Origin of the sequence: Salinimicrobium terrae DSM 17865 (assembly GCF_000424665.1) — a bacterium.
Lineage (GTDB): Bacteria > Bacteroidota > Bacteroidia > Flavobacteriales > Flavobacteriaceae > Salinimicrobium > Salinimicrobium terrae.
Map to the genome: position 1 here is coordinate 1 of NZ_AUKI01000024.1, position 57,671 is coordinate 57,671.

A 57,671-nucleotide genomic window follows, 5' to 3' on the forward strand; every position below is an offset into this window, starting at 1 on the left:
AGAAAGGGTGGCATACATTTGCTTGAGTCGACGATTCTCTTCCTCAAGTTCTTTGAGTCGCTTAAGCTCTTTACCATTCATTCCGCTAAAACGCTCTCGCCATTTGTAAAAAGCAGCGGTGCTTACACCATATTCACGACTGATCTCGGCAGCTGTTTTACCGTTATCGAATTCTTTGAGGATCTTAGAGATCTGCTGTGGAGAAAATTTACTTTTTTTCATACTGTTTAAAATTAAGAATTATTCTACTTTTAAACAGTTCGGTTTTAAGGGAAGCTTACAGAGGAGCTTTAATCAAATTACAAAGTATGGAACACAATAAATACCTTCCAAAAATGTCACTTTTAAAGGGTATTTAATGTCACAGATCCTGAAACCCATCAGTAATTATTATTAAAATTCCGAAGTAAAATGAAACTTCACGTTAGGATATTTTTGCTGAGCCATTTGTAAGGAAAAAGCAGAATCTGCAAGAAAAACAAGTTGTCCCTGCTTGTCAATTGCGAGGAATTTAGACTTTACTCTTTTAAAATCTTTAAATTCTTCACTTTTAGGATCTTGGGGTTCTACCCAGCAAGCCTTGTGTACGTTTAAATTTTCATAAGTACATTTCGCGCCGTATTCGTGTTCCAGGCGATACTGAATTACCTCGAACTGAAGCGCTCCTACCGTTCCTATTACTTTTCGGCCGTTGAGTTCTAAGGTGAATAACTGAGCTACTCCTTCATCCATCAACTGATCAATTCCTTTTTCCAGTTGTTTGGATTTCATAGGATCTGCGTTGTTGATATAACGGAAATGTTCGGGAGAGAAGCTGGGGATTCCTTTGTATCGCAATTCTTCGCCTTCAGTTAAAGTGTCTCCAATTTTAAAATTCCCCGTGTCGTGGAGTCCCACAATATCTCCCGGATACGAAACATCCACGATTTCCTTTCTTTCAGCAAAAAAGGCGTTTGGGCTGGAGAATTTCAGCTTCTTATTATGCCGCACGTGTAGGTAAGGGGTGTTTCTTTCAAACTTTCCTGAAACAATTTTTATAAAGGCCAGCCTGTCCCTGTGCTTGGGATCCATATTCGCGTGAATTTTGAAAACAAAGCCTGTAAAATGATCTTCGGAAGGATGAACTTTTCGAATGTCGCTGTCTTTTGGTCGGGGAGGAGGCGCGATCGTGATAAAACAATCCAATAGTTCCCGAACGCCGAAGTTGTTCAAAGCTGATCCAAAAAATACCGGTTGCAGGTTCCCGGCAAGATAAGCTTCTTTATCAAAATCGGGATACACACCATGGACAAGTTCCAGCTCTTCTCTTAAAGTAGTGGCAGCCTTTTTACCAATAAGTTCGTCCAATTCATTTGATTCAAGGTTGGAAATTTCTACAGTCTCTTCAATATCTTTTCTTGGATCACCAGTAAAAAGGTTCACGTTCTGTTCCCAGATATTATAAATCCCTTTAAAGTCGTATCCCATACCTATAGGGAAACTCAGAGGTGTAACGGTGAGGTTAAGCTTTTGTTCGATCTCATCAAGCAATTCAAAAGCATCTTTTCCTTCCCGGTCAAGTTTGTTGATAAACACGATCATGGGAATATTGCGCATACGGCAAACTTCCACGAGTTTTTCGGTTTGTTCCTCAACTCCTTTTGCAACGTCAATTACCACAATAACACTGTCTACGGCAGTAAGAGTTCTGAAGGTGTCTTCGGCGAAATCTTTGTGTCCGGGGGTATCGAGGATATTTATCTTATTTTTTTGATATTCAAAAGCAAGTACAGAAGTAGCAACAGAAATCCCACGCTGGCGCTCAATTTCCATAAAGTCACTGGTTGCACCTTTTTTAATTTTATTAGACTTCACAGCCCCGGCTTCCTGTATGGCACCACCAAAAAGCAGCAGTTTTTCGGTTAGGGTGGTTTTACCGGCATCGGGGTGGGAAATAATACCAAAGGTCCTTCTTCTCTTGATCTCTTCTGAAAACTTCATACTTGAATTTAAGGCTGCAAAGATAATTATTTGATTGTGAATAAGTGTTCTGCCGGGATACTCCTTTTGTCTCTTTTCGGAAATCAGAAAAAAGAGATTTCCCGGCCGATTTTGTACATTTGATGCTCAATTTTTGCAATGAAAGAAGAACAAGTCATTCTGGTGAATGAAAATGATGAGCAAATTGGCCTAATGCCAAAGATGGAAGCTCATGAAAAAGCTTTGCTGCACAGGGCTTTTTCAGTCTTTGTTTTTAATGATAGAAATGAACTCATGATCCAGCAACGGGCTCTGGGGAAATACCATTCCCCTGGTTTGTGGACCAATACTTGTTGCAGTCATCAACGGGAAGGGGAGAGCAATATTGAAGCCGGAAAGCGCCGCTTGCAGGAAGAAATGGGATTCTCGACAGATTTAAAAGATACTATTTCTTTTATTTATAAAGCTCCTTTTGATAATGGTCTTACCGAACATGAATATGATCATATCCTGGTAGGCCATTACAATAACGAACCCGATCTAAATCCCGAAGAGGCCCATGCCTATAAATGGATGAGCCTGGAAAACCTGAAGGAAGATATGAAGCGAAATCCCGATATCTATACTGAATGGTTTAAAATTATTTTTGATAAATACTATAAGCACATCAAGCAATGAGAGTAACGGTAAACAGGCGGGCACATTTCAATGCTGCACATAGATTGCATCGAAAGGACTGGGACGAGGAGAAAAACCGGTGGGTTTTTGGTAAATGCAGTAATCCGCATTATCATGGTCACAACTATGAACTAATAGTTGCCGTTACGGGTAAAATAAATGAAGAAACAGGTTTTGTCATGGATCTGAAAGATCTTAAAGAATTGATTTATGAAAAAATAGAATTGTCTTTTGATCATAAAAACCTGAACCTGGAAGTACCGGAATTTAAAGATCTCAATCCCACTGCCGAAAATATTTCTGTTATAATATGGCGAAAATTAAGAGCAGAACTTGAGTCACATCTTGATTTGGAAGTCACACTGTATGAAACTCCCCGAAATTTTGTCACTTACAAAGGAGAATAATTTTTTCAAAAACTGTTTTTTGAATTGAGAAATAGTGTAAATTCGCAGCTGAAAAATTACGCGAAAGATGGCGAATAGAAGAACATTAAAAAGGGATATGAATTACGTCTTTGGAGACATCATTGAGGCTGCTTACCTGCACCAGATAACCCATCCTGATGAAGATCCTGCAAAATCTGAAAAAATTGTCGATGAGGCGATTTCAGAATTTGACGAATTGATCAAAAAGATGAACCAGAAAGATGTTGAGAATAAAAAGCAGCATTTTAAAGGAATAGAAAAAGAATTCGAGGCGAAAGCCACAGATCTTGTTGAAAAAATAAACGCTTTATAGTAATAAAGCTTTTGCCGATGTAGCTCAGCTGGCTAGAGCAGCTGATTTGTAATCAGCAGGTCGTGGGTTCGAGTCCCTCCATCGGCTCTAAAGCTCCTTCAGAAATGAAGGAGCTTTTTTTATTGAGGACAAGAAGCCTGTCCTGAGTGGAAGCAGTTTTTGGGCGCGCTAAAAAGGTTTTCTTATTAAGTTTTTTCAAGATTCAAATGACAATCTCGCTCCTCAAATCTTAAAATAAAATACTAATGAAGCACATCCAGGTTAAGTAATTCTGAAGCTTCTGCCTGTACTCTTTTAAACTCCTTTTCGTGATTTCTTATATCCCGGTTCCAAAAAGGGATCATTTGAGTTAACTTCTTTTGCCATTGTTGAGTTTTCATCTTTTCAGGGAAAACTATTTCAAGCACTTCCAGCATTATTTTTACTGAGACCGATGCTCCGGGTGATGCACCCAGTAAAGCAGTAATAGCACCATCTTTGCTGTGAAGCACATCTGTGCCAAATTCCAGAACACCTCCTTCTTCTTTATCCCTTTTTATTATCTGCACTCTTTGTCCGGCTATCTGCAGTTTCCAGTCTTCAGGCCTGGCGTCCTTGAGAAAGATGCGCAGTTCTTCTATTCGGTCCTCGTGTCCCATACTTACCTGCTCAATAAGGTATTTTGTGAGGTCAAGGTTATGCCAGAAAACTCCCCACATTGAAGGGAGATTACTCAGGTTAAGAGATTTAGCGAGATCGGCCTTCGAGCCTTGTTTGAGAAATTTTGTACTGAAACCGGCGAAAGGCCCAAACATCAGTTCTTTTTTCCCATTGATGTAACGAGTGTCCAGGTGAGGAACTGACATTGGGGGAGAACCTACTTCTGCTTTGCTATATACTTTACCGGAATGTTGGTTTATTAGATCTTCATTCTTACAAAACAACCATTGACCGCTAATAGGAAATCCGCCATAACCATTCTTTGCATCTATTTCCACTTTTTGTAGTAGGGGCAAGGCGCCACCACCGGCACCAATGAAAACATTTTGCGCATCAAAATAGGTAGTTTCTCCTGTCTTCAGGTTTTTAACCTCTGCTAACCACTTATCTTTTCTACCGGGATCTATGTCCAATACTTCATGTTCTGTAAGGACTGGAACATTAAATTTCTCCTTGAGCACACTATAGAGTTTTCTGGTAAGTGCTCCAAAATTCACCCCTGTACCAAGTTCCATTCTAGTTGCTGCAAGTTTTTCTTCTTTCGAACGGCCTTTCATGATAAGTGGAAACCAGGATCGCATTGTCTCGTGATCTTCGGTGTATTCCATGTTTTCGAACATAAAATGAGACTGCATGGCTTCAAATCTGTCTTTCAGAAATCTTACGTTTCTTTCGCCGGGAACCCAGGCATGATGTGGAATAGTATTGATAAATGTTTCGGGCTCATCCAGCATTCCAACTTTAATAAGATAAGACCAAAGCTGTTTTGATATTTCAAATTCTTCAAAAATTCTAATAGCCTTAGAGATGTTAATACTTCCATCTTCATTGCGGGGGGTATAATTGAGCTCACAAAAAGCGGAATGTCCTGTCCCGGCATTATTTACCGCTGCCGAACTTTCAAGAGCAACTTGATCTAGCTTTTCAAAAATTATAACGTTGAGGTCGGGATCTAAAATTTTCAGCATTACTGCTAAAGTTGCACTCATTATTCCTCCTCCCACACATATAAAATCATATTGCCTGTTTATTTCCAGCGTTTTGTTCATCTTGTAAGGCTTTTTCTCAAAATAAAAATTTCAGGAACCACCCATTACTAATGAAATATTAAACCTTTCCAAAAACAGAGACAAAAAAATCCCGTCGATTGACGGGATTTATACTTTACGGTCGGGAGGTTATGCTTGTGGAGCAGAATCCTTCTGAGCCTGTTCGTTTTCGCGACGCTCCTTCAGGAATTCTTTTAGATTTTGTCCGTACTGCGATTCTTTTACTTTTGGAGTAAGAGAGGTATAGATTGTATCAAGATATTTTAGGTTAGCGTCATATACTTCAGAAATCGCCAGATAAGGTGCAATTTCCAAGTCTTTATTATTGAGGGCGAAGTTTACGGTAAACAAATATTTTCTTCTTAAAAGCTGATCGTATTCCACATTTGCTGAGTCCAAAGATGCCGTATTTTCCTCCTGTTGAGCCTTTAAACTTTGCTGGATGATTTCTAGATTCCGGGTATTAAAGAGGTTCATCATTGCCTGGTACTCCAGAAGCTTTTTTTGATTCTCGGAACCTTCAATAATTACATCTTCTTCAAATTTTTTAAGTGTAGTATTGATGATCATTTCTCCAGGTTCGGCAAAAAACATGATACGGTCATCGTAAATATTATTGTCCTTCTTGTTAAGGTACAGGTACAATATCTGCGGACTTTCAATAAAAGTTTCAAAGGCAAATGTTTCACTGCCCTTCATTGTAATAGAATCAATTGTTACAAGACTGGTATCTTCAACTTTTTGCAGATACAAGGTTCCTTTTTTTAACCCCTGTACTTTTCCCTGGATATGTAGGTTGTTTTCTTCAGAAGAACAGGCCGCCACCATGATGGCAGCGAGTATTAATAATCCAATTTGTTTCATATTTTCTGTATGGTAAAAATGCGCGCAAATATCCTAAAAAAATCTCTCTTAACCTTGTCCCCCGGCTGCCAACTGCATTAAAATCGTACTTAGAATAGCGCCATATGTCCCTACTACATAACCAAAGACAGCTAAAAGAACACCCACAGTAGCCAAAGAAGGATGAAATGCTGCTGCAACTACAGGTGCAGATGCCGCACCTCCCACATTTGCCTGACTACCAACTGCGAGAAAGAAATAAGGTGCTTTAATCAATTTAGCAACAAGGATTAATAATCCGGCATGAATACTCATCCAGACCAAGCCAATACCAATAAGTCCGGGATTATCAAAAACCATGGTCAGGTCCATTTTCATACCAATGGTTGCAACGAGAAAGTATATGAATACACTCCCAAGCTTGCTTGCTCCGGCACCTTCGTATTTCTTTGCCCGTGTGAAGGAAAGAAAAATACCCACAGCTGTTGCAATGGAGATCATCCAGAAAAAGGAAGAAGCAAAAGAAGACAAGGCCGATTTGTTATCGCGAAAAGCTTCGTAATTAGTAGATAGAAAAGTAGAAATTCCATCGGCAGCCCAATGGGCAAAACCAACTGCACCAAAAGCCAGGGCCAACATGATCATAAGATCTGCAAGCGAAGGATTCCTTGTAACACTTTCGGCATAAGCAGTTACCTTTTTCTTCAGGCCTTCAATAGCCGAATTGTCTGCGCCCAACCATTCATCAATTCGGTCGCTTTTGCCAATTCCCATGAGCAGGATGGCCATCCATAAGTTGGCAACCACAATATCTACCAGTACCATTCCGCCGTAAAGATCGGGGTTATATTCAAAGATCTCCAGCATTGCAGCCTGGTTGGCACCACCACCTATCCAGCTTCCCGCAAGGGTGGACAGTCCACGCCAAACGGCATCTGGGCCTACACCTCCCACAGTTTCGGGCGAGAAAGAAGAGATGATAAGGATGGCAATAGGTCCTCCAATAATAATTCCTATAGTTCCCGTAAAGAACATGATAAGCGCTTTAGGACCAAGGTTGAAAATTGCCTTGAGGTCGATGCTTAACGTCATCAAAACCAGGGAAGCCGGTAGCAGATAGCGACTTGCAACAAAATATAAATTTGAAGTCTCGTCTGAAATTATATTAAGGGAATTAAGAATTGCCGGGATGAGGTAGCACATCAACAGCGCAGGTACTACTTTATAAAATTTATACCATATTCCTTCTTGTTTGGAAGAGGTAAAAAAAACAAAACCTAATGCCAGCATCAATAGTCCCAAAACTATTGCATCATTGGTAAAAACAGGGGGATTGTTCATATATTGCCTTTAAAGGCTGGCAAAATACAATTTTTAGGAATGTCTTAAAAATTTATTAAAACTCTGCTAAGTTAAATAATTGTTGTAAACTCTTGGCCACTCCGTCTTCGGTATTATCTTTAGTCACTTGTTTGGCAATTTTCAGGATTTCCGGTCGTGCATTTCCTACCGCAATTCCCATTCCTGCTGCTTTAAGCATTTCAAAATCATTATAATTGTCGCCAAAAGCGATTGTTTCCTTGAGTGAAAAACTAAAATGGGAATCCAGTAAGTATTTCACAGCTGTTAACTTAGATACTTCCTTGTAGGTTATCTCCAGATAAGTATCTTTTGAACGGTAAAGATGTAACCGATCTTTATAATCTTTAAAAAGGTGATCTTCAATAGCGTCTATCTTGTCACCTTCGCCCATACACATGATCTTGTGCGCACCTTTTTGAGTATTTTTCCAATCTTTAAGTACAGCCCGGTTAGACTTAATCTGTGGTGTTACCTTTGTATTATTTTTCTCTCTTTTGGCCCATTCATCCATTTTGGGGACATACCAGTCTCTGTTGTTATAAAGGCTAATATGACAGTTTAGATCAAGATTAAAATTAAAATTATGCAGGTCATTCACTATTTCCCACGGAATTTCTTTAGACACCACAGTTTTACCATTAATACTTATTAAAGCACCATTATAGCAGATAAGCGGTTGATGCGCAATGTTTAATTCTTTCTGGAGGTGCTCCATAGCCTGTGGCATTCTGGAAGAAATAAGTACTACCGGAAGGTCCTCTTTTAACTGTTGAAAGACTTTTAAGGTAAGAGGGGAGAGTTGTCGTTCCTTGTTGAGCAGAGTTCCGTCAATGTCGGTAAAAATAATCTTATAGGTCATTATAATTTTTTACAAATTTCGATCTGGCATTTACGAGTTCTGGATGTAAAGACCAGTAGGCATCATACAGGACTTGGAGTTTTTAGAGTATTAGCAGGTAAAAAGAAAAGGCTTTCAAATGTTATTTTTCATGAGGTGAATATAAATGAATAATATCTTCAGCTGCCCGGGGTCTTTGGGTGCCTATAAGAAGGTCTTCTCCGGTTATTGTTTTTACTTGTATTCCGTTTGTACCATAAATATGATAAGCTTTTTTATCACTTCCGAGGCCGCGTATTCCCCAGCCACCAAATTCCCTGCGCGCATCGACTTTTCTTATATAGCATTCTTCTATTTCATTCCATTTGTAAAGCTTCCGCGTAAATTTAAACGGTTTAAATTCAGAGCTTATTCCTTCTTCATCTATTCGTGTTTCCAATCGGGTATAGGCTAGTGCAAAAACCAGGGGTATTACAATTACAAGACTAATAACGGAAATGATCACGGCAGTATCTTCTTCGGCTTCCCGGGTTGTATAATACGCCGTACCAACAACAATTAAGATAATTGCCAGTATGAACATGAACAGCCACCATCTTTTAATAAACTGTTTTTCTTTAAAGATCTTCATAAGCTAAATTTTGTTCCTTTTAAAGTTACAATTTCCCCCCTGTCTTTCCAACCTTTCAGAAAATGGGAAAATTAGGCAGGATTTTTGAAATTGATTTCTAAATGTCCTCCTTTTTCTATCTTTGGGACCTAAAATATTAAAAAATGAGAATTACTTTACTAGTTGCCGCTTTTCTTATTACCACCTTTACATTTGCTTCTGAAAATGATTGGGGTAGAACCGGGCATAGAGCCACAGGAGAAGTGGCAGAACAGCATTTAACTAAAAAAGCTAAAGCACAGGTTAGAGAGCTTCTTAACGGGATGAATCTGGCATTTGTATCTACTTATGGCGATGATATTAAAAGTGATCCTGCTTATAGAAAGTATAACCCCTGGCATTATGTTAACCTTGAACCGGGAGAAACCAAGTACACTAAAGAAAAAGCAAATCCAAAAGGAGATCTGGTACATGCTATCAATCATTCAATTGCCGTTTTAAAGGATAAAAATGCCACTAAAGAAGACAAGGAATTTCACTTAAAGTTACTTGTACATTTTGTTGGAGATCTACACCAGCCTTTGCATGCAGGGAGAGGAGAAGATAAGGGTGGTAATGACATCCAGGTGAGATGGTTCGGAGACGGTTCTAATCTTCACAGGGTTTGGGATAGTGAAATGATCAATGACTTTGACATGAGCTATACAGAGCTCGCCCATAATACAGATGTCCTTTCTAAAAAAGAGATCCGCAATATTCAACAAGGATCAGTATTGGATTGGATGTACGAATCAAAAGAACTTGCCAACAGGGTATATGATTCGGTTGAAACAGGCGAAAAACTTGGTTATCAATATATGTACGAATGGTTTCCCGTGGTGCATGACCAGGTTCAGAAAGGCGGACTTAGGTTGGCCGGAATTCTAAATGAAATTTATAAATAAATTCTGGTAAAATATCTAGAAAGCCCGGGTAGTTTTATCCGGGTTTTTCTTTTTGAAATAGTTCCGGTTTATTAAACTTAACATAGGCTTAAAAATTTTAATATAACTTTAAAATATTTTGCATAAGATGTTAAAAATAAATAATTTGGCCACGCCCTTTTATTGAACTTAACATGTCGCAGAATTGAACGTAAAATTCCTTTCTCTCTTCCTGGCAATATTGTTTTCAGCCTTTTCTTTTTCGCAATCTGAAGAAGAGAATGCTCGCGACAGTATAAAGAAGCTTTTAAAGTTGTCCACCCGGGCAATTAATGACTATGAGTACAATAAAGCTATCGATTATTCTCTTAGCCTAATTGAATTAGCCAGCAAGAAAGAAGATCCATATTATCTTTATCATGGTTATAATAATCTTGGGATTACTTATGACGAGCTGTTGGATACTCTCAGGGCTAAGAATAGCTACGAAAAAGCATTGGAATATGCAGAGATCGAGCAGAATGATACGCTTCTATGGTGGGCCTATAATAACCTGGGTAATATGTTTACCACTAATAAGGAAACGGTAGAGTGGGGTTTCAATTACTACGATAAGGCTATAGAAGTAGCATCTCAGTTTGATGATCCCGATAGTAGAGCGACACCGATATTGAACAAGGGATGGACCCATCTCGACATGAAGGAGTATGATAAAGCATATCCCTATTTGAAGAAAGTAAGGGATATTGTCGAAGAATATGAGGATCCCTACATCCACAGTCAATTAGCCTCCCTCTTCGGTATTTATCATTCCGGAAAAAACAATTATGAACAATCAAAGGAGTATTTTGAAGAGGCTATAAGAATTGCCGAAAAGGACTCCCTCTATATGGATGCTGTTTCAGCCTATAAAGGATATGCTGAAGTCTTATTCAAAAATGAAGAATTTGAGCGAGCCTATAATGCCCTTGAAAAATATAATGAATATGACGCTCTTTTATACGAGAAGGAGAAACTGAAGCAAATGGAAACTGCCCAGGCTCGTTTCGAAACTAACCAATATCGCGAAAACCTGGAAAGAGCCAGGAGGGAGCAAATATATAAAGATCAGGTAATCAATCAGTCTGAGCAAATTTCTTTGATTATGCTCATATCTATTTCCGTTATGCTCTTGTTTATAATTCTCTTAATCAGGAATAACCGGGCAAGAAAGAAACTGATTCTTGAGTTAAAGGAAAAAAACAGTGAATTATTTACTGCAAAGGAAGAGGCCGAACGTTTATCAAATTTAAAAAGCCGATTTTTCTCTACCGTAAGTCATGAATTAAGGACTCCGCTTTATGGTGTTGTAGGTTTAACCTCTTTACTGCTGGAGGATAATAATAATAAAAAATTAGAGGGTGACCTTAAATCTCTGAAGTTCTCTGCCGATTACCTGCTGGCTCTAATTAATGATGTTTTGCAGATGAACAAAATGGAATCCCGGTTGGTCTCACTGGAGAATACTCCTTTTAATATTCATGGCCTCATGAAGGGAATCGTAAAATCCTTCGAATTTACACGCCATCAAAATAATAATACTGTTGAACTGCAAATTAGTGAAAATATTCCGCGGACCCTCATTGGTGATTCTGTTCGTCTTTCACAGATCATTATGAATCTTGTAGGAAATGCGGTTAAATTTACCGAACGCGGAAAGGTATGGATCAAGGCAACATGTAAAAATTGTGAGGACGGAAAATGTCTTATTTACTTTGAAGTTGGAGATACCGGTATGGGAATTCCTGAAAATAAACAACAGGAGATATTTGAAGAGTTTTCCCAGTTAAGAGCAAATAATTATAATTATCAGGGGACTGGATTGGGTCTTCCTATAGTTAGAAACCTCCTTAAATTATTTGGTTCAGAAATCCACCTGGAAAGTAAGGAAGGCGAAGGTTCTGTGTTTAGTTTTGCAATCCTGTTTGCACAAGGGGGAATAGAGGAAACAGACGTACAAGGGGGTGATAGTGATTTTTCCGAAGAAAGCATTCTTAAAAAGGCACTTATTGTAGATGATAACAGGATCAATCAGGTTGTGACAAGAAGGATCATGGAAAAACGACAATTTACGTGTAAGGTGGCCGGGGATGGATATCAGGCAATCGAGATGTTAAAAAAAGAATCCTTCGGAGTGGTTCTAATGGATGTTAATATGCCTGGAATAAGTGGGATGGAAACTACCCAGAAAATCCGGGAATTTAATCCGGATGTGCCTATTATTGCTTTGACAGCAGTTGAAATACAGGAAATGCGGGAAGAAATTCTAAATTCCGGAATGAATGATATTATTATAAAGCCTTATGATATCCCTACTTTCTTCAATACAATTTTCAGGAATTTAAAAACACCGGTTAATCCTGAGGCTTAGGTCATATTAATGAAGGATTCATTTTCTTCGGTTCTCAATTCAATTCATTTTTCAGGGAAAATAAAAACCGCCTCCCTGACAGGCAAAGAAGCGGTTGCTGATTATAATAGTGATCTTAGGTTATTTGATCATCTCAAAACTGCGTTTTATAAAGGAGGTCAATTCTTCCCCTTTTAGAAGGTTTTGTGATAATCTTGCCAGGTCAAGAGATTGCTTGATCAAACGCTCCTGTTTTTTCTCAGTTTTTGTGTTGAGGATTTCCGTAATAAGCGGGTGGTTGGTATTGACCACCAGGTTATACATCTCCGGCATGTTGCCCATTCCAAACATTCCGCCGCCGCCGGTTTGCTGCATTTCTTTCATTCTGCGCATAAATTCTGGCTGAGTGATAATTAGAGGGGCTGCACTGCTGTCCATAGACTCTAATTGAACAGTATATTTTTCTTTAGGCACTACCTTTTCAAAATCTCCCTTCAGCTTTTCTTTTTCCTCTTCGTTAAGTTTAGAGATCTTCTCTTCATCCTTCTTGATGAGGTTGTCTACATGGTCGGCATCCACACGGGCGAAAGAAATTTTTTCTTCTCCTGTTTCCAGCTTTTGGAGCAAGTGAGAAACTATTGGGGAATCCAGTAACAATACTTCATAGCCTTTATCCTTGGCTGCTTCGATGTAACTGTGCTGCGCATCCATATTAGAAGCATAAAGAATTACTCTATTTCCATCCTTATCGGTCTGATTGTCTTTTATCTTTTCAATAAATTCTTCAAAAGTGAAATACTTATCCTCTACTGTTGGATAAAGCGCAAAATCTTTAGCTTTTTCAAAGAACTTGTCTTCAGAAAGCATTCCGTACTCAATAACGATCTTAATGTCGTTCCACTTTTTCTCAAAATCCTCACGATTGTTGTTGAAAAGAGACTTCAGCTTATCTGCTACCTTACGGGTAATGTAGCTGGAAATCTTCTTAACGGCTCCATCTGCCTGTAGATAGGAGCGGGAAACGTTCAGCGGGATATCGGGAGAATCAATTACTCCGCGCAGCATTGTAAGAAATTCAGGTACTATACCTTCAACATTATCGGTTACGAAAACCTGATTCTGGTACAGCTGAATTTTATCCTTCTGAATATTCATGTCCTGAGACATCTTTGGGAAATAAAGAATTCCGGTAAGGTTGAAAGGATAATCAACGTTCAGGTGAATGTGGAATAAAGGCTCCTCGAACTGCATTGGGTAAAGTTCCCTGTAGAAATCCTTGTAATCCTTGTCTTCAAGATCTGTTGGTTGCTTTGTCCACGCAGGATTTGGATTGTTGATAATGTTATCAACTGTTTTAGTCTCCGGCTCGGCATCTTCAGGTGCGTCTTCAGGAAGAGGAAGTTCTTCTTCGCGAGTCCCAAACTTGATAGGGATCGGCATAAACTTATTGTACTTGGTCAATAATTCCCTAATACGACCTTCTTCTAAAAATTCTTTGTCATCTTCATTGATATGAAGAATAATGTCTGATCCGTGGACTTTTTTATCGGCTTCTTCAAGGGTGAACTCTGTAGTACCTTCACACACCCAGTGAGCTGCAGGCTCATCTTTGTAAGACTTGGTGATGATCTCCACTTTATTGGCTACCATAAAGGCAGAATAAAAACCAAGACCAAAATGACCTATAATTCCGCTGTCTTTAGCTGAATCCTTATATTTCTCAAGGAATTCTTCAGCGCCCGAAAAAGCTACCTGGTTAATATATTTTTCAACCTCTTCCTTCGTCATTCCAATTCCCTGGTCGTTAATGATAAGTTGCTTCTTTTCCTTGTCGATCTTCACTTCGATGACAGGGTTCCCATATTCTACTCCAGCCTCCCCAATAGCAGCGAGGTGCTTCAATTTAAGAGTAGCATCTGTGGCGTTTGAGATCAATTCGCGTAAAAAGATCTCGTGATCACTGTATAAAAACTTTTTGATTAAAGGAAAAATGTTTTCAACAGATACATTGATATTTCCGGTTGCCATATATTTTGGTTTATTAAATTTTACGTTCCCCCAGAGATGTCAAAAAAAGTACCAACTAACCTTCGCTGACAAACTGACAGCGAAAGTAATTTGGGAGATTCTTTTCCGACTACTTTAAAGTCTGGTATAAAACTTTTAACATGAGATTGTTTGAATTTTGTGAATTAAACTTATACAAAAGTTGTAAATTTGACCTAATTAATTAGAAAACAATGGCAAGAGCAAAGAAAATGAATGAGCAGGAAGAGGTTTTAACGCAGGATCGTCTTATTGAATTTTATATGAATGATGTGCTGGAAAATGGAGAAGAGCCTGGAATGGTATACAAGTTTTGCAAACAGCATGATATTACTGAAGCAGAGTTCTACAATTTCTTCGGAAGTTTTGAAGGCTTAAAAATGGGGATCTGGAAAAGATTTTTTGAGCATACCCTAAAAGTTATGCAGAACAGCAAGGAGTATAATTCTTTTGATAACAGGGAGAAAATGCTCACTTTATATTATACCTTTTTTGAACTACTCAGCGCAAACCGTAGTTATGTATTGTTTACTCTTAGAAAAGAGGAGCCAATGCCGAAGAATGCTAAACAACTTAAAGGTCTGCGACGGGAAGTAAAGAATTATACTGCAGAACTTATTCGCGAAAGGAATCAGGAAAAACAGGGACGGCTTTTAAAAAGGTCTGAAACTGTCTTTTCTGAAGCTGCATGGGTACAGCTCATGTTTTTGCTAAAGTTCTGGATGGATGATAATTCCCCGCAATTTGAAAGTACAGATGTGGCAATAGAAAAATCGGTGAATACGGTTTTTGACCTTTTTGAGAATACCCCATTGGAGAGAGTGCTTGATCTTGGAAAATTCCTTTGGAAAGAAAAAATGGCCTGATCGATTTATACATCTTTAGACCATTCCCGCGGCTGGGTTACCCCTACTAATCTAGTCGTCGGGTTTTTAATTTGACAAAATATGAAAACAATAGATAAAATTCCTACCGGAAAAATAAGTCGTACCGGTAAAATGGTTCAAACGGGTATTAAGGTGGGAGGAAACTACCTGAAATACTATTCAAAAAAGGCATTAAACGGAGATCTTTCCCGGGATCAACTGGATGAAAGCAATGCAGAGGACATTTATAATGGGCTAAAAAGCCTAAAAGGAAGTGCTCTCAAAGTTGCGCAGATGCTTTCCATGGAAAAGAGTCTCCTTCCAAATGCTTATGTAGAAAAATTCAGTCTCGCCCAATTCAGCGTGCCACCGCTTTCTGCACCGCTCGTAAGGAAAACCTTCAAGAAATATCACGGACAGTACCCCAACGAACTTTTTGACACTTTTTCTCTTGATTCTGTCAATGCTGCCAGTATTGGTCAGGTGCATAGGGCAACTAAAGATGGAAAGGAACTCGCTGTCAAAATTCAGTATCCCGGGGTGGCCGATAGTATTAGTTCAGATCTCGCAATGGTAAAACCCATTGCTATGAAAATGTTCAATTTGCAGGGAAAAGATTCCGAAAGGTATTTTAAAGAGGTGGAAGGGAAGTTGCTGGAGGAAACAGATTATGTGCTTGAAGTAAAGCAGAGCATTGAGATTTCAGAAGCCTGTAAACATATTTCCAACCTTAAATTTCCCCAGTATTATGAGGATTTGTCCAGTGAAAAGATTATCACAATGGACTGGATGAACGGAATTCATCTTAGTGACTTTGCAAAGCAGAATAGGGACAAGGACAAAGCAAACAAATTAGGGCAGGCGCTTTGGGATTTTTATATGTACCAAATGCACGTTCTTAAAGAAGTACATGCCGATCCACATCCCGGGAATTTCCTTGTAGATAAAGAAGACAATCTCATTGCTATTGACTTTGGTTGTATCAAAAAGGTGCCACAGGATTTTTATGAGCCTTATTTCGAACTTGCCGATAAAGACAAAATAAATGATCCTGAATTATTCAACGAAAAGCTGTTTGAACTGGAAATTTTGAGAAAAGAAGATAGTCCAAAAGAGATTGCTTTCTTTTCGGAATTGTTCTACCAGATGCTGAGTTTATTTACCGCGCCTTTTCATGGGGAAGAATTCGATTTTTCAGATGAAGGATTCTGGACTTCAGTTACCACGCTTAGTGAAAAGTATAGTAAAGATCAGGAATTGAGAAAAATGAACGGGAATCGAGGAAGTAAACATTTTCTCTATATCAACCGTACCTTTTTTGGACTTTACAATTTACTGCACGATTTAGGAGCAACTGTGAAGATCAATAACTTTAAACAGTATTCCTGACTTTTTTAGGATTTTTGTAAAATTACAACCGGGACTAAGCTGTTCCGGTTTTTTTATTCCTGTTATTATTATTCTAAATTCTTTTCCAGGCCTGTTAAAAACATTAAAGTGTTTTATATCAGTGCTGTTGTGCATTAAATTGGACGTAGACGATTGAAAATGAAGTTGAACTTAAAACAATAACAATGAAAACTTTAAAAGGAATATTTTTAGCATCATGTATGATTTTTGGAACAGGAATTTATGCTCAGGATTTTGATACTTATGATGCAGATGTTGATGGAAGACTGGATCAGAACGAATTCAGCGAAAGGAATAATCTTGGTTATGACAATTGGGATGCCAACACAGACGGCATAATAGAGGACAGTGAGTTTTCAGAAAGAGCATATAATAGCTTTGATCGCAACCGTGACAGCTTTATTGATGAAACCGAATGGAACGAAGGAATTAATACCGGCTTTGGTCAACATTTTGGAGATGTAGATTACGATATATTGGATACCAACAGAGACGGTATATTAGATACCGAGGAATGGGACGAAGGTTTGACCAACAATACCTGGTTTGAACAGTATGACACTAATGAAGATGGATTAATTGACAATGAGGAGTGGAATGTAAATACATTTGACAACTGGGATATGAATAATGACAATTTTGTTGACGAAACTGAATTTAACGACTATGATGCATTTGAAAACTTTTAGAAGTTTTAAATAATTATCCCCAAAAGTAAAGCCCGCTAATTGCGGGCTTTTTATATTTTAAAATGTTCAATTTAATTCTTTAATTCAGGGCTCTTCTGTTCGACCTTAGCTTCCTCCTGGCCCTTGTTCTTGACGTATTGCTCCAGCCATTGATCCTGTTCCCAAAGAACATGGAGCACAGATTCTTTGGCACTGTAGCCATGGCTCTCTTTCGGCAGCATTACTAACCTTGCAGTAGCACCAAGTCCTTTTAGGGCATTAAAATAACGTTCGCTTTGCATTGGATAAGTTCCCGAATTATTGTCGGCTTCCCCGTGAATAAGCAGCAGGGGAGTCTTCATTTTATCGGCATGCATGAAAGGTGACATGTTGTAATAAACTTCGGGCGCTTCCCAATAATTTCTCTCTTCACTCTGGAACCCAAAAGGAGTTAATGTACGGTTATAGGCTCCGCTACGGGCAATTCCGGCAGCAAAAAGATTAGAGTGGGAGAGGAGATTTGCAGTCATAAAAGCACCGTAACTGTGACCCCCTACTGCGACTCTGTCTCTGTCAATAAATCCCATCTCATCCACAGCATCTATAGCAGCTTTACCATTAGCAACCAACTGATTTCTAAAACTGTCATTAGGCTCCTCTTCGCCTTCCCCTACAATAGGAAAGGAGGCATCATCAAGTACTACATAACCACGGTTTACCCAGTAAACAGGAGAGCCGTAATAAGGATAGGTAAAATCATTGGCATTAGACGTATTTTGGGACGCGGAATTCTTGTCCTTAAATTCCCTTGGATAAGCCCAGACGATCATTGGTAACTCTTCAGGATTTTCTTTGTCATATCCCTCAGGTAAATACAGTGTCGCATTAAGTTCTAAACCATCCTCCCTTTCATAAGTAATAACTTCTTTACTCACATTTTCAAGGCTCTTAAAGGGATTTTCAAATGAGGTAACCCTGGTGAGATCTTCTTCATTGTCAATATCACGAATAAAATAATTCGGATATTCAGCAGAAGCTTCTATCCTCACCAAAATCTCACCTTCTTCCATATCAATGGCTTCCACAAGAGTTTCTTTACGGTCGTCGTAGCTCGATTGGTATAGTCGCTCAGTCTCTCCTGTTTCAAGATCAAGTTTATCAACAAATGGATATTGACCTTCGGGAGTAAAGCCGTCACCTAACAGATAGGTGTTTTCATCTACCAATTTTAAAACCTGTTGCCCGTATTGGTTCTTTACCCTTACAAAACTACCGGGGTCATTGTAGCGATCCTGGTAATTCCGGTCAAAAAGCACTTTTGGCTCCTGTTCCGGGTTTGATGGATCAAAAACGTAGGTGCGGGTATTTCGATTGTTCCACCAGTAGTCGTTGGCTATCGCTGTGTTGTCATCTCCCCATATGATACCGGCATAACGGTCTTTGGTTTGAAGAATAGATCTACCTTCGCCTTTAAAAGGAGCTTCCAGAAGAAAAACTTCATCTCTATATTCAGCTTCTTTTTCTGGATCTCCACCATCAAGAGCTTCCACATAAACAAGTGTGGACGGAGCATCATTCCTCCAGTTAAGATTTCTACGACCTTCTCTTTCGGCCATAAATCCCTTCGGAAGATCTTCTATAAGTGGCACCTGGTTCACTTCGTTTACAAGGGTTCCATCTTTCGTATAAATAGTTGTTTCTGAAGGAAAACGGTAATAAGGTACAAGGTAGGAAAAAGGTTGTTTTATGTGGCTCACCATTACGTAATTTCCGTCAGGTGAAAACGAAATATCATCATACATCTTTGGCTCCAGCCATTCTGAAGTCTCTCCGTTGAGGTTTACTTTTACAAGTTCGGCCCGGGCCAACTGCTCAAAGTTGAATTCATCCGTGGGATTTTGTAATAAATCCTGGTAAGTCCGGTTTTGAGCTTCTTTTCCATCACTTACCGAAACTGTAGGGCCGGTGGGAACAGAAGTTTCAGGATCTATTAAGGGTTTCCGGTCCTGTGGCAGCATTTTTACAAGGATAGCAGAGTTATCACGGTACCAGTTGATTACATCCCTCATGTTGGCGTTAAGTGTAGGTCCGGTGAGCTTTCTGGCATTTGCGGTCTCAATATCGGTTACCCAAAGCTCTACCCCTTCTGAAGTAGTGTGCGTAAACGCCATTTTTGACTCATCTGGTGACCAGCTGAAGTTGGTAAGGCGTGGATTTTCAGGAAGACCCTGTACCTGCGTAGGTTCCTCGGCCTTCATATCCTTTACCTGGATATTATTAAAATAAGTAGCGCGACTGCTAATGTTTGTAACAGGATTAATTCTTAATCCTCCAAGGCGCATTTCTTCCTCACTCAGTTCTGCAATTGATTTGAACTGGTCGCGATAAAGAAAAATTATGTTTTCGGCATCGCTGTCGATAAGTGTTGAAGGAGCCAATGGAACATCTACAAGTTCAAGAATTTCCTGTGGCGGTTTTTGATAGGTAAGATTTTCCTGTCCAAAAGTTGCTCCTGTAAAGCAAAGAAAAGAGAAGAAGCTTAAAAAGGCTTTTTTCATAGTAATTGAATTAGGTTGAGAAACGCTCCGTTGTCAAGATGTTAATGTTTCTTATATTGCGAAGCATCTTTTTATTAAATGCCTAAATTTAAAAGAAATAATTTATCAGAGTCTAAAAATTTATACATGTATCAAACAAAAATAGCCGGCCTCGGATTTTATGTACCCGAAAATGTGGTGACAAACGATGATCTTTCCAAAATAATGGACACCAGTGATGAATGGATCCAGGAGAGGACGGGGATCAAAGAAAGGCGCCATATCAAGAAAGGAGATGGAAATTCTACCGCCGTAATGGGGGCTAAAGCTGCCAGAATAGCCATTGAACGTGCCGGAATTTCAAAAGATGATATAGATCTCATCGTGTTTGCCACCTTAAGTCCCGATTATTATTTTCCCGGAGGAGGCGTGCAGATTCAGGAAATACTGGATATCAGTACCTGTCCTGCCCTGGATGTAAGGAACCAGTGCAGCGGATTCATCTATGGCCTTTCTGTAGCCGATCAATATATTAAAACCGGAATGTATGAGAATGTGCTGTTGATAGGAAGTGAAAACCACAGCGGCGGACTCGACTTTAGTAACCGTGGCCGCGGAGTTTCGGTTATCTTTGGGGATGGGGCAGGAGCTGCAGTTCTTTCCCGTAGTGACCACAACGGGCAGGGCATTCTTTCCACCCACTTACATTCTGAAGGTAAACATGCACTGGAATTGTCTCTTAAAGGTCCCAATACAATGCATTGGGTACCACAGATCATCGAAGAGAATCCACAGGGAGATGACATCATATACTATCCATACATGAATGGCCAGTTCGTATTTAAAAATGCAGTAGTGCGTTTTTCTGAAGTGATCAAAGAAGGATTGGATGCAAACGGGCTTGAGGTTAAGGATATCGATATGCTAATTCCACACCAGGCTAACCTGCGAATTTCCCAGTTTATTCAGCAGAAGTTCCAGCTTGGAGATGATCAGGTTTATAACAATATTCAGCGGTACGGGAATACTACTGCAGCTTCTATTCCTATTGCTTTAACAGAAGCATGGGAAGAAGGAAAGGTAAAAGAAGGTGATACAGTAGTTCTGGCCGCCTTTGGAAGTGGTTTTACCTGGGCCAGTGCAATTATGAAGTGGTAAGAATCGGGAGACAATAAATAAGCGAATCCAACACTCTAAAATGACAAAAATCCGCAGCTTTTCAGTTGCGGATTTTCTTTTGGCTAATTAAACAATTTTTGTCCAGGGAACATAATTCAACTTTCTTCAAGGGTTCGCTCCGGTTGTTAGGCAGACAAATCTAACCTCTTAGAGTGGGTGACTAAAAACAGATAAATTAATTCTGTCTTTTCAGTAAAGAATTTTGAAGTCTTGGTTCTGGATTCTTGGAGCGTAACGGTCTCTAGTCTAATCTTAAACTTATCTTTAAAATAATCCTCCTCCCGATTCGGTATTATCGTCTCTTTGTTTCCTGCTAAGGGCTTTATTTTTTCCGCCGCCAAATCTATAGGAAAAGCCTAGGTAAACAGTCTGCGAATCGCTTTCAAAGTGGCCTCTTTGCTCGTAAGGCAAATCTGAAGTAAAGGTAAATTCCTGGGTATTAAAAATGTCATTAAAGTTTAGGCTTATGGTAGCTTTGTCTTTCAAGAAGCTGTAGCGGGCCCCGGCGTTCATGAAATAAAACTCCTCCGGCCTTATCTGTAACAATTCAGTACTGCTGCGGTACATGCCAAAAAGCTGGAGGGTAAGTTTTTTAGTAACATTAAAGCTTTGACTCAGCCTAAAATTGTAAACCGAACTCTCTACTTCCAGGTATTCTTCTCCCACAATTCCTTTTTCGGTACGGTTGTATAATTCAAAACTGGGATTAAGGCTCCACCAGGAGAAAGGTTTATACCTGCCGCCCAATTCAAATCCATAAGCTGTATTATCCTTCCAGTTCATGTATGTGAGTAGTAAACGGGAAGGATCCTCGGGGTCGATCAATAAAACCTGGTTTATCTCATCCTCTATTAACCTATAGAAGACGCCCCCTGTGAAACTCCCTTTCTTGAAATTGTGGGTGTAATTAAGTTCTATGGAGTTTGTGAATTGTGGATCCAGTTCCGGGTTGCCTACCTGAGTAAGACGGGGAGTAGAAAACTCTCTTACCGGATTCACCTGATTCAATCCCGGCCGGTCAACTCTTCTTCCATAGCTAATTTGCAGGGTCTTCATTTCATTAATTTTGTAAGACAGGAAAGCGGAAGGATAAAGCGTGAAATAATCTGTTTCGTAAACAAGATCTCCATCCAGAACGGCTTCTACTTCATATCTTTCTACCCTTGCTCCAAGCTGGTAAGACCATTTTTCCCAATTCTGTCCAAAAGTGGAATAGAAGGAATAGATATTATTATCATAGTCGTAGTGGGAATTCTCCAACATTTCGTTTGTGGTGCGGTAATCATTGGAACTTCTTCTTAACCTTGCTTCGGCGCCCAGTTCAAGCTTTGCAGTTTTAGAAAAAGGATTTTCATAATCAAGATTAAAAGTAGAGTTGGAGAGATCTTCCTCCACGTCATCACGGTAGGAATCCAAATCTCCAACCCCGGCCCCCGAATATTCAAAGCGGGCGATCTCTTCTCCATCGGTCGTACTGTGATCTGCTTCCAGGATCAATTTGTGACCTTCAGAATTAAAATCATGATTATAAACGAAGTTATAAGTGTGGGTTACATTCTCATTGTCTATAGTAAAGTCCTGATAAATATTTCCTGCACCGGGATTGTCAAAAATGATATTCGCTTCTCCTATGGGTCCCCCCAAATAATAATTTTGATTGGTATAAAAGGAAAAAGTATTATTGTCATTCAGGTAATAATCTACTCCTACTTTAAAAAGATAAGATTCATTATTATTGAGAAAACGAATGTTTTCTGTGTAATCATTTGTAAAGTTTTGGAGAACACCTATCTGTTCTCTTTTACCGCCATTCGCTCCAAAATTCCCGAAGAAGTTCAGTTTTCCCCTGCGGTAGTTCATGTCGAGGGAGCCGGTGTACCGGGTGTTATCACCAATGGTTACCCCTGTATTGAGATTTCCGTTAAAGCCCAGGTTCGAATTTTTGTGCAGAATGATATTGATGATTCCGCTCATGCCTTCAGGATTATATTTGGCCGAAGGGTTGGTGATAAGTTCAATGCTTTTTATTGAAGTGCTGGGGATTTGCTTGAGAAGTTGTGCCGCAGGAATGTTTGTGGGCTTCCCGTCCACAAGGATCCTTACGTTCGCATTCCCTCGCATGGAAATATTACCGTCCTGATCCACTGCCAGGCTGGGAATATTGTTCATGATTTCACTGGCCGATGCCCCTGTAGTAGTAAGATCTTTTCCCACATTAACTACTTTTCGGTCTATACGTTGTTCAATAGTAGATCTCTCGGCCACTATGTCAACCCCTTCCAGTTGGGCAACCTCAGGTTCCAGATAAATTGCACCTAAGTTGAATTGACGATTTCCCCCAATTACTTTTATTTCCTGGGAATATGGTTTATATCCCATGAACTGTACTTTAAGAATATAATTCCCGTCTTTCAGTTTTTCTACGGAAAAGCTTCCGTCTGCAGAGGTTACGGCTCCGGTAGTAATTTCGCCTTCGGGGGTTGTAACCGTAATAGTGGCATATGGAATAGGCTCCTTTAGTTCACTGTCGAGTACCTGTCCGGTGATGCTGCCTAATTCAGTAGGATTTGTTTTCGCATTTCCGGAAAAGGTTCCCCAAACGAGAATTAAAATTAAAATTAACTGTTTCATTTTTTGATTGATTTGATGATGATTGATTTAACCTAATACCTTGCATTGCCTAATAAAAGAACCGGGTTTTTTTTAAAAAAACAATTCTGGTATACTTAAAAGACTATATAAATAGCATTTTGTTACAAAAACACGTAAATTTTAACCTTTACGTAAGTCGTTTCTTATAAGATTTCAGATCAAAAAAGCCCATACAAAAAGTATGGGCTTAGCACGGGGCTCTTTTAACACTAACCATCAATGTCTTTTAAATCGCCCCAATGCGGGAAATATTTCTTATCTTAAAGACTGCCTATCTTTGGCATTTGTTACACTAACTGAAAAAAAAATTTAAAATGGATAAGAAAACCCTCGTATTGGGTGCAACTACCAACCCCTCAAGATATGCTAACATTGCGATAAACAGGCTCGTAAGGAATCAGGTTCCCACGGTGGCAATAGGTTTGAGAAAAGGAGAAGTAGCCGGAGTACAAATTGAGAACGAACAGGTGGCTTTTGAAGATGTACACACAGTCACTTTGTACCTTGGTCCCCCAAGACAGCCGGAATATTACGATTATATTCTTTCTCTGCAACCTGAAAGAGTGATCTTCAATCCAGGTACAGAAAATCCTGAATTTTACAGACTTCTTCAAAAAAATAACATAGAAGTTGAGGTAGCCTGTACGCTGATTTTACTTTCTACGAAGCAATATTAATCCCAGGAAGGTAAGGAGCCCATTGAGGATAAGGACGAAAAATCCAAACTCAAAACCAAACCACACAAGGCTGTTGATGCTTATCACGTAGGTTAAGATTGGCGACAGAATAGCAATTACCGGCACAAGTTTATCCTTTACCTTCATCTTTGTAAAGAGTCCAAAGCTGTACAAGCCCAGTAAAGGTCCGTAGGTATATCCTGCAAAGACGAAAAGTTTTGCGATGACGCTCTCGTCCTTGATCACATATTTAAAGGCGATGATCACCAGGATCAAGACTATAGAAACGCCAATATGAATTAGTTTTCTCGCAGCTTCCTGCTTCTCGGGCTTGTATTTATTCTCAATATCGAGAATATCAATACTAAAGGAGGTGGTAAGGGCTGTAAGGGCGCTATCTGCACTACTGTATGCAGCAGCGATCAATCCCAGGATGAAAAAGACCGCGATTCCTACTCCCAGTTCTCCCGAAGTTGCTATTACCGGGAAAAGATCATCCTTTGAAGCTTCCAGTCCGTTAACGCGTGCATATTCGGTAAGTAATACTCCAAGTGCCAGGAACAAAAGATTAACAAACACCAGTACAATGGTAAACCAGAACATGTTCTTCTGGGCATCTCCAAGATTGCGACAGGTGAGGTTTTTTTGCATCATATCCTGATCAAGTCCTGTCATCACAATGGTAATAAAAGCACCCGAAATAAATTGTTTCCAAAAATAGTCGGCACTTTTAATGTCGTCGAAAAAGAACATTTTTGACAACTCACTATTCGAAATGTGTGAGATCAATTCGCCGCCCTGTATACCAAGATCATCTGAAACATAATATATACTGACACCTACAGCAATAAGCATACAGAGAGTCTGAAGCGTATCGGTATAAACAATGGTTTTTATCCCCGATCTAAAGGTGTACAGCCAAATTAGCAAGATCGTCATGATCACAGTGGCCCAAAAAGGGATTCCAAGGCTGTCAAAAAGAATGATCTGCAGGACATTTGCGACCAGGAAAAGCCTGAAACTTGCTCCTACCACCCGGGAAAGTAAAAAGAATGAGGCTCCGGTCTTGTAAGAGTATGTCCCAAACCTGCCTTCCAGGTAAGTATAAATAGAGGTAAGATTCATCCTGTAGTAGAGCGGTAGCAATACCAGCCCAATCACAATATAACCAACCACATAACCCAAAACCACCTGCATATAGCTAAACTGGCTCGCTTCCACCCATCCGGGTACAGAAATAAAAGTTACTCCGCTGAGGGAGGCCCCTATCATCCCGAAAGCCACAACATACCATGGCGACTGCCTGTTGGCCTTAAAAAATGTATTGTTATCAGATTTTCTTCCGGTTATCCAGGAAATAAAAATGAGCGTAAGGAAATAACCGGCTATTAGAAGGAGTATGGAATAGGGCTGCATTTGTCAGAATTTCGGCAGCAAATTACAAAACTTAACAATATCTGCAGCACCGCGAATGCAGGTTCTTTTTCTGGGAATTGTATGAAATAAGAATTAATTTTGAAGTATGGATTTTTCTTCAAAATTATTAGAAGGAGCTGTGAATGAGATGTCTCAGCTTCCGGGGATTGGCAGGCGCACCGCCCTGCGATTGGTATTGCATCTTTTAAAGCAGCCGGAGTCCCAAACGGTGGCTTTAAGTAAAGCCTTGGTAGATCTCAAGACAGAAGTAAAATTTTGCAGAAATTGCCACAATATAAGTGATACAAAATTATGCGAGATCTGTGCGAATAGAAGTCGCCAACAGGAAGTAGTTTGTGTGGTAGAAGATATTAGGGATGTGATGGCTATTGAAAATACGAGCCAGTACCGTGGACTTTATCATGTTTTGGGCGGTAAGATCAACCCTATGGAAGGAGTGGGGCCTTCGCAACTCACTATAAAATCCTTAGTAGAAAAGGCTCGAAAAGGGGAAATAGAAGAGATCATTTTTGCCCTTAGCAGCACCCTCGAAGGTGACACAACAAACTTTTACATTTTTAAGCAGCTGGAAGGGCTGGAGATAAAAACCAGTACCATTGCCCGTGGAATTTCTGTAGGAGATGAACTTGAATATGCAGATGAGGTTACGTTAGGAAGGAGCATAACCAACAGAATTCCTTTTGAAAGTTCGCTGAAGAATTAACATCATCAATATTCCCTGCACAAAATTCCTGAATAAAAATTGTAATTTTACTCGGAAAAGCGGCTCTGATTCAGAAGCTGAAAGAACTCCTAAAATATCGGGTGCTGAATAATTATTATTAATTGAGGTAAATTTTTAATAATTTTGCAGTCAGAATAATATAGAACAACTTCGAGATAAGAATATGGCAAGATTTGAACTGAAATTACCCAAAATGGGGGAAAGTGTTGCGGAAGCAACCATTACAAATTGGTTAAAGGAAGTTGGAGATACCATTGAAGCCGATGAGGCTGTTCTGGAAATTGCCACAGATAAAGTGGACAGTGAAGTACCTAGCGAAGTTGACGGAAAGCTGGTAGAAAAGCTTTTTAATGCAGATGATGTAGTGCAGGTAGGACAAACGATCGCTATAATTGAAACTGAAAGCGATGAGGCGGCCGAAACTACCCCGGTAGCTGACCAGCAAGTGCCTTCTCCCGAAATTGAAGAAGCTGTTGCCGCCGCCGAGGAGCGTGTGGACAAGGCTAAAGAAATAAGCACCCAGGATTTCTCTGATAGTAACAGGTTTTATTCTCCATTGGTTAAGAATATTGCCAAGGAAGAAGGAATTTCATTTGATGAGCTCGAGAAATTAGAAGGTAGCGGTAAGGATGGAAGAGTGACTAAAAATGACATTTTAGAATACCTTGAAACCCGATCTTCTCAACCTGCATCAAAGTCAGGTCAACAACCACAACAACAAGCTGCAACTCAAAACCAGGCTGCATCACAACCCGCTAAAACTCCTGTGAGTGTGAATGGTGAGGACGAGATCATTGAGATGTCCCGAATGGGCAAAATGATAGCTCATCACATGGTGGAAAGTGCACAAACTTCAGCTCACGTGCAGTCTTTCATTGAGGTTGATGTAACTAACATCTGGAATTGGAGGAAAAAGAACAAAGATGCGTTTGAAAAAAGAGAAGGGGAGAAACTTACATTCACCCCGATCTTTATGGAGGCTGTAGCCAAGGCTATAAAAGATTTCCCATTGATCAACATTTCCGTTGACGGGGACAAGATCATTAAGAGGAAAAATATAAACCTGGGAATGGCAGCAGCCCTTCCCGATGGCAATCTAATTGTACCGGTGATTAAAAATGCCGATCAGCTTAACCTGGTAGGCATGGCAAAAGCAGTGAATGATCTTGCCGGCCGTGCCCGTATCAACAAGCTAAAACCGGATGATATCCAGGGTGGTACTTATACGGTGACCAACGTTGGGACCTTTGGAAGTATTATGGGCACACCTATTATTAATCAGCCACAGGTTGCGATCCTTGCTTTGGGTGCTATTAGAAAAGTGCCGGCAGTGATTGAAACTCCCGAAGGAGATTTCATTGGAATTCGATACAAGATGTTCCTTTCTCACAGCTATGATCACCGAGTGGTGAACGGTGCATTGGGAGGACAGTTTGTTCAGAGAGTAGCCCAATACCTGGAAAAATTTGACAAGAACAGAGACGTATAATTAAAGTCTCAAAAATGATAAAAAGCCATGGCCTTTCCGGCTGTGGCTTTCTTTTTTAGCTGTTTCCCCTAAAAATTTCGGGAAATAGTATATTTACCAAAATCCGAATTTATATGGAATTGAAGCTGAACAAGCCATTATGTTTTTTTGATCTTGAGGCGACAGGAACTAATGTGGCCAAAGACAGGATCGTCGAAATTTCTATTCTTAAAGTTTTTCCCAATGGTAACCGTGAAAGCAAAACCTGGCTGGTAAATCCCACGGTGCCAATCTCCAAAGAAGTGATTGCCATCCACGGCATAACCAATGAGAAAGTGGCCAACGAACCAACTTTTAAGGAACTCGCTCCCACGGTTTATGAAATGATTAAAGGTTGCGATCTTGCCGGGTATAATTCCAATCGTTATGACATTCCACTTTTAGCTGAAGAAATGTTACGCGCAGGAGTGGATTTTGACATGAAGAATTCACTCGCAGTTGATGTGCAGACCATTTTCCATAAGATGGAACAACGAACCCTTTCTGCTGCATATAAATTCTACTGCGGTAAAGATCTTGAAGGCGCTCATGGTGCCGAAGCCGATACAATGGCGACTTATGAAGTCCTGAAGTCCCAACTTGAACGCTATGAAGAACAACTGCAGAATGATGTAAAGTGGCTGTCTTCGTTTACAGCCAGGAAAGAATGCGCAGATATTGCAGGTTTTATTGTGTATGATAAAAAGGGAAGAGAAGTCTTTAGTTTTGGTAAACATAAAGGAAAATCTGTGGAAGATATTCTGGAGCAGGAACCGGGATATTTCGGCTGGTTCCAAAATGCCGATTTCCCGCTGTATACCAAGAAAGTTCTTACCGCGATTAAGTTGAGAAAGCTCAACACAAAACTTAAATAAATACTGTCAATGAAGATCATCTGTATAGGTCGGAATTATACCGATCATATTGCCGAACTTCAGAACGAAAGACCCGATGAGCCGGTGATCTTTTTAAAACCTGATTCGGCTGTGCTGCTTAAGAAGCAGCCTTTCTTTATTCCGGAGTTTTCCAATGATGTGCACTACGAAGTAGAGCTGCTGGTAAGGATCAATAAGATCGGGAAACACATTCAGAAGAAATTTGCTCACAAATATTATGATGAGATTGGATTGGGTATCGATTTTACAGCCCGGGACCTGCAGACTAAGCTCAAAGATAAAGGTCTGCCGTGGGAAAAAGCTAAAGGTTTTGACGGCTCTGCTGTCATTGGAGAAAAATGGATTGAAAAATCACATTTTAAAGACCTTAATGATATAGGTTTTGAACTGGAAAAAAATGGAAAACTGGTGCAGCAGGGAAGATCTTCACATATGTTATGGAAGATTGACGAAATAATTGAATATATTTCACAGTATTTTACGCTCAAAATAGGAGATGTGATCTTCACAGGAACTCCTGCAGGGGTGGGGCCGGTTGCAATAAATGATCAATTGAGCGGATTTATAGAAGACCAACAAATATTCTCAATACAGGTAAAATAATGAGGAACTACAATTTAGAAAGTGTTGAAGAAATGGCCGGCGGAGACCAGGACTTCGTAAAAGTGGTGGTACAAACATTCCTTGAGGAGATCCCTCCAGATCTTGAAGGAATGAACCAGGCCGTTATTCAGGATAACCCTGAACAGGCTTATCAATACGCTCATAAAATGAAACCAAACTTCCAGATGTTTGGTTTAGGTCTAATGCCTCAAATTAAGATCCTCGAAGGTTGGGCAAAAGACGGTGAAAACAAAGAAGAAGTTCAAGAGGCTACCCGCATTATTACCGATAAGTATAAAAAAGCCGAAAAAGAACTTAAGGAAGATTTTGATCTATAATGACTGCAGAAATTATTACCATAGGAGATGAGATCCTTATTGGGCAGATAGTCGATTCCAATTCGGCCTATATTGCGAAGGAGCTCAATCTTATTGGGATTTCTGTTTACCAGATCACTTCTGTTCAGGATGAAAAGGAGCACATCCTTACTACTTTAAGTGAGGCTTCAAAAAGAGCAGATATCATCATTCTTACCGGCGGCTTAGGGCCAACCAAAGATGATGTGACAAAATATACCCTTGCTGCTTATTTTGAAGATGAGCTGGTATTGAATGAAAAGGTGCTTCAACATGTCGAGGAGCTTTTCTTGAAATACAAGAAGACTCCGATTTCAGATCTTAACCGAGAGCAGGCAATGTTGCCTTCAAAAGCTACTGTGCTGCATAATAAATACGGGACTGCTGCAGGGATGTGGATCGATAAGGATCAAAAGGTTTACATTTCTCTTCCCGGTGTGCCTTACGAGATGAAGAATCTTGTGGAAGAGGAGGTAATTCCCCGGCTAAGGGAAAAATTTGATCGCCCGTTTATTTATCATAAGACTATTCTCACAAGCGGAGAGGCCGAAAGTGTTATTGCGAATAAACTCGCCGGCTTTGAAGAAAAACTACCTAAACATATTAAGCTGGCTTACTTACCGGGATTGGGACGGGTACGGCTAAGACTCTCCGGAAAGGGTGAAAATGAGGAGGAACTAATAACTTCAGTTGAGAAGCAGGTGGAAGGTTTATATGAACTCCTGGGAGATATTATTTCTGAAGAGCAGGAGGAGGATGAAAAAATTGCTGTTCAGATAAGTAAAATACTCACTGCAAAAAAGAAATTCCTCTCGGCAGCCGAAAGTTGCACAGGAGGAGCTTTGGCGGCTTCCTTTACCACTCATCCAGGCGCATCGGGCTGCTTTAAAGGGGGAATTGTCTCTTATGCAACCCAGCTTAAAATTGAAAACCTGAATATTTCCGAAGAGCTTATTAAAAAACATTCGGTGGTTAGTGCCGAGGTGGCCGAGGCTATGGCAAAGAACGCCCGCAAGGCTTTTAAAACTGACTACGCGCTTTCAACAACCGGAAATGCCGGACCAACGAAAGGAGAAAGTGATGCCGAAGTAGGTACTGTTTATATTGGTCTTGCAACGCCTGATAAAGTTTTTTCTCAAAAATTTGTTTTTGGTAATAACAGGGATCAGGTGGTAAAACACACTGTGCATAAAGCATTTGAAATGATCCTGAAGGAAATTACGGCAGAGAAATAAAAAAAGATCTCTGCGTTTTTGGAATAAAGAGCCAGGACCGCTGCGCTTTTGAGCCAGGAGACAAAATAATAATCTCGATAGGAGAATTTTGAGATTTGTTATTCGACTATGGCATTCGGTGCTTAAAATTTGTTTTCATTAATCCAGTCTCCAGTCTCCAGTCTCCAGTCTTCAGTCTCCAGTCTCTGGTCTCGGGATTCTGGTTAATTTTTGTTGCTTCAGGCTTTTGAAAAGTACTTCAGGAGCAACCGAAATTAAGGTTCGATTTTAAAAAACTTCCGAAGCAAAAAAATAAAACCAAAAACTTAGGTGTCAAAAGTGGCATTTTCAGAAGCATTTTCCGCAGAAGAAGCTAAGGAGGAACTTCAGAAAAATATTTTTAATTCCCTATTGGCTATTAGGTAAAAAAATCGTTAATTTGCAGCCTGTTTTGAAATAACGAGTTAAAGTATAGAACAATGTCAAGAGTTTGTGAACTTACAGGTAAGAAAGCAATGGTAGGAAACAATGTTTCCCACGCGATGAACAAGACAAAACGTAAATTTGACGCCAATTTGGTTAAAAAACGTTTTTACATCCCTGAAGAAGATAAATGGATCACTTTAAAAGTATCTACTTCTGCAATTAAGACAATTAATAAAAAAGGGATTGCTGCAGTAATTAAAGATGCCCGCGCAAAAGGCTTTTTAACCAAGTAATCCTAACATTTAAGACGCAGTAAAATGGCAAAGAAAGGTAACAGAGTTCAGGTTATATTAGAGTGTACAGAGCACAAAGCAACGGGTAAACCGGGTACTTCAAGATATATTACAACAAAAAATAAAAAGAACACGCCAGATAGAATGGAGCTGAAGAAATTCAACCCAATTCTAAAGAAAATGACGGTTCATAAAGAAATTAAATAAGCGTAAGTCATGGCAAAGAAATCAGTAGCAACATTACAGACAGGATCAAAGAGATTAACTAAGGCTATTAAAATGGTGAAATCTCCAAAGACCGGTGCCTATACTTTCGTTGAAGGAATTATGGCTCCTGAAATGGTAAATGACTTCCTGAATAAGAAATAAGTTATTTTCAAAATAATTAAAGGCCGTCCCGATACACATCGGGACGGCTTTTTGTTTTTGTGTATATTTACCCTCGGCTTTTTGCCTATGGGTATTTGCCGTTTGTACTAAAAATAAAGACCATACCACATAATGAGTTTATTCAAAAAGATCTTCACGCGTGAGAAAAAAGAGACCCTGGATAAGGGTCTTGAAAAATCCAAAAATGATTTCTTTTCCAAGCTGGGAAAAGCAGTTGCCGGTAAATCCAAAGTTGATGAAGAGGTACTCGACGACCTGGAGGATGTACTGGTGAGCAGTGACGTGGGTGTTGGAACAACAGTTAAGATCATCAATCGTATCGAAGAACGTGTAGCCAGGGACAGGTTCCTCGGGACAGACGAACTTAATAAGATCCTGAGGGAGGAGATCGCTGCCCTTATGGCCGAAACAAATTCGGGCGAAGCGACAGAGTTCTATGTTCCTACAGATAAAAAACCTTACGTGATCATGGTGGTTGGCGTGAATGGAGTAGGTAAAACCACAACGATTGGAAAGCTCGCTTATCAATTTAAAAAGGAAGGTAAAAAGGTGGTTCTTGGTGCAGCCGATACTTTTAGAGCAGCCGCGATCGAACAACTTCAGGTTTGGGCAGACAGGGTGGATGTTCCTATTGTAAAGCAAAGAATGGGTAGTGATCCTGCTTCCGTGGCATTTGATTCTGTGCAGAGCGCAGTGAAGCAGGACGCAGATGTGGTGATCATTGATACCGCAGGCCGACTTCACAACAAGGTAAATTTAATGAATGAGCTTACCAAGGTGAAGAGGGTGATGCAGAAAGTGGTAGATGATGCGCCTCATGAGGTTTTACTTGTTCTGGATGGGTCTACGGGCCAAAATGCTTTTGAGCAGGCTAAACAATTTACTGCAGCTACCGAGGTCACTTCCCTTGCAGTAACCAAACTTGACGGAACCGCAAAAGGCGGGGTAGTAATAGGTATTAGTGACCAGTTCCAGATCCCCGTAAAATATATTGGGGTGGGCGAAGGCATTGAAGACCTGCAGGTTTTTAATAAGTATGAATTCGTGGATTCTTTCTTTAAATAGCATTTCAATTCAATTTACATCCCTATGAAGCAATTCTATATTCTTTTTTTGGTCCTTTTAACTGCAACTTCCTGTAAAGTACAAACAGAAGAAGAAGCGGTCGTGGCAGAACCTGCAGTGGTGTGGGAGCGACAGGATGAAGCTGCCGAACTTGAAGAACAGGCGCAGCATGAGAATGAAAGAATGCAGTTTAAACTTATCAATTCTCAAACCCTGGACAAGAATGAGATCTGGAAACCATTTGAAGAGGATCTTGCTCAATTCTCTGCCAGAAAGTATGAGTCTCTGAAACCTCTTATTCTTGAAAGAAGCATTCCCGAACTGCAACGTGCTATTAAGAACGGCCGACTTTCCTATACAGATCTTACCCTTTTCTACATTTATCGCATAAGAGAGTTTGAAAGCAATAATGAACTTTCCCTTAACGCAGTGATCGCATTGAATCCCGATGTAGTGGCACAGGCCAGACAGCTTGATGAGCAGGAAATCCCTGCAGGGAGTGAGAATTCGGTTTACGGAATGCCTATTATGCTCAAGGATAATATCAATACTTCAAACGTAAAAACTACTGCCGGAGCAATTGCCCTGGCGGAGAATTTACCTACTGAAGATGCTTTTATTGTAGAGCGTTTACTGGACAATAAGGCGCTTATTTTGGGTAAGGCAAATCTTAGTGAATGGGCCTATTACTTTTGTGAAGGTTGTCCTCTGGGATACAGTGCCGTTGGCGGGCAAACCCTTAATCCCTACGGAAGAAAATTATTTGAAACCGGAGGTTCCAGCGCGGGCAGCGGAGTGGTAGTAGCTGCAAATTATGCTGTGGCTTCAATTGGGACCGAAACAGCCGGTTCTATTCTTTCACCGGCTTCCAAGAACTCTGTGGTAGGATTAAAACCGACTGTTGGGCTGCTGAGCCGCACCGGGATCATTCCTATTTCCGGCACCCTGGATACTCCCGGTCCTATGACAAAATATATTATTGACAATGCAATTTTGCTCGATGCCCTTACGGGAAAAGATTCAGAAGATCCTGCATCGGTCGTAGGAGGTATTAATTATGTAGAAGCACTTTCTTCTGAAGGTCTCCGCGGAAAAAGAATTGGAGTCATGAAGTCTCTGTTGACCGATTCCCTGTACAATAATGCTGTAAATGCGATGAGAGAAGGCGGAGCCGTAATTGTAGAATTTGAGGCCGAGCAGGTGCCGTTGGAAAATTTCCTTACCCTTCTCAATGCACATATGAAAAAGGATCTTCCTGCCTACCTTTCTACTCAGGCAGGAGAGGATATAGAATTCAGGAGTGTTGGGGAAATAGCAGAATACAATCAGCAGGACAGTGTACTGCGGGCACCATACGGGCAGCAGCTTTTTGATGCAATAGTGGCCGATACTACAAGTGCTGCAGAGCTGGAAAGGATCTCTGCACAGCTTCAGGAAAACGGAAGACGGTTTTTTGACGTGCCTATGGATCAACACAACCTTGATGCAGTTGCTTCCATAAATAATTATCATGCGGCCTATGCTGCCGTGGCAAAGTATCCTGCTCTCGCTGTTCCTGCCGGCTTTGAAGCTACCGGGGAGCCAAAGAGTATCACTTTTATAGCCAAACCCTTTGAAGAAGCTATGCTTTTAAATTTGGGTCAGGGTTTTGAACAGCTGAACCATTTAAGAAAACAGCCCGGGAATTACAGATAATATGTCACACAGGAATCTGGTGATCATCACGAAGATCATCCTTATCTACAGTATATTTTTCATTGTTATGAAGCTGGTGATCATCTTTGGTGGTGCCTGGCTTGTTCCAAATCTTGTTTTAATGCTTCCCTTTCTTATCCTGGGAATAATCTCGGGAATCCAGGTGAAGCGGGAAAAATATTCCTGGTGGTTTGTGGGGATTGGAGCAGCAGTGATCATTCTCACTCGCGTCTATGAAACTCAGCTGGCGGTGTGGATACAGCAGCAGGTGATGAGCTAAACAACTTTAAAAAATCCTTCTGAAAATATCATTTATAAGCCTGAAGATTCTTTAGGCTTTTTTTGTGTTCTATTCTAACTGTAACAAATCCCGGAAATATGTGCTTCTTTACGGGTTTCCATAATTGTCTTTAACAGAATTTTAATAGATTTACTGTCAGCAGTAACAAAAGTTGTTTTATTCCCTTTTATAAGGTGGTAAAAAGAAGTGTTTTGCTGTTATATAACGAGTTGTACACAATGGCTCCTGACCTCACTCAAACTTGATAAAAATTAAATTTTAAATGCTGCTCGTGGAAATCAGTATCTGACAATCTTTAACACAAAAAAAATTAAAACGACTGACTCTCACTCGACTGAAAATTAATTTTATCACTCTTGCGGAATTAAAAATAATCGAACTAATTAAAATTAAGCGGAACAGCGAGATAGTTTCATAAACTTAACCTCACTCAGCCGCGGTTAATTTTCTCACTCTTACGGAAAAAATTTATTTTCAAAAAAATAAGATTTGGAGTTCCTCAGAAAAAAAACGGCAAATCTCTCGTGCTCACTCAACTGTGTCGCCACTGATGTACAACAATAAATAACACAAATTGCGGAATACCTCTCAAAAATGGCATTTTTGACTACCTTTAAAGTAAAGTCATTAACGGACAAATTAGAGTCGCCAAGCCGCAACTTGCGTTATTCGAGCCGTTAGGCAAAATTTAATGGAAAAATTTCGAACCCACTTAATTGTAAATCTTCGAAATTCAAGAATAATTGAAAATCTTGATTTCACAAAATCTGACTTTAGCTTAGAACTAATTCCAGAACCCACGAATTGCTTTTGGGAATATGGTAATGGATTGGGTGAAATACATTACGGCGGCGGCAAAAATGCAAGGGATTTTGATAATAAATTTGAACTTCAACAGAATGAATTAATTATTTTATCTCCTGATGAGAACATCGCGGCTAATGCTTTATCTCTAATTAAGGGCGGAATGATGTTAGCCTATCCAGATCCGACAAATACTTTTTTAGATCTATATGTATCCAAAAAGACTGATAGGCCTCCAGATTTTTATAAAACTTTTCCTGGCACTTTTCATAAATTAGAAAGTACAGCCTTTGGTTGCCAAGTTTTGAAAAAATTATAAATAAAAGAGATGAGTCTTATGCCTTAGAAAAACTTAAAATAAGCCTGGAACTACTTTCCTTTTCACCTCAATCAGCAGATCCGATGTATGGGCAAATATTTGACCATTATGCATTTGAAAAGCAAAATCATACACGAGCAGCATTTGCAATTATAGCTGCTTTTTCAGCAATTGAAGAGTTGGGTCTTGAAATCAGATCCAGCGCAAAAAATCCTCGGTTTCTAAACAGCGAGAAGGGACAATGGAATCCAAAAGTTTTAAAAAATGTCCTCCTAAGGTTAGAGAAAAAGGGGATTAAAGAATCGGATACTTTTGACTGGATATTTAGAGGGGAACAAACTGCAATTGAAAAGAATATCAAACCTTACTTTGGCATTGATTCGGAGTGGATTAAATATGGAGAAAAGGTTAGAGATAAAACCCTGACTTTCCCAGAGGCTTTGCACAACGCGAGCTATTTAAGAAACTATATCGCAGCACATAAGTTTAAGGAACTGACAGAATTCATAAGTCCTTATGACGTTTTTAATGTACAAATGTTAGCTCGCAAGCTGATTTTAGAAAGTTTAGGTCTGTGGCAAACAATGTTAGGTAGAAATAAAACTGTGGCTAACAATGAATAATACAAATTGCGGTATACCTCTCAAAAATGACATTTTTGACTACCTTTTAAAATAGAGTTTTGACGGACAGTTTTTTCTGTCCATCCCGCAACTTGCGTTATACGGGACGTTGTACGCAAGCTAAAAAATGAAGTTGGTATTATTTTTCATTTTCTTGAAACTCTAATATATCACCAGGTTGACATTCCAGAACCTGGCATATTGAATTTAACGTACTAAAACGAACGGCTTTTGCCTTTCCAGTTTTTAAAATAGATAAATTTGATAAAGTAACGCCTACTTTCTCAGAAAGTTCGTTTAAAGACATCTTTCTTTTAGCCATCATAACATCTACGTTAACAACTATAGCCATAATTTAAACTGTTAATTCATTTTCTGACTGAATTTCAACTCCTCGCTTGTAAAATAAAGCAACAATAAAAATTACACCTGACATAAAAAGAAATTCTTCAGCACCCCAATCGAATATTACGAGAATATCTTTTTTACCCAACCATTTACTATATCCTGTTCCAATTAATGCGATTAATCCTGTAAAAAGAGAGAAGTAGCTGATTTTGATTATTAATTTTGATAGTTCCTGATTAAATGGAAAATGTTCATCGAACTTGGAAAACAGTTTAATAACCAAAAAAAATATATAAGCTTGGAGAGCTAATAATGAAATTATGAAAGCCAAGAGTGCTACATAATGACCTACACCAAATTCATAAAGCGTTGAAAGATTAAGACCTAAATATAAATCTTTAGTCGCCTCTTGATTAACAAAAAGACTAACAAATGAGGAGATAATAATCGCCCCTGCTTTGATGCAAATTCCAATGAAAATCACCCACGAAACAACCTTCATTGTACTTAAAATTTTATTTGTTTTCATTCTTAGTTTTTTAAATTAAAAAACAAATATCAATAATTATTTATTGAAAAACAATAAAATTTATTCTTTTTTCAATACGAGTAAAAAGCCTGAGTACAACAATGAATCCTCTGAAAAGCAATAATCAGCTTCTCTTCTAAATTTAATATTTAAAATCCTTTATTTCAATAATTATATTTTCGGCGCGTTAAATTTTTGGTGAAGCTTTGCTTCGACAGAAATTCAACGCTATAATAACCCGCTCAGCATCCTATTTGTGGTCACTTCTAATGAGCGCCACCAGCATCTCTATGATTGGTTAAATAAGCCTGTCCACTGGCTAACAAAAATGTGGTCCATAAATGCCCACCTTCATTGTTTTGCGGTACAGGCTTTTTTTGACTTGAGTTTGATCATTGGGTAATTTTTATGCTACCACACCTATTTCATAAGGTGTTTCAGTTTTTATTACGGCCAAGGTGCGACTCAGGAGTTTATGAGTCTTGCTGGCCATGGTTTCGCGGGCCGTAGGAAAATTGAATTCCTGATTATCGATCCAGTGACGAAAGGTATGGCTCCAGTGGTCATTATCAAACTCTGTAAGATGCAGTTGCCTGTACTGCAGTGTATTTTCCAGCTCCTCTTGTGGATTTCGATCCCTATGAATAAATTTGGTAAGGCAGTAAACGTAGTTTTCATAATCTTTAATTTTATGGTGAATTTTAAAGGTACTCGATTACTGCTTTTTCGTTGATGCTAACACAAATTGCGGAAGACCAGTCAAAAATGGCATTTTTATGTACCTTTTAATATGGTAATTAGAAGATAAATCTCGTTCCCTAATTCGCACTTGCGTTAACTGGAAGGTTGTCAAAAATACTCGAGGGATGTTCTTCGTAACAACTTTTTTTACCTAATCAGGCATACTTTAACTTTGGATTTTAACAAAAAAAAGCTTCTAATACATGAATATTGTACATCCAACCAAGAATACAGTAAAGACAATATGGTATTCATTTAACAGTAGTTCTGCAAGGCGTTGGTTTCAGAAAGCTATTGTATTCACGATTTTCTCTTTAGTAGTAAATCATTTAGCAAATCGTGATAGTTTCCCAGATACTGAATCGTATAGATTCCCCATAGAAGGTTTTCTGTCATCTATCGCTTTATGTTTTCTCATTGGAATCATAGCGGATTTTAATTTTAAATTTTACAAGAGAAAGCATTTTTCTAAAAAGGTGGAAATTGCCACTATCATATGGTTTATGGCTTCTACCCTGGGTTATATTACAATCATGTATATTCCTTTAAATATTATTATAAATATAGTTGCAGGTGCTGAGACAGAGTTCTACTATTTATTAATTGGTTTGCTCCTTACCTTATTATTGAGTTTTATTCTCGTAGGTTTATTGTATGCGCGAGACCTATACAGTTTATATAAGTTATCTATAAAAGATGCTGAAATTACTATTGAAAGCGGCGCGAAAATGACAAAACTTATCTATGAAGATATTGTGTGTTTTTACATAGAAAACAAAATTGTGTATACGGTAAAAAATGATGGCACCTCAATTAACACCGATTTCACATTGAATGAGCTGGAAGAAAAAATAAACGATCAATTGTTTTTTAGAGCCAATCGGAAAATTATCATTCACAAAGATGCTGTAGACCAAATTGAAAAAATTGAAAATGGAAAGTTGCGTATTCGGCTGAATGCTTCCATTGGAAACGATGTGATTTCTCAAATCAATATCAGTCGTTACAAGCGAAAGGCATTTATGGATTGGTTTCAATAAAAGATGCCAAAAACGGCCGACTATTCAGTTATAAATTCACGACCATTCAGTGAAAACATAAATATTTAAAGGAGTTTTCAGAGATTTTGTTCATTATTTCGCTAAGAATTTAGAATCAGAAAAAATGAACAAAATCACCTTACGCCAAACATTAGTTCCATTAATTACCATTGCAATCATCTGCTTCATATGGTTTGGACCCATCCGTTTAAGTTACGTAGAAAACATTATTATTTCTCTATTAATCATAATAGCTAATTATGTAGAATATGACGGAAAACCGTTTTCAGCACTTGGGTTTCAACGTAAAAAATTCACAGTAAAAAATATCTTAGTTCTTGCTCCATTAGTTGCATTAGGACTCTTTGTTTTTTATGTCTTCGCATTGGTTCCGGGAATTACAAAACTCACAGGAGTTCCTATCGATTATTCAAGTTTTAATCAATTGAGAGGAAATCTTCCAGCCTGTTTAATTGCATTATTATTAGTCTGGGCAACTGCGGGGTTTGGTGAAGAAATTATCTTTCGCGGTTATTTTATGCGACAATTTGTAAAATTCTTTGGAGAAAGCAAAGTAAGTATCGTGCTTAATATTGTTCTACTTGCCAGTTTTTTTGGCTTTATGCACAGTTATCAAGGAATTACAGGCCAAATTGTTGCAGGTATTGTTGGCGGGCTCTTAGCCTTAATCTTCTACTTGCGTAAATATGATTTGTGGTTTGTTATTGCTGTACATGGTTTTTTTGACACCATTGCCCTAATTTGTATTTACTTTGGTTTGGCGTAACGTAGTTATTTAAACCACTTACACCTTAAATTTACTCAATAAATTGTGCCTTTTTGAACTATATTTTGTTAATAAAATAAACAGTACTAGGGCTATCCTTGACGGGTTTTTATGGTTTAGGCTTAATTGCTATGCTGAGTCTGACTCGGAAAACCATTTAGATAATTACAGTTGGTATGTTTTATTTTTTGGCAATAACGATATAAAAAATAGCGGTTACAGTGCTGAATATAAAGTGGATTAAATAAATTTAACGTCAGTATCAAACCGAAATGTTACTGCCTTAAAATCCGCTACTTTTCATATACAAACGTTGGCGGTCATTCTAACTGATGATAATGCAAGTACATGAATTAAAAAATAAGCAGATATGGATAAAAAATTCGAAGCAGGAATAAACATTGCCATAAAAATTCCCAAAAGTAAATATGAGAAAACCCTTGCTTTTTACAGGAATATTCTCAAGATGGAAGTCGAAGAAAAGCCCATTGACAGTCCAACCGTGTCTAAAACACACAAAGTCAAATTCGGAAGCAATATTCTCTGGTTGGACTGCGTGGACAATTATACACATTCAGAAACTTGGTTACAGCTTACGGTTCCTAATGTAGAAGAGGCAACAAACTATTTGCAATCCAACGGAGTGGAAACTTGTGACGAACTTGAGGAGCTATCAGGAAATATGCATTGGATTCAAGACCCTGCAGGAACAGTATTTAACCTGCAAAAGAGAAACATTAAATAGGTTTTATAAAAAAAGACCGCCTATAGTATATAACATCAAGGCTCAAACCTGTCTCAAATTGAAAATCCGTGCTCGCTTGCAACGCGTGAATGTCCTGAGGACAATCAAACTCGCCCGCTCGCAATGTTTTTATACGGGACGTTGTAAACAAGCCAAAAAAATGCTGCAGAATTATTTTGTAATAGTGTTTCCTAAATGAAAAAACGAAATTAAAAACATTTATATTATTATTCCTTTTAGCTTTTTCACCAATATTTGGGCAGGAAATTTTAACTCGATTCCAAATTCGCCACTCGCACTATTTAGAGGGAATAACCATAAAGCAAGCGAAGTTATTCGCTTTAAAAATTAAGAAGTTAAAAAATCAATAGCGAAATTATTAAAGATGAATAAAAATACATTTGAGAATTTAATGATCGCAGTAATTGCTGCAATTCTTTTAGTTGTAAGCTTCCTGGACCAAGAAGAGTATAGTTCCATAGCTTTATTTCCTTTGATACTCCTCTTTTTAAGCGGAAAATTATTTTATAAGGATAAGAATAGTTAAAAAAAGAACCCTTTTATAACTGCTTTCTTTTTTAAGTCTGGAGAGCAGTACTGCCGACTGACACTTTTTTAAAAGAATATGCTACAAGAGCATTGAAAAATAAGATCACTTACAATATCAGGTATAACATGTTTGCTCCTCGGAAGCCGAGAGGCACGGAATTTAAGAGTTATGTTTAGAAACCGGAATCCATCTCAAAAGCATCATTTTTGGCAGCTGTTTTTTTCTGCTCATTTATCATAAATTGAAGCCAAAGGGATCTAATTACGAAAAGAAACAAAAAAGAGACTAGGTTAAAAGCGAATAAGAAAAAAAGAAACTTAGTTTTAACCTTTTCACTCTTAGTAACAGTGATTGTACTGGTGTTGATTTTTACATGGTAATGTTGAGAGAATAATGAAAAACACAAAATCTTATCCTGCAGAAGTTTATCTGAATGGCAATTGGATGCCGCCACAGGGGGCAATGGTTTCCGTTTTCGATCGCGCCTTTATGTTTGGTGACGGTATTTACGAAGTGACTCCTTTTTACCGCGGAAAACCATTTAGACTGCAGGATCACCTGGGCCGGTTGAAGTATTGCCTTGAAGAAATAAAAATTCCTTTCGATTTTTCCATTTTAGAGCCACTAATGTTTGAAGCGCTTTCCCGTGCCGGACTGGCAGAATCAGATGCTGCAGTTTATATCCAGGTGTCCCGGGGTGTTGCGCCGCGGACACATTATTTTCCAGATAATCCCGAACCCACTTTTTTGATGTATGCTTTTCCGGTACAGCTGGAGAATTTTCAGGAGAAGCGATGGAAGGTGCTGGTTTCTGAAGATTTCAGGTGGCAACGTTGTGATATTAAATCCACAGCACTTTTGGCTAATACGATGTCCAATGAGGAAGCTATTTCGGGAGGTTTCGACGAAAACCTGCTCGTTCGCGACGGCTTCTTTACTGAAGGTTCCCATTCTACCGCTTTCTTCGTTAGCCACGGAATTGTTTACACCCATCCCGAAGGTCCGCACATCCTCTCGGCCATTACCCGAAAGGTAGTTCTGGAAATTTGCCGGGATCTTGAAATTGATTATAAAGAAGAAGCTTTTCCGTTTGATAAGATTTCAGAAATAGAAGAGATCTTTGTCACCGGCACCACCACGCAAATCACAATTGTGGACTCTTTACATACTGGAGGAAAAGAAATTTATTCTGCTCAAAAAGGTGAAATTACCGAGAGATTGCAGGAGGAGTTTTGGGGGAGGACCAGGGTGTGAGCGGTTGGCGCACAGAGTTGATGTCGGATGTCTGATCCACGTCATGCTGAACTTGTTTCAGCATCTCGTTACAAAGACCCAGAAACAAGTTCAGGGTGACGATCTGCCAGTGCCGAATTGCAACCGAATCTGAATTTGGTGCTTGAATTCGAACATTTACTTTCTCTCATTCACCATCTCAAGAACCTCCTCCACCGGCAACTGTTCAATCGTTCTACCCTCAAACCCCGTCATAGTCTCTGCCATAAAAAGTGAATTTATAATGGCTTCCTCCGTGGCTTCAATAGCGGCCATGAAAAGCGGAGTGACGCGATCGTTAGGCACGACCTCCTGATATATGGTATTTGTTTCAATCCTGTAAGGGATTTGGAGATCTTCGGCAGTGGAGAAGGCGATGATGTAATCACCACTCCCGTTGGAAGCTATTCCACCGGTTTTAGCAAGTCCCAAAAATGCCTTTTTTGCCAGCCTTTCCAGGTTACGACTGTCCAGTGGAGCATCGGTTGCTACTACGATCATACAGGAGCCGTCTACGTTGTTCAGCAACTCATCACTAAAACTGAATTTCCCCAGCTCTTCCCCAACCTGCACTCCGTTAATTTGTAATACTCCGCCGAAGTTAGTCTGCACCAGAACCCCAACCGTGTGTCCACCCAGAGACTCAGGGAGTTTTCTGGATGAGGTGCCAATTCCGCCTTTGTAGCCAAAAGCAATAGTTCCGGTGCCGGCACCTACGTTTCCTTCCTGAGTATTATCTTCGGTGGCAGCTTCAATTGCAGAGATCACATCTTTTTCTGTAACGTGTCTGCCGCGGATATCGTTCAAATATCCATCATTAGTTTCTCCCACTACCGCGTTAACTGAAAATACATTTTCATTGCCGTCAAGATTCAGCGTATAATCGATCACTGCATTCATGGCGGTAGGGACACTAAGCGTGTTGGTGAGAATGATTGGCGTTTCTAAATTTCCTAATTCAGCAATTTGTGTGCTGCCGGCAAGTTTTCCGAAGCCATTGCCAACATAAACGGCTGCAGGAACTTTCTGCTGAAAAACATTCCCTCCGTGCGGAAGGATTGCGGTAACACCGGTTCTTATTGAATCACCTATGATTAGTGTGGTATGACCGACTTTCACTCCGCTAATATCAGTAATTGCATTCAGCTTTCCCGGTGTCATAACGCCAATCTCAATTCCAAAATCACGGGCTCGTTCCTGTGAAAAAACAGATAACAGGGGAAATAGGATGAATGTGAGGCAGATAAACAACTGATTTTTCATTGGGTACTAATAGTTTGAACGACAATTTAGATTTTTTCAAGATAGGATTCTAAAATCTACAAGCTTAAGTTGTTAGATGTGAGATTTGTTATTTTAGATTGTATCTTTGCAGCCGCTTTGGAAGACCTTCCTTTTTCTGAAACCTCACAGGTTTTGGAAATCTGTGGGGTTTAAAAGGTGAAAAATTGTAGTATGAGAACAAAGTCATTAAAAAAGAACAGGATAAATGTGGTCACCCTTGGCTGCAGTAAGAACGTCTACGACAGTGAGATCCTTATGGGTCAGTTGAAGGCGAACAACAAGGATGTTGTGCATGAGCAGGAGGGGAATATCGTGGTGATCAATACCTGTGGCTTTATAGATAACGCAAAAGAGCAGTCTGTAAATACCATTTTAGAATATGTTGAGCTGAAGGAACAGGGGGAAGTGGACAAAGTGTTCGTGACGGGATGCCTCAGTGAGCGCTATAAACCAGATCTTGTAAAAGAGATCCCGAACGTGGACCAATATTTCGGAACTACCGAATTTCCGGAACTGCTTGCCGCCCTTGAAGCCGACTATAAGCATGAACTTATTGGGGAACGTCTAACTACAACTCCCAAGAATTACGCTTACCTGAAGATCGCCGAAGGTTGTGACCGTCCGTGTTCTTTTTGTGCGATTCCGTTAATGCGCGGGAAGCATAGATCCACTCCGATTGAAAATCTGGTGGAGGAAGCCAGTAAACTTGCTTCCCAGGGAGTGAAGGAACTTATTCTTATTGCACAGGACCTAACTTATTACGGACTTGACCTGTATAAAAAGCGAAATCTGGCCGAACTTCTTGAGAATTTGGTGAAGGTGGAAGGAATTGAATGGATCAGGTTGCATTATGCTTTCCCGACTGGTTTCCCGATGGACGTGCTCGACCTGATGAAGCGTGAGCCGAAGATCTGTAATTATCTGGACATTCCGTTGCAGCATATTTCTGATGATCTGCTGAAGTCAATGCGCCGCGGAACTACCCATGAAAAAACTACAAATCTGCTGAAGGAATTCCGCAACAGGGTGCCGGAAATGGCAATTAGAACTACTCTTATTGTCGGATATCCCGGTGAGACTGAAGCTCATTTTGAAGAGCTGAAACAGTGGGTGAAAGACATGCGTTTCGAACGTCTTGGTTGTTTTACTTATTCGCACGAAGAAAATACGCATGCTTACAATCTTGAAGATGATGTGCCGCAGGAAGTGAAGCAGGAGAGAGCCAATGAAATTATGGAAATTCAGTCGCAGATCTCCTGGGAACTGAATCAGCAGAAGATTGGAAAAACTTTTAGAGTCGTGATCGACAGAAAAGAAGGGGAAAACTACGTTGGAAGAACAGAACACGACTCTCCCGATGTTGATAATGAAGTTTTAATCGATGCAACTAAAATTTACCTGAAGACCGGAGACTTTTACGATGTAAAGATCACAGATGCTGCCGATTTTGACCTTTTTGGAGAACCGGTTAATGCGAATGTCGATAGACCGAAGAGAAAAGAACTTTTTAAAGTTAATGGTCAGTAAAAAGTGATCCTGTCACCCTGAATTTATTTCAGGGTCTTTATCCTGAAAAGTAGTGATGCAAAAACAAGTTCGGCATGACGATGGATTGATTTACGTCACCCGGAATTTACTCTAGGAACTTCAGAATAACGAGATGCTGCAACAAGTTCAGCATGACGCTAAGGAATTCCACATAAAGCTGCAAGGTCTTTTTTGGACCTTGTAGATTTTGTTTTTTGGCCACGGATGCACAGATATTTTTTTAATCTCAACGGGTGAAGTTTAACTCTCAGGGTTCTAAACCCTGATAGGGGTCTTTTTAAAAAATAATCTAAGACCTACAAGTTTTTGGAAACCTTGCAGGTCTGTGAACATCTCACATCTCACTTCTAAGCCACCGTAATCTCATCTGTCAAATAAACCTCCTGAACACTTCTCAGAATCTCAATTCCGTCTTTTAGTGGTCTCTGGAAAGCTTTTCTTCCCATAATAAGTCCGCTGCCGCCGGCGCGTTTGTTGATCACTGCAGTTTTTACGGCCGATTTGAAATCCGAATCCCCTTCAGAACCTCCTCCGGAGTTGATCAGACCGATTTTACCCATATAACAATTTGCTACCTGGAGTCGGCAAAGATCAATGGGATGATCTGTCGTCAGACTTTCATACATTTCTTTGGAATGTTTAGCAAAGTTGATGTCCTGAAACCCGAAATTGGTTGTCGGGAGCTTTTGTTTGATCACATCGGCTTTAATGGTTACCCCAATATGGTTGGCCTGCCCTGTTAGATCGGCGGCGGAATGGTAATCTTTTCCGTCTTTCTTAAAAGCTGAATTTCGGGTGTAGCACCAAAGGATTGTTGCCATTCCCAGTTGGTGTGCTTCTTCAAAAGCCGCAGCAACTTCCTGAATTTGTCTTGTGCTTTCTTCACTTCCGAAGTAAATAGTTGCGCCAATTGCCGTTGCGCCCATGTCCCAGGCTTCTTTAACACTTCCGAAGGGAATCTGGTCGTATTTATTGGGATAGGTCATTAATTCGTTGTGATTAATTTTCACAACAAATGGTACTTTATGGGCGTACTTACGGGCGTGTAAAGCAAGTCCGCCAAAAGTGGAGGCCACTCCGTTACAGCCGGCTTCTATGGCAAGTTTTATAATGTTTTCGGGATCAAAATAATCCTGGTTCTTGTAAAAGGAAGCGGCCGCACTGTGTTCTATTCCCTGGTCTACAGGAAGAATATTAAGATAGCCGGTTCCGCCAAGGGCGCCGTGGTTGTATAGTTGCGCCAGACTTTTCAAGACTTGCGGACTGCGGTCACTTTCAGTAAAATTTTCTACGGTTTCCGGCCCCGGAATTGTCAGTCTTTCTTTTGGAATTTTTTTGCTGGTATGCTCCAGCAGATTGGAAGCGTCGTCTCCCAAGACATCTGTTATCTTATCAATATGACTCATAATTCAATAGGTTTTGTTAGCTACGAGTCTGAAGTTAAGTTTTTTACGGTAGAAGACTTTGCCGAAGGCTCTTAAAATATGTATAAAATCAGCGGTACTGATAAAAGATTCCTTCATCAAAAGGGGTCCAGAGACAGGCCCGCAAATCAGCATTTTTGAGACCGTTGTTCACCCAGGTATTACAAGTGTAGAGGGAATTGAGGGATCTTTTGGCGTGGAAAAAAGCATCATTTTGATTGTAATGAAGATCTTCTACAGGAATAACATTCCCGGAAGCATTTTTTTCAAAACTTTCAGAAACAAAATTCACGAGATCCTGGTATTGCTCTTTTGTAATATTTACAGGAATAGTAGGCTGATTAAATCTAATTGCGGATTCAAATTCGACATGCATGGCCGAAGGAGTGGGAAGAAATATTGCCTTAACTGCTACAGGAAAGGTAAGGTCGCTCCATTGTGGGGTATTTTGATAAAATTCCAGATCTCCCCAACCAAAAGAAATATATTGAAAATTTGCCCTTTTTGAGAGGGTATGATCTGGAGTTACCAATTCCTCCCAATCCATTATTTCATTCCGGCTTGGAAAAACAAAGTCGGTATGGACCCCGTTGGTGCGAAGGTAAATTGTTATTCTTCCTTCTTCAGGCTGATCTGTATTTACGGGGATCACAGAACCAATTATTGCCGAAACAAAGTACAGTAGCATAAGCAGTAAAAAGGCGAGCAGACCTTTTGCGAAAAACTTTATGACCTTTTCTACGACTTTCATGTTTTTCTTTGCAATAGTTCCTTTAGTGCTTTTTTGAAGATCTCAATTTCCTCCAGGGTATTGTATGGTGCAAACCCGATCCTGATCCATCCTCCAGTTTCCATTACCGGAAATACTTCTGCCATAGTGGAAGCATAAAAATGCCCGTCGGCTATACAGAGGTTGAATTTTTCGGCAAAGAATTTTGTCGCTTCCCGGGAGTGAATTCCGTTAGTCCTGAAGGCAAAAGTCGGGGTTTTGGTGATGTCCTCAGGCGCGCGATAAAGTTTGATTTCAGGAATGGATTTAAGAAAGGTCTGCAGGGAATTCATAAGTTTCTCTTCGTGGGCTTCTATTGCTTCCATGCCGGATTTTAATCGCTCTCTGCGATTTTCCCCCGATCCAAGATCTTCTATAAAACCTATTGCACCACAAAGGCCGGCAATGGCTTCATGGTTTTGTGTTCCGGTTTCCAGTTTATACGGAATTTCATTGGGAGCCGGCTTTAACTTCGGAATTTCTAACTGCTCAAAAAGGTCTTTTTTGATCGCTGCTATTCCCAGATGTGGTCCGAAAAACTTATATGCCGAGCAGAAAAGGATATCACTGCCCAGCTCCTGTTTATCCACTAAAAAATGAGGAACTGCATGAACGGCATCTGCAATAGTGATCGCATTTACCATTTTTGCAGCTTTAAATATCCTTTTTGCGTCACTAACCGTTCCTGTAAGGTTGGAGGAGAGGCCGATACCTACAACTTTTGTCTTTTCATTAATAAGAGCATCAAGGTTTGAAAGATCCAGTACTAATCTCTCCTTATCTACAGGAATCCATTTTACTGTTGCGCCGGTCTCTTTAGCCAAATGTATCCATGGATCCACGTTCGCCCGGTGATCCAGTTGGGTGACGAGAATTTCATCTCCTTTTTTCAGTAAAGGCCTTAAACTGTGGGAAACCTGAAAAGCAAGGCTGGTCATATTTTGCCCAAAAGCCACTTCTTCAGCGGGGCAATTCAGCAGATCGCCAACGGCTTCTTTTGCTTCTTCCAACAGCGCATCGGTTTTTATACTGGTGGAAAAAGTGCCGTGGAGATTGGCCATTCCGGTTTCGATGTATTCCAACATCCGGTCAATGCAGCCCTGCACCATTTGAGTACCGCCGGGACCATCGAAATATATAGGGAAAACCTGTTGTTTGTTCTTAAAATTCAGGGCCGGAAATTGAGCACGGACTTTATCAATTGAAAATTTACTGCTTTGCATGATTCTTCTTTTTTTTATGGTCAATATAGATATAAAGTGCGTAGAGAATTGCGCCTACGCCACCTATCCAATAGAGGCCATTTTCCAGTTTATCAATATCAGTTGAAAAATAACCTACTGCCAGGGAAAGTGGGATCATTCCCGCATAAGTGGCAAGCATAAATTTTTTATACCTCATTCTAAAAATTCCGGCAATGAAGCTTATTGCATCATTTGAAAAGAAAGGGGATACTCTGAATAGCACCACAGTTCCAAAAGCATAATTATCAATCCAGAATTTCATCTTTTTATATTTTTCTTCGCTGACAATGGCATTCTTAAACTCTTTCCCAATAAAATAACCGATTGTGGAGGCGATTCCTACCCCTACCAGGTTGATCAAAACTCCCCACCAGAAACCGTAGGCAAGAACTCCTACAATTATTGGTAGCCAGGAAGGAAACACGATGAGGAACATTTGCAGTATAATAAACAAAATGATTGCCAAAGGGCCCCAAATTCCGAACTGCTCAACGTATTCCTGAATGCGCTGCTCGTCGCCACTTAACAATATGTTCCACGCCTCCTGTACCGAATCCTGAAATGGCTGATGAGTAAAATACAGGATCACCAGGAAAGCAATGATACCAGCGCTAATTATAAATGAAGAATATTTCTTAAGAAATGTTTTGCTCACCCTGCAGGTTACTTTCGTCACAAATTAGAAAAAAAAGTTCAGGAACACCTGTATACATTCTTAATTAAAATCATAAACTTAATTTTAACTTAAGATAACACTGGGGAACCTCAAAAACCCCATTTTTGAGAACTCATATATTCTTAGTTTTTGTCGATTTAGATGTATGAAATAAGGTTGTCCTTTTTTGGGCAACCTTTTTACTTATTGGTAATCTGCTCGTAACATTTACTTAACATTGAAACCTGTTCTTTGTCCCCGACAAAAACTGAGAAATAATGAAGATTACTACAGGCCTAATGCTTACATTGGGTTTATTAATGACCAAACATGTGCAGGGACAAGACTTTACAGAAAACAAATTTGGAAAAGGTCTTGTTAATGTAGTGGCTAAAGATAGCTCCTACAGTGCAAACTTCGCGATTAGGATGCAGTCCCTTTTTATTTCCAATTGGGATATTTCAGAAGATGAAGGCCTGGGAGAAGGAGAGACCAACTTCCTCATAAGAAGAGCCCGTTTAAAATTTCAGGGTTTTGCCTATACTCCAAAGCTTAAGTATAAACTGGAATTAGGATTGTCCAACAGGGACATTTCGGGAGCTTCTGTTTATACGGGTAATACAGACAGAATTTTATTGGATGCTGTTGTAAAATGGAACTTCCATGAAAATTTTGAACTTTGGGCAGGTCAGACAAAACTGCCCGGTAACAGGGAGCGTATTATATCTTCAGGAAGCCTTGAAACCGTAGACAGATCTCTTCTTAACAGTCGCTTCAATATCGATCGGGACCTGGGGTTACAGTTGCATCACGAAACTAATCTTGGTGGGAACTTTATAATGAGAGAAGCACTCTCTGTTGCCCAGGGGGAAGGCCGTAATGTAACAACCGGAAATCTTGGAGGTTATCAATACACAGCCAGATTAGAATTTCTGCCATTTGGTGATTTTGAAGATTACTCAGGTGCCGATTTTGTTCGTGAGAATAAACCAAAACTTGCTGTAGGAGTGTCTTACGACTATAATGACAACGCCGTGAGGACCAGGTCTAATTCCGGTAGTTATATGATAATTGATAATGGCTTTTTTGAGACCGATATCACTACCTTTTTTGTAGATGCCATTTTTAAATACGATGGCTTTTCAGCTCTTGGAGAATATGCTCACCGCGATGCAGAAAATGTCTTTGCAATGGAACCCGACGGGAGTTTAACAGGTGCAGCCGTAAATGCGGGCACCGGTCTTAACCTGCAGGCCGGTTATCTGTTTCCCGGCAATGTGCAGCTTTTAGGCAGATATACCAATATTGATCTCGATAATAGTGTAACCCAGGAGGTTGAACAGCAGTACACCCTGGGCTTATCCAAATATATTGTAAAACACAAACTCAAGATACAAACAGATTTAAGTTACACCGATATGAATTTAGGCCTGGATGATGGCCTTATGTATAGATTACAATTTGAACTTCATTTATAATAAACAACCATGAAAAAATTTATTTTATTGACTGCAATAAGTGTTTCCCTTGCTTCCTGCGGAAACCAAAAAAACGAAAATAGTTCCGGTATCTCAATTGATGGTTCCAGTACTGTTTATCCGGTAACTGAAGCTATCGCTGAAGAGTACCGAACAGTGGCTCCAGATACTGATGTAACCATAGGAGTATCAGGTACAGGTGGCGGTTTTCAAAAATTTGGAAGGGGAGAAGTGGCAATTACGAACGCTTCAAGGCCTATTAAAGAAGATGAGAGAGCGATAGCAGAAGAAAACGGAATTTCTTTTGTTGAACTTGAAGTGGCTTATGACGGTCTTGCAGTAATTGTGCACCCGGAAAATGACTGGGTATCATGTTTTACTGTTGACCAATTAAAAAGGATATGGGAGCCTTCAGCACAGGGGAATATTAAGCGATGGAATCAAATCGACCCAACCTGGCCCGATGAGGAGATTCGTCTTTATGGACCTGGCGTAGCCTCAGGAACTTTTGATTATTTTACTGAAGCTATTGTTGGTACTAGTGGAAGCAGCAGGGGAGATTATACTGCCAGTGAAGATGATAACGTTCTTGTACAGGGAGTTTCCGGTGATAAATACGGACTGGGATTTTTTGGCTTGGCTTATTATGAAGAAAATTCAGATAAATTGAAAATGGTAGCAGTTGATGGAGGTGAAGGCTGTATAGAACCTTCTGCACAAACCGTTAGTGACGGTAGTTATGCACCACTTTCCCGCCCACTGTACATTTATGTAAACAGTTCTTCTCTTGATAATCCTGAGGTGATCGATTTCGTGAATTTCTATCTTACAGAAGCTTCAGATCTTTTGGATGATGTAGGTTACGTTCCTTTAACTGATGAGGAATATGAGAGAGAGCAGGCGAAATTCGCTGCTTTTGTGGAACAAAAAGCGAATCAGCAATAAAATTTTCCGGGACATTTAATGTTCCGGGTTATTTCCCTAAATCATGCGAAAATTTAAAGAAACGGTAATAGAAAAGGGGCTTCAGGCGAGTGCCCTCGTTACTATTGCTGTTACTGTGGGGATCATCCTGGTTTTATCAATAGAAGCCATACTTTTCTTTAAGGAGGTTTCAATTATTGACTTCCTGACAGATACACAGTGGACCCCTCTTTACACCGATAAACATTTCGGAATTATTACCCTTTTGTCGGGTACTCTTTTGACCTCCTTTATTGCGATAATATTCGCAGTACCGGTAGGTTTATCGATAAGTATCTACATTAGTGAGTATGCGCCCCGGAGTTTTAGAAAGACGATTAAACCTGCACTTGAATTGCTCGCAGCGGTACCAACCGTTGTGTATGGTTTCTTTGCACTCACTGTAGTTACACCTTTTCTGCAGACTTTCATTCCGGGACTCGCCGGGTTCAATTCCTTGTCGGCAGGTTTGGTAATGGGAATCATGATCATTCCTTTTGTTTCGTCATTAAGTGAAGATGCATTGCATGCCGTACCAAACTCTCTTCGTGAAGCCGCTTATGGAATGGGATCAACAAAATTACAGAATGCGTTTAGAGTTTTAGTGCCTGCGGCTTCATCAGGAATTATTGTGTCAATTATCCTGGCAATCTCCCGGGCAATAGGAGAAACAATGATCGTGGCTATAGCTGCGGGGCAGCAACCAAGATTAACAATTGATCCTACAGTTCCTGTGGAGACTATAACTGCATATATCGTACAGGTGAGTTTGGGGGATGTGCAACATGGATCTTTAGAGTACCGCACCATTTTCGCAGCGGGAATTACCCTCTTTATATTCACTTTCCTTCTTAACACAGTTAGTTATAAGATTAGGAAAAAATTCAGGGAGAAGTATGAATAATATTAGAAAGAACAGGATCAAAGACCAGGTTTTTAAATTTTGGGGTATTGCCTGTACCTTTTTGGGACTAATCCTCCTGATGATTTTTATTGGATCAATAATAGTTGACGGGGTGCAAAGGATTGACTGGAGTTTTATTACCAGTTTACCATCCAGAAAAGCAGAAAGAGCGGGAATTTACACTGCACTAATGGGAAGTGTGTGGATCCTTATTTTCACCACCATTATTGCGCTGCCGTTGGGAATCGCAGCAGCTATTTACCTGGAGGAATATGCGAAGGAAAGTAAACTTGCTTCTCTTCTGGAAGTCAATATTTCTAACCTAGCCGGAGTACCTTCGATCATTTATGGTCTCCTGGGGCTGGAAGTATTTGTACGGATCATGGAAATGGGGGCTAGTGTATTGGCAGGTAGTTTTACACTTGCTCTATTGATCCTCCCTATTGTGATTGTTTCCACACGGGAATCTATTAAGGCTGTTCCTAAATCTATAAGGGATGCCTCCTTTGCGCTGGGTGCTTCAAAATGGCAAACTGTTTCGCAGCAATTGCTCCCGGCATCTTTTGGGGGTATACTTACTGGCATTATTCTGGCGCTTTCCAGGGCCGTGGGAGAGACTGCGCCTCTTATTGTGATTGGAGCCCTTGCTTATGTGCCTTTTGCGCCCGAATCACCAATGGATGAATTTTCCGTATTACCCATACAGATCTTCAACTGGATTTCCCGGCCACAACATGGATTTGAGACAAATGCCGCAGCCGCCATCATTGTACTTTTGTTGATTACCTTTATAATGAATGGAATTGCAGTGTACTTCAGGAACAGATGGCAGAGTAAATTAAAATAAAATGAAAGAGAATAAAGATACAATAGATAAATCCCTAAAAAGAAAACATAAACTTCAGACTAAAGATGTGAAGGTTTTCTATGATGATTTCATGGCCATAAAAGGTATAGACATGAACATCAGGGCGAATAAAATTACGGCATTCATAGGGCCTTCTGGGTGTGGGAAATCAACATTTCTCCGACTTTTTAATCGTATGAATGATTACATTGACGGATTTAGAATGGAAGGAGAGATCCTCATTGACGGGGAGAATATTTACAAAAAAAAGGTCAATGTGGAACAACTGCGGAAGCAGGTAGGAATGGTTTTCCAAAAACCTAATCCATTTCCTAAATCTATTTATGAGAACGTTGCCTACGGCTTGAAAATTCAAGGTATTAAAGACAAGAGCTATCTTAAGGATAAAGTCGAAGACTCACTTAAGCAGGTTGGCTTGTGGAATGAAGTAAAGGAGGATATCAATAAATCTGCTTTAGCATTGTCGGGAGGTCAGCAACAACGATTATGTATCGCCCGGACTCTTGCTGTGGAGCCTTCCATAATCCTTATGGATGAACCCACCTCTGCACTGGATCCTATTTCAACGGCTAAGATCGAGGAACTTATTTACGAACTGAAAGAAAAATACACTATTGTCATTGTGACTCACAACATGCAACAGGCGGGAAGGATTAGTGACTATACCGCCTTCTTTTACATGGGAGAATTAATTGAATATGACAAGTCCAAAAAGTTATTTACCAATCCCGAAAAGAAACAAACCGAGAATTATATCACCGGTAGATTCGGATAAACTACAGTACAATGATAAGTTTAGATCAACACAGAGACACATTAAATCAGGCCGGGCTCGAAATGCTGTCGCTTTGCACAAAACAGTTGGAAAATGCCAGAGAGGCTTTTTTTAATCATGACAGTGACCTCGCCGAAGAAGTACTGCATACAGAGAACAGGGTAAATGCACTTGACCTTAAAATTGACCGGGATTGTGAACGGTTCATCGCGCTGCACAATCCTGTAGCCAGTGATCTTCGTTTTGTACTTGCATTAAGAAAGATCAATTTTGACCTGGAGCGGGTAGGAGATCACGCTTATGGAATATCCAATTATATAGTTACCATTGATACCCAAATTGAACCCCGTCTTCTGGAAAGAATGCGGGTAGAGGAAATGTTCACAACGGCTTTATCTATGCTTGACGATATAACCATTGCGTACAATGAGGTAGATACTAAAGTGGCTCGTAAAGTCTTTAAAAAAGATAAGATCCTTAACGAGATCAACATGAAATCCTTTGCCATTATTTCTGAAGAAGTAAAGGCAGATCCACAGGTGATAGACCAGGTGATGTTATTATTTTCGGTGATAAAAAAGGTAGAGAGGATAGGAGACTTGTTTACAAATATTGCTGAAGAGATCATTTTCTACAGGGAGGCTGAAGTTCTTAAGCATCGCAAGAAAAAAGGTGGAAAGAAGAAGGATTCTTAAATAGAAACAAGACCGCTTCACTTCAAGAACCAGGAGTCAAGACTTTCCGAAGAAACAATTAATTAAAAATTAAAAAAAGAATTAGCAACCAAAAAAATGCCTGGAGATCCCGGGCATTTTTTCCTTATACCTTTCTCAAAAGATGTTTTTTGTAAAGCTATAGTGCTTTTTAAACAGCTGGGTACGAACTGAATCAAAACAATAATTCTTATTTTTGTTAGAAAGGATTACAAGATAAATATTCAAGCTGAAAAAATAGTATTAGCAAAATTGTTATTAGACACTAACAATCCAAAGATTATTCAATCTATAAAAGAAATATTCAGGAAAGAGAGTGCTTCTGATTTTTGGGACGAGTTGAGTTATGATCAAAAAGAAGAAATTGATACAGCGCGAAGGGAAATAAAAGAAGGGAAATCGTCCGATTACCAATCATTTATGAGCAAACATAAATAATGAGTAGAAAAGTAATAATTTCTCATAAAGCCGAGGAGAAATTAGAAACTCTTTTTAAATATTTACTGGAAGAATGGTCATTTAAAGTTGAATCTGACTTTATCAAATAACTTGATAGGAATATTCAAATTATTTCAGATCAACCAAAAAGTTTCCCAGAATCAGATAAACAAACTGGATTAAGAAAATGCGTGATCACTAAACATGTCACTATGTTCTACGAATTCAACGAAAAGGAAATTCATATCCTTACAATCTTTGATTCGAGACAAGATCCCAAAAAGTTAAAAAAAGAATTGTAAAAAATGCTTTAATTGGATTAAATCTCTTCAAACGAAATAAGAGTCAAGACTTTTTTAAATTAAAAATGCCCGGAACCTCCGGGCATTTTAGTTTATGTCATTCTGAATTCATTTCAGAATCTTTTCATTTTCAAGTCGTGTTAAGGAGTGTCTAAAGCAGGATTTAAAAGTATCGGCTTTCCAAAGCCAAGATCCTCTAAACGATCTAACTGAGTTGCCGCATCTCCCACAATGAGGTAGTACATCTTATCCGGATCTACATATTTCTGAGCGAGCGTTCGTATTTCGGGAACAGTGATGTTTCTTACTGTCTCTTCCTGTTTTAAAATGTAGTCTTTAGGTCTGTTGTAGTTACTAATCTCGCGAAGCATCTGTAGTTTGGAACTTAGAGTTTCAAACTTTCGGGCGTTACTTTTGATCATGAACCCTTTGGTCACTTCCAGGTCCTCTTCATAAAAGTTTTCAGGGTAATTGTCAACGATCTCCTTAATAAGATCCACGGCTTCATAAGTGATATTGGACCTTACTCCGCTTGAAATGAGGAACGGACCTTTATAAGTGCTGCCGTTAAACCCGGAACGAATTCCGTAAGTATAACCTTTACCTTCTCTAAGTTCCTGGGTAAGCTGGGAAGCAAAACTTCCGCCTCCAAGCCTGTAATTCATCACCGTAGCCGGAAAGAATTCTTCATCTGTTTCAGCTAAAGCAGGATATCCTATATGTAGAATCGATTGTTTTGCCCCGGGAACATCATAAAAATACACCTGTGAACTTTCAGGAGCGGTCACTTGAGGGAGGTCTTTAAAAATGACATTTTTGACACTCCAGTCTTCAGTGATATTTTCTACTTCCGCAACAGCTGTCTCCCGTTCGATATCTCCCACTACTAAGAAAGAAGCAAGGTCTGGCGACAAATTACTGTTGTAGTAATTCTTTAGATCCTCAAGAGTTATCTGAGCCACTGTTTCTTCTGTTCCAAGATTGTCATGAGATAGAATATGATTGGTTCCATAAATAAGCTTCTTGAATTCATTTGAAGCTATGGTGTTCGGAGAGGCTTTTTGTTGCTGAATGCGGCTAACTACCTGTTGTTTTGCAAGCCCAAATTCTTCCTCATCCCATCTTGGCTCCAGAAGGATTTCCTGCACCAAAGTCATTGTTTCATCGAAGTTTTTAGAAAGTGTACTACCACTAATAACGAGATTTTCGTCTGTGGCATTCACCCAAATGCTTGCTCCCAATAGCTCTATGGCCTCTTCCAGTTCTTCCGGGGATCTGTCTCGGGTTCCTTTGGTCATCAGGTTTGCCAGTAGATTTGAAACTCCGATTTTAGAAGGATCTTCCAGAAGCATTCCGCCTTTGATCTCGAGCATGAATTGCACCAGAGGCACTTCATTATTTGTGATGCCGTAAATTTCAACTCCTTTTTTAAGCTGTTCTTCCCAAATTCCAGGAACTTTTACCTGTGGGGTGTCTCCGTAGGGAGGCTCAACAGTGCGGTCAAAACTCGAAGGT

At 39.7% G+C, this 57,671-nt stretch carries 55 protein-coding genes and 1 tRNA gene (1 of these 56 running past the window's edge); 37 read left to right on the forward strand and 19 right to left on the reverse strand.

The features are described 5' to 3' along the window. Positions 1–222 (reverse strand): transposase (locus tag H148_RS0111510; RefSeq protein WP_029033400.1); only part of this gene is annotated, 222 nt, incomplete at its 3' end. Between the two features lie 171 nt (positions 223–393). Then, positions 394–1,980, reverse strand: coding sequence for a peptide chain release factor 3 (locus tag H148_RS0111515; protein WP_029034936.1), 1,587 nt, complete (start codon positions 1,978–1,980; stop codon positions 394–396). A gap of 138 nt (positions 1,981–2,118) precedes the next feature. Between H148_RS0111515 and idi the strand changes: the two genes are divergently transcribed. The 4 genes from idi (at position 2,119) to H148_RS0111535 (ending at position 3,465) form a co-directional block, all read left to right on the forward strand. After that, entirely contained in the window at positions 2,119–2,637 is a 519-nt protein-coding gene (gene idi / locus H148_RS0111520) for an isopentenyl-diphosphate Delta-isomerase (RefSeq protein WP_029034937.1), read from the forward strand. Then, on the forward strand, positions 2,634–3,044 hold the full coding sequence (locus H148_RS0111525; RefSeq protein WP_029034938.1) for a 6-pyruvoyl trahydropterin synthase family protein: 411 nt from the start codon (positions 2,634–2,636) through the stop codon (positions 3,042–3,044). The genes idi and H148_RS0111525 overlap by 4 nt, the downstream gene beginning before the upstream one ends. 67 nt (positions 3,045–3,111) lie before the next feature. Continuing rightward, positions 3,112–3,378 carry a hypothetical protein gene (locus H148_RS0111530; protein ID WP_029034939.1) on the forward strand — a complete coding sequence of 89 codons (267 nt, stop codon included), beginning with the start codon at positions 3,112–3,114 and terminating at the stop codon, positions 3,376–3,378. A 13-nt stretch (positions 3,379–3,391) separates the two neighbouring features. Continuing rightward, positions 3,392–3,465 (forward strand) — tRNA-Thr (locus H148_RS0111535). Between the two features lie 155 nt (positions 3,466–3,620). On the opposite strand, the gene mqo is transcribed toward H148_RS0111535, so the two are convergent. The 5 genes from mqo to H148_RS0111560 form a co-directional block, all read right to left on the reverse strand. After that, a complete protein-coding gene (mqo, locus tag H148_RS0111540) occupies positions 3,621–5,126 on the reverse strand; it encodes a malate dehydrogenase (quinone) (protein ID WP_029034940.1) in 1,506 nt (501 codons plus the stop codon). Positions 5,127–5,255: 129 nt separating this feature from the next. Then, the gene (locus H148_RS0111545; RefSeq protein ID WP_029034941.1) at positions 5,256–5,990 is read right to left on the reverse strand and encodes a DUF4369 domain-containing protein; all 735 of its coding nucleotides are present in this window, start codon (positions 5,988–5,990) and stop codon (positions 5,256–5,258) included. A 48-nt stretch (positions 5,991–6,038) separates the two neighbouring features. Continuing rightward, complete coding sequence (locus H148_RS0111550; RefSeq protein ID WP_029034942.1) at positions 6,039–7,310, reverse strand: DUF819 family protein; 1,272 nt, start codon at positions 7,308–7,310, stop codon at positions 6,039–6,041. 55 nt (positions 7,311–7,365) lie between these two features. Further along, positions 7,366–8,190 carry a Cof-type HAD-IIB family hydrolase gene (locus H148_RS0111555; protein WP_029034943.1) on the reverse strand — a complete coding sequence of 275 codons (825 nt, stop codon included), beginning with the start codon at positions 8,188–8,190 and terminating at the stop codon, positions 7,366–7,368. Positions 8,191–8,311: 121 nt separating this feature from the next. Then, positions 8,312–8,800 carry a hypothetical protein gene (locus H148_RS0111560; RefSeq protein ID WP_029034944.1) on the reverse strand — a complete coding sequence of 163 codons (489 nt, stop codon included), beginning with the start codon at positions 8,798–8,800 and terminating at the stop codon, positions 8,312–8,314. Positions 8,801–8,943: 143 nt separating this feature from the next. On the opposite strand from H148_RS0111560, the gene H148_RS0111565 reads away from it, so the two are divergent. Together H148_RS0111565 and H148_RS0111570 are read left to right on the forward strand one after the other, a co-directional pair. After that, positions 8,944–9,723, forward strand: coding sequence for a S1/P1 nuclease (locus tag H148_RS0111565; RefSeq protein ID WP_029034945.1), 780 nt, complete (start codon positions 8,944–8,946; stop codon positions 9,721–9,723). A gap of 184 nt (positions 9,724–9,907) precedes the next feature. Further along, on the forward strand, positions 9,908–12,112 hold the full coding sequence (locus H148_RS0111570; protein WP_029034946.1) for a tetratricopeptide repeat-containing hybrid sensor histidine kinase/response regulator: 2,205 nt from the start codon (positions 9,908–9,910) through the stop codon (positions 12,110–12,112). A gap of 120 nt (positions 12,113–12,232) precedes the next feature. Here the strand turns inward: H148_RS0111570 and htpG are convergent, their stop codons facing one another. Beyond that, complete coding sequence (gene htpG, locus H148_RS0111575; protein WP_029034947.1) at positions 12,233–14,119, reverse strand: molecular chaperone HtpG; 1,887 nt, start codon at positions 14,117–14,119, stop codon at positions 12,233–12,235. Positions 14,120–14,331: 212 nt separating this feature from the next. Between htpG and H148_RS0111580 the strand changes: the two genes are divergently transcribed. The 3 genes from H148_RS0111580 to H148_RS17785 all read left to right on the forward strand — a co-directional run bounded on the left by H148_RS0111580 (position 14,332) and on the right by H148_RS17785 (position 17,102). Further along, on the forward strand, positions 14,332–15,003 hold the full coding sequence (locus tag H148_RS0111580; RefSeq protein WP_029034948.1) for a TetR family transcriptional regulator C-terminal domain-containing protein: 672 nt from the start codon (positions 14,332–14,334) through the stop codon (positions 15,001–15,003). Positions 15,004–15,084: 81 nt separating this feature from the next. Continuing rightward, positions 15,085–16,392 carry an ABC1 kinase family protein gene (locus tag H148_RS0111585; protein ID WP_029034949.1) on the forward strand — a complete coding sequence of 436 codons (1,308 nt, stop codon included), beginning with the start codon at positions 15,085–15,087 and terminating at the stop codon, positions 16,390–16,392. Positions 16,393–16,577: 185 nt separating this feature from the next. Further along, entirely contained in the window at positions 16,578–17,102 is a 525-nt protein-coding gene (locus H148_RS17785) for an EF-hand domain-containing protein (RefSeq protein ID WP_083961658.1), read from the forward strand. Positions 17,103–17,173: 71 nt separating this feature from the next. Here the strand turns inward: H148_RS17785 and H148_RS0111595 are convergent, their stop codons facing one another. Then, the gene (locus H148_RS0111595; RefSeq protein ID WP_029034950.1) at positions 17,174–19,639 is read right to left on the reverse strand and encodes a S9 family peptidase; all 2,466 of its coding nucleotides are present in this window, start codon (positions 19,637–19,639) and stop codon (positions 17,174–17,176) included. 126 nt (positions 19,640–19,765) lie between these two features. Between H148_RS0111595 and H148_RS0111600 the strand changes: the two genes are divergently transcribed. Beyond that, positions 19,766–20,776: a 3-oxoacyl-ACP synthase III family protein gene (locus tag H148_RS0111600; protein WP_029034951.1), complete on the forward strand. Its 1,011-nt coding sequence runs from the start codon at positions 19,766–19,768 to the stop codon at positions 20,774–20,776. A gap of 285 nt (positions 20,777–21,061) precedes the next feature. Here H148_RS0111600 and H148_RS0111605 read toward each other — a convergent pair whose 3' ends face one another. Continuing rightward, positions 21,062–23,428: a TonB-dependent receptor gene (locus tag H148_RS0111605; RefSeq protein ID WP_029034952.1), complete on the reverse strand. Its 2,367-nt coding sequence runs from the start codon at positions 23,426–23,428 to the stop codon at positions 21,062–21,064. A gap of 335 nt (positions 23,429–23,763) precedes the next feature. On the opposite strand from H148_RS0111605, the gene H148_RS0111610 reads away from it, so the two are divergent. Then, on the forward strand, positions 23,764–24,126 hold the full coding sequence (locus tag H148_RS0111610) for a CoA-binding protein (protein ID WP_029034953.1): 363 nt from the start codon (positions 23,764–23,766) through the stop codon (positions 24,124–24,126). On the opposite strand, the gene H148_RS0111615 is transcribed toward H148_RS0111610, so the two are convergent. Continuing rightward, positions 24,103–25,542: a sodium:solute symporter gene (locus tag H148_RS0111615; RefSeq protein ID WP_029034954.1), complete on the reverse strand. Its 1,440-nt coding sequence runs from the start codon at positions 25,540–25,542 to the stop codon at positions 24,103–24,105. The two genes, H148_RS0111610 and H148_RS0111615, sit on opposite strands and share 24 nt — an antisense overlap. 106 nt (positions 25,543–25,648) lie before the next feature. Here H148_RS0111615 and recR point away from each other — a divergent pair, with 106 nt between their 5' ends. The 14 genes from recR (at position 25,649) to H148_RS0111685 (ending at position 36,779) form a co-directional block, all read left to right on the forward strand. Beyond that, positions 25,649–26,266, forward strand: a complete 618-nt coding sequence (gene recR / locus H148_RS0111620) for a recombination mediator RecR (RefSeq protein WP_029034955.1) — start codon at positions 25,649–25,651, stop codon at positions 26,264–26,266. Positions 26,267–26,450: 184 nt separating this feature from the next. Next, complete coding sequence (locus tag H148_RS0111625; protein ID WP_029034956.1) at positions 26,451–27,776, forward strand: dihydrolipoamide acetyltransferase family protein; 1,326 nt, start codon at positions 26,451–26,453, stop codon at positions 27,774–27,776. Between the two features lie 113 nt (positions 27,777–27,889). After that, on the forward strand, positions 27,890–28,669 hold the full coding sequence (locus H148_RS0111630; protein WP_029034957.1) for a 3'-5' exonuclease: 780 nt from the start codon (positions 27,890–27,892) through the stop codon (positions 28,667–28,669). A 9-nt stretch (positions 28,670–28,678) separates the two neighbouring features. Further along, positions 28,679–29,293, forward strand: a complete 615-nt coding sequence (locus H148_RS0111635) for a fumarylacetoacetate hydrolase family protein (RefSeq protein ID WP_029034958.1) — start codon at positions 28,679–28,681, stop codon at positions 29,291–29,293. Beyond that, positions 29,293–29,631, forward strand: a complete 339-nt coding sequence (locus H148_RS0111640) for an Hpt domain-containing protein (protein WP_029034959.1) — start codon at positions 29,293–29,295, stop codon at positions 29,629–29,631. Before H148_RS0111635 ends, H148_RS0111640 begins: the two co-directional genes overlap by 1 nt. After that, entirely contained in the window at positions 29,631–30,884 is a 1,254-nt protein-coding gene (locus H148_RS0111645; protein WP_029034960.1) for a competence/damage-inducible protein A, read from the forward strand. Before H148_RS0111640 ends, H148_RS0111645 begins: the two co-directional genes overlap by 1 nt. A gap of 458 nt (positions 30,885–31,342) precedes the next feature. Next, on the forward strand, positions 31,343–31,582 hold the full coding sequence (gene rpmB, locus H148_RS0111650) for a 50S ribosomal protein L28 (protein WP_029034961.1): 240 nt from the start codon (positions 31,343–31,345) through the stop codon (positions 31,580–31,582). Positions 31,583–31,606: 24 nt separating this feature from the next. Next, positions 31,607–31,789 carry a 50S ribosomal protein L33 gene (gene rpmG, locus H148_RS0111655; RefSeq protein ID WP_029034962.1) on the forward strand — a complete coding sequence of 61 codons (183 nt, stop codon included), beginning with the start codon at positions 31,607–31,609 and terminating at the stop codon, positions 31,787–31,789. Between the two features lie 9 nt (positions 31,790–31,798). Further along, on the forward strand, positions 31,799–31,951 hold the full coding sequence (locus H148_RS18515; RefSeq protein WP_083961659.1) for a DUF4295 domain-containing protein: 153 nt from the start codon (positions 31,799–31,801) through the stop codon (positions 31,949–31,951). Positions 31,952–32,083: 132 nt separating this feature from the next. Then, entirely contained in the window at positions 32,084–33,037 is a 954-nt protein-coding gene (gene ftsY, locus H148_RS0111665; protein WP_029034963.1) for a signal recognition particle-docking protein FtsY, read from the forward strand. A 24-nt stretch (positions 33,038–33,061) separates the two neighbouring features. Beyond that, a complete protein-coding gene (locus H148_RS0111670) occupies positions 33,062–34,732 on the forward strand; it encodes an amidase family protein (RefSeq protein ID WP_029034964.1) in 1,671 nt (556 codons plus the stop codon). Position 34,733: 1 nt separating this feature from the next. After that, positions 34,734–35,012, forward strand: coding sequence for a hypothetical protein (locus H148_RS0111675; RefSeq protein WP_037325168.1), 279 nt, complete (start codon positions 34,734–34,736; stop codon positions 35,010–35,012). A gap of 712 nt (positions 35,013–35,724) precedes the next feature. Continuing rightward, a complete protein-coding gene (locus H148_RS0111680; RefSeq protein ID WP_029034966.1) occupies positions 35,725–36,156 on the forward strand; it encodes a hypothetical protein in 432 nt (143 codons plus the stop codon). Continuing rightward, entirely contained in the window at positions 36,132–36,779 is a 648-nt protein-coding gene (locus H148_RS0111685; RefSeq protein ID WP_029034967.1) for a hypothetical protein, read from the forward strand. The genes H148_RS0111680 and H148_RS0111685 overlap by 25 nt, the downstream gene beginning before the upstream one ends. Before the next feature lie 139 nt (positions 36,780–36,918). Here the strand turns inward: H148_RS0111685 and H148_RS0111690 are convergent, their stop codons facing one another. Then, positions 36,919–37,131 (reverse strand): helix-turn-helix domain-containing protein, encoded by a 213-nt coding sequence (locus H148_RS0111690; protein WP_029034968.1) that lies wholly within the window; start codon positions 37,129–37,131, stop codon positions 36,919–36,921. Positions 37,132–37,134: 3 nt separating this feature from the next. Beyond that, positions 37,135–37,656 (reverse strand): DUF2975 domain-containing protein, encoded by a 522-nt coding sequence (locus tag H148_RS0111695; RefSeq protein ID WP_029034969.1) that lies wholly within the window; start codon positions 37,654–37,656, stop codon positions 37,135–37,137. 944 nt (positions 37,657–38,600) lie between these two features. Between H148_RS0111695 and H148_RS0111705 the strand changes: the two genes are divergently transcribed. The 5 genes from H148_RS0111705 (at position 38,601) to H148_RS0111730 (ending at position 42,773) form a co-directional block, all read left to right on the forward strand. After that, a complete protein-coding gene (locus H148_RS0111705; RefSeq protein WP_029034971.1) occupies positions 38,601–39,437 on the forward strand; it encodes a LytR/AlgR family response regulator transcription factor in 837 nt (278 codons plus the stop codon). A gap of 124 nt (positions 39,438–39,561) precedes the next feature. Then, positions 39,562–40,224: a CPBP family intramembrane glutamic endopeptidase gene (locus tag H148_RS0111710; RefSeq protein WP_029034972.1), complete on the forward strand. Its 663-nt coding sequence runs from the start codon at positions 39,562–39,564 to the stop codon at positions 40,222–40,224. 370 nt (positions 40,225–40,594) lie between these two features. After that, positions 40,595–40,969, forward strand: a complete 375-nt coding sequence (locus tag H148_RS0111715) for a VOC family protein (RefSeq protein ID WP_029034973.1) — start codon at positions 40,595–40,597, stop codon at positions 40,967–40,969. Between the two features lie 385 nt (positions 40,970–41,354). Then, on the forward strand, positions 41,355–41,516 hold the full coding sequence (locus H148_RS18630; RefSeq protein WP_156877248.1) for a hypothetical protein: 162 nt from the start codon (positions 41,355–41,357) through the stop codon (positions 41,514–41,516). Positions 41,517–41,912: 396 nt separating this feature from the next. Further along, on the forward strand, positions 41,913–42,773 hold the full coding sequence (locus H148_RS0111730) for an aminotransferase class IV (RefSeq protein ID WP_029034974.1): 861 nt from the start codon (positions 41,913–41,915) through the stop codon (positions 42,771–42,773). 156 nt (positions 42,774–42,929) lie between these two features. On the opposite strand, the gene H148_RS0111735 is transcribed toward H148_RS0111730, so the two are convergent. Beyond that, the gene (locus tag H148_RS0111735) at positions 42,930–44,054 is read right to left on the reverse strand and encodes a DmpA family aminopeptidase (RefSeq protein WP_029034975.1); all 1,125 of its coding nucleotides are present in this window, start codon (positions 44,052–44,054) and stop codon (positions 42,930–42,932) included. Positions 44,055–44,246: 192 nt separating this feature from the next. On the opposite strand from H148_RS0111735, the gene rimO reads away from it, so the two are divergent. Further along, on the forward strand, positions 44,247–45,602 hold the full coding sequence (rimO, locus tag H148_RS0111745; protein ID WP_029034976.1) for a 30S ribosomal protein S12 methylthiotransferase RimO: 1,356 nt from the start codon (positions 44,247–44,249) through the stop codon (positions 45,600–45,602). Between the two features lie 368 nt (positions 45,603–45,970). On the opposite strand, the gene H148_RS0111750 is transcribed toward rimO, so the two are convergent. The 4 genes from H148_RS0111750 to H148_RS17795 form a co-directional block, all read right to left on the reverse strand. Beyond that, positions 45,971–47,029, reverse strand: coding sequence for a class I fructose-bisphosphate aldolase (locus H148_RS0111750; RefSeq protein WP_029034977.1), 1,059 nt, complete (start codon positions 47,027–47,029; stop codon positions 45,971–45,973). Between the two features lie 88 nt (positions 47,030–47,117). Continuing rightward, on the reverse strand, positions 47,118–47,798 hold the full coding sequence (locus tag H148_RS0111755; protein ID WP_029034978.1) for a TIGR02117 family protein: 681 nt from the start codon (positions 47,796–47,798) through the stop codon (positions 47,118–47,120). Then, complete coding sequence (locus H148_RS0111760) at positions 47,795–49,039, reverse strand: cysteine desulfurase-like protein (protein ID WP_029034979.1); 1,245 nt, start codon at positions 49,037–49,039, stop codon at positions 47,795–47,797. The genes H148_RS0111755 and H148_RS0111760 overlap by 4 nt, the downstream gene beginning before the upstream one ends. Continuing rightward, positions 49,026–49,715, reverse strand: a complete 690-nt coding sequence (locus H148_RS17795) for a TVP38/TMEM64 family protein (protein ID WP_037325174.1) — start codon at positions 49,713–49,715, stop codon at positions 49,026–49,028. The genes H148_RS0111760 and H148_RS17795 overlap by 14 nt, the downstream gene beginning before the upstream one ends. A gap of 278 nt (positions 49,716–49,993) precedes the next feature. Here H148_RS17795 and H148_RS0111770 point away from each other — a divergent pair, with 278 nt between their 5' ends. Genes H148_RS0111770 through phoU form a run of 6 tightly spaced genes read left to right on the forward strand, consistent with a single transcriptional unit; the run spans position 49,994 to position 55,398 of the window. After that, entirely contained in the window at positions 49,994–51,193 is a 1,200-nt protein-coding gene (locus tag H148_RS0111770; RefSeq protein ID WP_029034980.1) for a porin, read from the forward strand. Between the two features lie 9 nt (positions 51,194–51,202). Continuing rightward, positions 51,203–52,138: a PstS family phosphate ABC transporter substrate-binding protein gene (locus tag H148_RS0111775; RefSeq protein WP_029034981.1), complete on the forward strand. Its 936-nt coding sequence runs from the start codon at positions 51,203–51,205 to the stop codon at positions 52,136–52,138. A gap of 43 nt (positions 52,139–52,181) precedes the next feature. Continuing rightward, positions 52,182–53,060 (forward strand): phosphate ABC transporter permease subunit PstC, encoded by an 879-nt coding sequence (gene pstC, locus H148_RS0111780; RefSeq protein ID WP_029034982.1) that lies wholly within the window; start codon positions 52,182–52,184, stop codon positions 53,058–53,060. Beyond that, the gene (pstA, locus tag H148_RS0111785) at positions 53,053–53,907 is read left to right on the forward strand and encodes a phosphate ABC transporter permease PstA (RefSeq protein ID WP_029034983.1); all 855 of its coding nucleotides are present in this window, start codon (positions 53,053–53,055) and stop codon (positions 53,905–53,907) included. Before pstC ends, pstA begins: the two co-directional genes overlap by 8 nt. A 1-nt stretch (position 53,908) precedes the next feature. Then, complete coding sequence (pstB, locus tag H148_RS0111790) at positions 53,909–54,703, forward strand: phosphate ABC transporter ATP-binding protein PstB (RefSeq protein WP_051286418.1); 795 nt, start codon at positions 53,909–53,911, stop codon at positions 54,701–54,703. Between the two features lie 11 nt (positions 54,704–54,714). Next, a complete protein-coding gene (gene phoU, locus H148_RS0111795; RefSeq protein ID WP_029034985.1) occupies positions 54,715–55,398 on the forward strand; it encodes a phosphate signaling complex protein PhoU in 684 nt (227 codons plus the stop codon). 898 nt (positions 55,399–56,296) lie between these two features. Here phoU and H148_RS0111810 read toward each other — a convergent pair. Then, positions 56,297–57,671, reverse strand: the 3' end of a protein-coding gene (locus H148_RS0111810; protein ID WP_029034987.1) for a M16 family metallopeptidase. It continues 1,463 nt past the right edge of the window; 1,375 of the gene's 2,838 nt are visible here — the last part of the coding sequence; its start codon lies beyond the right edge, outside the window; it ends in the stop codon at positions 56,297–56,299.

Excerpts from the sequence above, each read along its gene's own strand:
- H148_RS0111515 (WP_029034936.1), bottom strand. The coding sequence starts at position 1,980 with ATGAAGTTTTCAGAAGAGATCAAGAGAAGAAGGACCTTTGGTATTATT.
- idi (WP_029034937.1), top strand. The coding sequence starts at position 2,119 with ATGAAAGAAGAACAAGTCATTCTGGTGAATGAAAATGATGAGCAAATT.
- H148_RS0111525 (WP_029034938.1), top strand. The coding sequence starts at position 2,634 with ATGAGAGTAACGGTAAACAGGCGGGCACATTTCAATGCTGCACATAGA.
- H148_RS0111530 (WP_029034939.1), top strand. The coding sequence starts at position 3,112 with ATGGCGAATAGAAGAACATTAAAAAGGGATATGAATTACGTCTTTGGA.
- mqo (WP_029034940.1), bottom strand. The coding sequence starts at position 5,126 with ATGAACAAAACGCTGGAAATAAACAGGCAATATGATTTTATATGTGTG.
- H148_RS0111545 (WP_029034941.1), bottom strand. The coding sequence starts at position 5,990 with ATGAAACAAATTGGATTATTAATACTCGCTGCCATCATGGTGGCGGCC.
- H148_RS0111550 (WP_029034942.1), bottom strand. The coding sequence starts at position 7,310 with ATGAACAATCCCCCTGTTTTTACCAATGATGCAATAGTTTTGGGACTA.
- H148_RS0111555 (WP_029034943.1), bottom strand. The coding sequence starts at position 8,190 with ATGACCTATAAGATTATTTTTACCGACATTGACGGAACTCTGCTCAAC.
- H148_RS0111560 (WP_029034944.1), bottom strand. The coding sequence starts at position 8,800 with ATGAAGATCTTTAAAGAAAAACAGTTTATTAAAAGATGGTGGCTGTTC.
- H148_RS0111565 (WP_029034945.1), top strand. The coding sequence starts at position 8,944 with ATGAGAATTACTTTACTAGTTGCCGCTTTTCTTATTACCACCTTTACA.
- htpG (WP_029034947.1), bottom strand. The coding sequence starts at position 14,119 with ATGGCAACCGGAAATATCAATGTATCTGTTGAAAACATTTTTCCTTTA.
- H148_RS0111580 (WP_029034948.1), top strand. The coding sequence starts at position 14,332 with ATGGCAAGAGCAAAGAAAATGAATGAGCAGGAAGAGGTTTTAACGCAG.
- H148_RS0111585 (WP_029034949.1), top strand. The coding sequence starts at position 15,085 with ATGAAAACAATAGATAAAATTCCTACCGGAAAAATAAGTCGTACCGGT.
- H148_RS17785 (WP_083961658.1), top strand. The coding sequence starts at position 16,578 with ATGAAAACTTTAAAAGGAATATTTTTAGCATCATGTATGATTTTTGGA.
- H148_RS0111595 (WP_029034950.1), bottom strand. The coding sequence starts at position 19,639 with ATGAAAAAAGCCTTTTTAAGCTTCTTCTCTTTTCTTTGCTTTACAGGA.
- H148_RS0111600 (WP_029034951.1), top strand. The coding sequence starts at position 19,766 with ATGTATCAAACAAAAATAGCCGGCCTCGGATTTTATGTACCCGAAAAT.
- H148_RS0111605 (WP_029034952.1), bottom strand. The coding sequence starts at position 23,428 with ATGAAACAGTTAATTTTAATTTTAATTCTCGTTTGGGGAACCTTTTCC.
- H148_RS0111610 (WP_029034953.1), top strand. The coding sequence starts at position 23,764 with ATGGATAAGAAAACCCTCGTATTGGGTGCAACTACCAACCCCTCAAGA.
- H148_RS0111615 (WP_029034954.1), bottom strand. The coding sequence starts at position 25,542 with ATGCAGCCCTATTCCATACTCCTTCTAATAGCCGGTTATTTCCTTACG.
- recR (WP_029034955.1), top strand. The coding sequence starts at position 25,649 with ATGGATTTTTCTTCAAAATTATTAGAAGGAGCTGTGAATGAGATGTCT.
- H148_RS0111625 (WP_029034956.1), top strand. The coding sequence starts at position 26,451 with ATGGCAAGATTTGAACTGAAATTACCCAAAATGGGGGAAAGTGTTGCG.
- H148_RS0111630 (WP_029034957.1), top strand. The coding sequence starts at position 27,890 with ATGGAATTGAAGCTGAACAAGCCATTATGTTTTTTTGATCTTGAGGCG.
- H148_RS0111635 (WP_029034958.1), top strand. The coding sequence starts at position 28,679 with ATGAAGATCATCTGTATAGGTCGGAATTATACCGATCATATTGCCGAA.
- H148_RS0111640 (WP_029034959.1), top strand. The coding sequence starts at position 29,293 with ATGAGGAACTACAATTTAGAAAGTGTTGAAGAAATGGCCGGCGGAGAC.
- H148_RS0111645 (WP_029034960.1), top strand. The coding sequence starts at position 29,631 with ATGACTGCAGAAATTATTACCATAGGAGATGAGATCCTTATTGGGCAG.
- rpmB (WP_029034961.1), top strand. The coding sequence starts at position 31,343 with ATGTCAAGAGTTTGTGAACTTACAGGTAAGAAAGCAATGGTAGGAAAC.
- rpmG (WP_029034962.1), top strand. The coding sequence starts at position 31,607 with ATGGCAAAGAAAGGTAACAGAGTTCAGGTTATATTAGAGTGTACAGAG.
- H148_RS18515 (WP_083961659.1), top strand. The coding sequence starts at position 31,799 with ATGGCAAAGAAATCAGTAGCAACATTACAGACAGGATCAAAGAGATTA.
- ftsY (WP_029034963.1), top strand. The coding sequence starts at position 32,084 with ATGAGTTTATTCAAAAAGATCTTCACGCGTGAGAAAAAAGAGACCCTG.
- H148_RS0111670 (WP_029034964.1), top strand. The coding sequence starts at position 33,062 with ATGAAGCAATTCTATATTCTTTTTTTGGTCCTTTTAACTGCAACTTCC.
- H148_RS0111675 (WP_037325168.1), top strand. The coding sequence starts at position 34,734 with ATGTCACACAGGAATCTGGTGATCATCACGAAGATCATCCTTATCTAC.
- H148_RS0111680 (WP_029034966.1), top strand. The coding sequence starts at position 35,725 with ATGGAAAAATTTCGAACCCACTTAATTGTAAATCTTCGAAATTCAAGA.
- H148_RS0111690 (WP_029034968.1), bottom strand. The coding sequence starts at position 37,131 with ATGGCTATAGTTGTTAACGTAGATGTTATGATGGCTAAAAGAAAGATG.
- H148_RS0111695 (WP_029034969.1), bottom strand. The coding sequence starts at position 37,656 with ATGAAAACAAATAAAATTTTAAGTACAATGAAGGTTGTTTCGTGGGTG.
- H148_RS0111705 (WP_029034971.1), top strand. The coding sequence starts at position 38,601 with ATGAATATTGTACATCCAACCAAGAATACAGTAAAGACAATATGGTAT.
- H148_RS0111710 (WP_029034972.1), top strand. The coding sequence starts at position 39,562 with ATGAACAAAATCACCTTACGCCAAACATTAGTTCCATTAATTACCATT.
- H148_RS0111715 (WP_029034973.1), top strand. The coding sequence starts at position 40,595 with ATGGATAAAAAATTCGAAGCAGGAATAAACATTGCCATAAAAATTCCC.
- H148_RS18630 (WP_156877248.1), top strand. The coding sequence starts at position 41,355 with ATGAATAAAAATACATTTGAGAATTTAATGATCGCAGTAATTGCTGCA.
- H148_RS0111730 (WP_029034974.1), top strand. The coding sequence starts at position 41,913 with ATGAAAAACACAAAATCTTATCCTGCAGAAGTTTATCTGAATGGCAAT.
- H148_RS0111735 (WP_029034975.1), bottom strand. The coding sequence starts at position 44,054 with ATGAAAAATCAGTTGTTTATCTGCCTCACATTCATCCTATTTCCCCTG.
- rimO (WP_029034976.1), top strand. The coding sequence starts at position 44,247 with ATGAGAACAAAGTCATTAAAAAAGAACAGGATAAATGTGGTCACCCTT.
- H148_RS0111750 (WP_029034977.1), bottom strand. The coding sequence starts at position 47,029 with ATGAGTCATATTGATAAGATAACAGATGTCTTGGGAGACGACGCTTCC.
- H148_RS0111755 (WP_029034978.1), bottom strand. The coding sequence starts at position 47,798 with ATGAAAGTCGTAGAAAAGGTCATAAAGTTTTTCGCAAAAGGTCTGCTC.
- H148_RS0111760 (WP_029034979.1), bottom strand. The coding sequence starts at position 49,039 with ATGCAAAGCAGTAAATTTTCAATTGATAAAGTCCGTGCTCAATTTCCG.
- H148_RS0111770 (WP_029034980.1), top strand. The coding sequence starts at position 49,994 with ATGAAGATTACTACAGGCCTAATGCTTACATTGGGTTTATTAATGACC.
- H148_RS0111775 (WP_029034981.1), top strand. The coding sequence starts at position 51,203 with ATGAAAAAATTTATTTTATTGACTGCAATAAGTGTTTCCCTTGCTTCC.
- pstC (WP_029034982.1), top strand. The coding sequence starts at position 52,182 with ATGCGAAAATTTAAAGAAACGGTAATAGAAAAGGGGCTTCAGGCGAGT.
- pstA (WP_029034983.1), top strand. The coding sequence starts at position 53,053 with ATGAATAATATTAGAAAGAACAGGATCAAAGACCAGGTTTTTAAATTT.
- pstB (WP_051286418.1), top strand. The coding sequence starts at position 53,909 with ATGAAAGAGAATAAAGATACAATAGATAAATCCCTAAAAAGAAAACAT.
- phoU (WP_029034985.1), top strand. The coding sequence starts at position 54,715 with ATGATAAGTTTAGATCAACACAGAGACACATTAAATCAGGCCGGGCTC.